Origin of the sequence: Kitasatospora purpeofusca, from assembly GCF_034043715.1 — a bacterium.
GTDB lineage: Bacteria > Actinomycetota > Actinomycetes > Streptomycetales > Streptomycetaceae > Kitasatospora > Kitasatospora purpeofusca_A.
In genome coordinates, this window is record NZ_JAXCLC010000043.1 from 1 (window position 1) to 56,139 (window position 56,139).

At 74.7% G+C, this 56,139-nt stretch carries 48 protein-coding genes, 1 pseudogene and 1 riboswitch (1 of these 50 only partly in view); of the genes and pseudogenes, 17 read left to right on the forward strand and 32 right to left on the reverse strand.

Features of this window, described 5'->3' with window-relative positions:
* Nucleotides 1–114: 114 nt before the first annotated feature.
* The gene (locus SM793_RS21970) at nt 115–735 is read right to left on the reverse strand and encodes an L-threonylcarbamoyladenylate synthase (protein ID WP_320439961.1); all 621 of its coding nucleotides are present in this window, start codon (nt 733–735) and stop codon (nt 115–117) included.
* A 94-nt stretch (nt 736–829) separates the two neighbouring features.
* Here SM793_RS21970 and SM793_RS21975 point away from each other — a divergent pair, with 94 nt between their 5' ends.
* Complete coding sequence (locus SM793_RS21975) at nt 830–2,140, forward strand: cytochrome P450 (RefSeq protein ID WP_320439962.1); 1,311 nt, start codon at nt 830–832, stop codon at nt 2,138–2,140.
* A gap of 53 nt (nt 2,141–2,193) precedes the next feature.
* Here the strand turns inward: SM793_RS21975 and SM793_RS21980 are convergent, their stop codons facing one another.
* The 5 genes from SM793_RS21980 to SM793_RS22000 all read right to left on the reverse strand — a co-directional run bounded on the left by SM793_RS21980 (nt 2,194) and on the right by SM793_RS22000 (nt 8,573).
* The gene (locus SM793_RS21980; RefSeq protein WP_320439963.1) at nt 2,194–2,565 is read right to left on the reverse strand and encodes a hypothetical protein; all 372 of its coding nucleotides are present in this window, start codon (nt 2,563–2,565) and stop codon (nt 2,194–2,196) included.
* Nucleotides 2,566–2,726: 161 nt separating this feature from the next.
* Nucleotides 2,727–3,386, reverse strand: a complete 660-nt coding sequence (locus tag SM793_RS21985; RefSeq protein WP_320439964.1) for a DUF6058 family natural product biosynthesis protein — start codon at nt 3,384–3,386, stop codon at nt 2,727–2,729.
* A 59-nt stretch (nt 3,387–3,445) separates the two neighbouring features.
* Nucleotides 3,446–4,789 carry an MFS transporter gene (locus SM793_RS21990; protein WP_320439965.1) on the reverse strand — a complete coding sequence of 448 codons (1,344 nt, stop codon included), beginning with the start codon at nt 4,787–4,789 and terminating at the stop codon, nt 3,446–3,448.
* A 198-nt stretch (nt 4,790–4,987) separates the two neighbouring features.
* Nucleotides 4,988–6,148 carry a ThiF family adenylyltransferase gene (locus SM793_RS21995; protein ID WP_320439966.1) on the reverse strand — a complete coding sequence of 387 codons (1,161 nt, stop codon included), beginning with the start codon at nt 6,146–6,148 and terminating at the stop codon, nt 4,988–4,990.
* 271 nt (nt 6,149–6,419) lie between these two features.
* On the reverse strand, nt 6,420–8,573 hold the full coding sequence (locus SM793_RS22000) for a prolyl oligopeptidase family serine peptidase (RefSeq protein WP_320439967.1): 2,154 nt from the start codon (nt 8,571–8,573) through the stop codon (nt 6,420–6,422).
* 356 nt (nt 8,574–8,929) lie between these two features.
* Here SM793_RS22000 and SM793_RS22005 point away from each other — a divergent pair, with 356 nt between their 5' ends.
* Nucleotides 8,930–9,655 carry a VC0807 family protein gene (locus SM793_RS22005; protein ID WP_320439968.1) on the forward strand — a complete coding sequence of 242 codons (726 nt, stop codon included), beginning with the start codon at nt 8,930–8,932 and terminating at the stop codon, nt 9,653–9,655.
* A gap of 99 nt (nt 9,656–9,754) precedes the next feature.
* Here SM793_RS22005 and SM793_RS22010 read toward each other — a convergent pair whose 3' ends face one another.
* Both SM793_RS22010 and SM793_RS22015 read right to left on the reverse strand, forming a co-directional pair.
* Nucleotides 9,755–10,597: a CbtA family protein gene (locus SM793_RS22010; protein WP_320440017.1), complete on the reverse strand. Its 843-nt coding sequence runs from the start codon at nt 10,595–10,597 to the stop codon at nt 9,755–9,757.
* Nucleotides 10,598–10,649: 52 nt separating this feature from the next.
* Entirely contained in the window at nt 10,650–10,874 is a 225-nt protein-coding gene (locus SM793_RS22015) for a CbtB domain-containing protein (protein WP_030394041.1), read from the reverse strand.
* A 60-nt stretch (nt 10,875–10,934) separates the two neighbouring features.
* A riboswitch (cobalamin riboswitch) is annotated at nt 10,935–11,021 on the reverse strand.
* A gap of 173 nt (nt 11,022–11,194) precedes the next feature.
* On the opposite strand from SM793_RS22015, the gene SM793_RS22020 reads away from it, so the two are divergent.
* Nucleotides 11,195–11,830, forward strand: coding sequence for a histidine phosphatase family protein (locus tag SM793_RS22020; protein ID WP_320439969.1), 636 nt, complete (start codon nt 11,195–11,197; stop codon nt 11,828–11,830).
* On the opposite strand, the gene SM793_RS22025 is transcribed toward SM793_RS22020, so the two are convergent.
* Nucleotides 11,827–12,381 carry a GNAT family N-acetyltransferase gene (locus SM793_RS22025; protein WP_320439970.1) on the reverse strand — a complete coding sequence of 185 codons (555 nt, stop codon included), beginning with the start codon at nt 12,379–12,381 and terminating at the stop codon, nt 11,827–11,829. The two genes, SM793_RS22020 and SM793_RS22025, sit on opposite strands and share 4 nt — an antisense overlap.
* 242 nt (nt 12,382–12,623) lie before the next feature.
* Here SM793_RS22025 and SM793_RS22030 point away from each other — a divergent pair, with 242 nt between their 5' ends.
* Both SM793_RS22030 and SM793_RS22035 read left to right on the forward strand, forming a co-directional pair.
* On the forward strand, nt 12,624–14,129 hold the full coding sequence (locus tag SM793_RS22030; RefSeq protein WP_320439971.1) for an APC family permease: 1,506 nt from the start codon (nt 12,624–12,626) through the stop codon (nt 14,127–14,129).
* 158 nt (nt 14,130–14,287) lie between these two features.
* The gene (locus tag SM793_RS22035) at nt 14,288–15,925 is read left to right on the forward strand and encodes an amidohydrolase (protein ID WP_320439972.1); all 1,638 of its coding nucleotides are present in this window, start codon (nt 14,288–14,290) and stop codon (nt 15,923–15,925) included.
* A 106-nt stretch (nt 15,926–16,031) separates the two neighbouring features.
* Here the strand turns inward: SM793_RS22035 and SM793_RS22040 are convergent, their stop codons facing one another.
* Nucleotides 16,032–16,712: a TetR/AcrR family transcriptional regulator gene (locus tag SM793_RS22040; RefSeq protein ID WP_320439973.1), complete on the reverse strand. Its 681-nt coding sequence runs from the start codon at nt 16,710–16,712 to the stop codon at nt 16,032–16,034.
* A gap of 108 nt (nt 16,713–16,820) precedes the next feature.
* On the opposite strand from SM793_RS22040, the gene SM793_RS22045 reads away from it, so the two are divergent.
* Nucleotides 16,821–17,930, forward strand: coding sequence for an FAD-dependent oxidoreductase (locus SM793_RS22045; RefSeq protein ID WP_320439974.1), 1,110 nt, complete (start codon nt 16,821–16,823; stop codon nt 17,928–17,930).
* Nucleotides 17,931–18,067: 137 nt separating this feature from the next.
* Here the strand turns inward: SM793_RS22045 and cobF are convergent, their stop codons facing one another.
* Nucleotides 18,068–18,829, reverse strand: a complete 762-nt coding sequence (cobF, locus tag SM793_RS22050) for a precorrin-6A synthase (deacetylating) (RefSeq protein WP_320439975.1) — start codon at nt 18,827–18,829, stop codon at nt 18,068–18,070.
* Between the two features lie 318 nt (nt 18,830–19,147).
* Here cobF and SM793_RS22055 point away from each other — a divergent pair, with 318 nt between their 5' ends.
* From SM793_RS22055 to SM793_RS22065, 3 genes are all read left to right on the forward strand, one after another.
* Nucleotides 19,148–19,354, forward strand: coding sequence for a hypothetical protein (locus tag SM793_RS22055; protein WP_320439976.1), 207 nt, complete (start codon nt 19,148–19,150; stop codon nt 19,352–19,354).
* A gap of 303 nt (nt 19,355–19,657) precedes the next feature.
* Complete coding sequence (locus SM793_RS22060; RefSeq protein WP_320439977.1) at nt 19,658–20,113, forward strand: hypothetical protein; 456 nt, start codon at nt 19,658–19,660, stop codon at nt 20,111–20,113.
* Between the two features lie 127 nt (nt 20,114–20,240).
* Nucleotides 20,241–20,843 carry a hypothetical protein gene (locus SM793_RS22065; RefSeq protein WP_413816012.1) on the forward strand — a complete coding sequence of 201 codons (603 nt, stop codon included), beginning with the start codon at nt 20,241–20,243 and terminating at the stop codon, nt 20,841–20,843.
* Nucleotides 20,844–20,849: 6 nt separating this feature from the next.
* Here SM793_RS22065 and SM793_RS22070 read toward each other — a convergent pair whose 3' ends face one another.
* From SM793_RS22070 to SM793_RS22115, 10 genes and pseudogenes are all read right to left on the reverse strand, one after another.
* Nucleotides 20,850–22,502 carry an amidohydrolase gene (locus tag SM793_RS22070; RefSeq protein ID WP_320439978.1) on the reverse strand — a complete coding sequence of 551 codons (1,653 nt, stop codon included), beginning with the start codon at nt 22,500–22,502 and terminating at the stop codon, nt 20,850–20,852.
* Entirely contained in the window at nt 22,502–23,380 is an 879-nt protein-coding gene (locus tag SM793_RS22075; RefSeq protein WP_320439979.1) for a PaaX family transcriptional regulator C-terminal domain-containing protein, read from the reverse strand. Before SM793_RS22075 ends, SM793_RS22070 begins: the two co-directional genes overlap by 1 nt.
* An 88-nt stretch (nt 23,381–23,468) precedes the next feature.
* Nucleotides 23,469–24,230 carry an Asp/Glu racemase gene (locus SM793_RS22080; RefSeq protein WP_320439980.1) on the reverse strand — a complete coding sequence of 254 codons (762 nt, stop codon included), beginning with the start codon at nt 24,228–24,230 and terminating at the stop codon, nt 23,469–23,471.
* Nucleotides 24,231–24,264: 34 nt separating this feature from the next.
* A complete protein-coding gene (locus SM793_RS22085) occupies nt 24,265–25,215 on the reverse strand; it encodes a fumarylacetoacetate hydrolase family protein (RefSeq protein ID WP_320439981.1) in 951 nt (316 codons plus the stop codon).
* A 16-nt stretch (nt 25,216–25,231) separates the two neighbouring features.
* Nucleotides 25,232–26,347, reverse strand: a complete 1,116-nt coding sequence (locus SM793_RS22090; protein WP_320439982.1) for a cupin domain-containing protein — start codon at nt 26,345–26,347, stop codon at nt 25,232–25,234.
* Nucleotides 26,344–27,348 carry a carbon-nitrogen hydrolase family protein gene (locus SM793_RS22095; RefSeq protein ID WP_320439983.1) on the reverse strand — a complete coding sequence of 335 codons (1,005 nt, stop codon included), beginning with the start codon at nt 27,346–27,348 and terminating at the stop codon, nt 26,344–26,346. The genes SM793_RS22090 and SM793_RS22095 overlap by 4 nt, the downstream gene beginning before the upstream one ends.
* The gene (locus SM793_RS22100; protein ID WP_413816013.1) at nt 27,345–29,882 is read right to left on the reverse strand and encodes an FAD-dependent monooxygenase; all 2,538 of its coding nucleotides are present in this window, start codon (nt 29,880–29,882) and stop codon (nt 27,345–27,347) included. Before SM793_RS22100 ends, SM793_RS22095 begins: the two co-directional genes overlap by 4 nt.
* Nucleotides 29,879–30,280 (reverse strand): acyl-CoA thioesterase, encoded by a 402-nt coding sequence (locus tag SM793_RS22105; protein WP_320440020.1) that lies wholly within the window; start codon nt 30,278–30,280, stop codon nt 29,879–29,881. The genes SM793_RS22100 and SM793_RS22105 overlap by 4 nt, the downstream gene beginning before the upstream one ends.
* A 51-nt stretch (nt 30,281–30,331) precedes the next feature.
* Nucleotides 30,332–31,942 (reverse strand): annotated as a pseudogene (locus SM793_RS22110) (AMP-binding protein); the annotation flags it as partial.
* Nucleotides 31,943–32,070: 128 nt separating this feature from the next.
* Entirely contained in the window at nt 32,071–32,769 is a 699-nt protein-coding gene (locus SM793_RS22115; RefSeq protein WP_320439984.1) for an MBL fold metallo-hydrolase, read from the reverse strand.
* Between the two features lie 115 nt (nt 32,770–32,884).
* Between SM793_RS22115 and SM793_RS22120 the strand changes: the two genes are divergently transcribed.
* Nucleotides 32,885–33,853, forward strand: coding sequence for a GlxA family transcriptional regulator (locus SM793_RS22120; protein WP_320439985.1), 969 nt, complete (start codon nt 32,885–32,887; stop codon nt 33,851–33,853).
* A gap of 123 nt (nt 33,854–33,976) precedes the next feature.
* Here SM793_RS22120 and SM793_RS22125 read toward each other — a convergent pair whose 3' ends face one another.
* Both SM793_RS22125 and SM793_RS22130 read right to left on the reverse strand, forming a co-directional pair.
* Entirely contained in the window at nt 33,977–35,434 is a 1,458-nt protein-coding gene (locus SM793_RS22125) for an NAD(P)/FAD-dependent oxidoreductase (protein WP_320439986.1), read from the reverse strand.
* 27 nt (nt 35,435–35,461) lie between these two features.
* Nucleotides 35,462–36,235, reverse strand: a complete 774-nt coding sequence (locus SM793_RS22130) for a DsbA family oxidoreductase (RefSeq protein ID WP_320439987.1) — start codon at nt 36,233–36,235, stop codon at nt 35,462–35,464.
* 387 nt (nt 36,236–36,622) lie between these two features.
* Here SM793_RS22130 and SM793_RS22135 point away from each other — a divergent pair, with 387 nt between their 5' ends.
* The gene (locus SM793_RS22135; protein ID WP_320439988.1) at nt 36,623–37,336 is read left to right on the forward strand and encodes a TNT domain-containing protein; all 714 of its coding nucleotides are present in this window, start codon (nt 36,623–36,625) and stop codon (nt 37,334–37,336) included.
* A 107-nt stretch (nt 37,337–37,443) separates the two neighbouring features.
* Here the strand turns inward: SM793_RS22135 and SM793_RS22140 are convergent, their stop codons facing one another.
* The 7 genes from SM793_RS22140 to SM793_RS22170 all read right to left on the reverse strand — a co-directional run bounded on the left by SM793_RS22140 (nt 37,444) and on the right by SM793_RS22170 (nt 47,910).
* Entirely contained in the window at nt 37,444–42,195 is a 4,752-nt protein-coding gene (locus SM793_RS22140) for an ATP-binding protein (RefSeq protein WP_320439989.1), read from the reverse strand.
* 6 nt (nt 42,196–42,201) lie between these two features.
* Nucleotides 42,202–43,335 (reverse strand): MoxR family ATPase, encoded by a 1,134-nt coding sequence (locus tag SM793_RS22145; RefSeq protein WP_320439990.1) that lies wholly within the window; start codon nt 43,333–43,335, stop codon nt 42,202–42,204.
* Nucleotides 43,332–44,837, reverse strand: coding sequence for a hypothetical protein (locus SM793_RS22150; RefSeq protein ID WP_320439991.1), 1,506 nt, complete (start codon nt 44,835–44,837; stop codon nt 43,332–43,334). Before SM793_RS22150 ends, SM793_RS22145 begins: the two co-directional genes overlap by 4 nt.
* A gap of 4 nt (nt 44,838–44,841) precedes the next feature.
* A complete protein-coding gene (locus tag SM793_RS22155; RefSeq protein ID WP_320439992.1) occupies nt 44,842–45,837 on the reverse strand; it encodes an effector-associated domain 2-containing protein in 996 nt (331 codons plus the stop codon).
* The gene (locus SM793_RS22160) at nt 45,834–46,319 is read right to left on the reverse strand and encodes a CU044_2847 family protein (protein WP_320439993.1); all 486 of its coding nucleotides are present in this window, start codon (nt 46,317–46,319) and stop codon (nt 45,834–45,836) included. The genes SM793_RS22155 and SM793_RS22160 overlap by 4 nt, the downstream gene beginning before the upstream one ends.
* Before the next feature lie 144 nt (nt 46,320–46,463).
* Nucleotides 46,464–47,318 carry an alpha/beta hydrolase gene (locus SM793_RS22165; RefSeq protein ID WP_320439994.1) on the reverse strand — a complete coding sequence of 285 codons (855 nt, stop codon included), beginning with the start codon at nt 47,316–47,318 and terminating at the stop codon, nt 46,464–46,466.
* A 217-nt stretch (nt 47,319–47,535) separates the two neighbouring features.
* Nucleotides 47,536–47,910 carry a DUF6401 family natural product biosynthesis protein gene (locus tag SM793_RS22170; RefSeq protein ID WP_320439995.1) on the reverse strand — a complete coding sequence of 125 codons (375 nt, stop codon included), beginning with the start codon at nt 47,908–47,910 and terminating at the stop codon, nt 47,536–47,538.
* 242 nt (nt 47,911–48,152) lie between these two features.
* Here SM793_RS22170 and SM793_RS22175 point away from each other — a divergent pair, with 242 nt between their 5' ends.
* From SM793_RS22175 to SM793_RS22195, 5 genes are all read left to right on the forward strand, one after another.
* On the forward strand, nt 48,153–49,079 hold the full coding sequence (locus SM793_RS22175; RefSeq protein ID WP_320439996.1) for an LLM class F420-dependent oxidoreductase: 927 nt from the start codon (nt 48,153–48,155) through the stop codon (nt 49,077–49,079).
* A gap of 245 nt (nt 49,080–49,324) precedes the next feature.
* Entirely contained in the window at nt 49,325–50,056 is a 732-nt protein-coding gene (locus SM793_RS22180) for an AAA family ATPase (RefSeq protein ID WP_320439997.1), read from the forward strand.
* A 308-nt stretch (nt 50,057–50,364) separates the two neighbouring features.
* Nucleotides 50,365–51,378 carry a zinc metalloprotease gene (locus SM793_RS22185; protein WP_320439998.1) on the forward strand — a complete coding sequence of 338 codons (1,014 nt, stop codon included), beginning with the start codon at nt 50,365–50,367 and terminating at the stop codon, nt 51,376–51,378.
* 228 nt (nt 51,379–51,606) lie between these two features.
* Complete coding sequence (locus SM793_RS22190) at nt 51,607–52,089, forward strand: universal stress protein (protein WP_320439999.1); 483 nt, start codon at nt 51,607–51,609, stop codon at nt 52,087–52,089.
* Nucleotides 52,090–52,138: 49 nt separating this feature from the next.
* The gene (locus SM793_RS22195) at nt 52,139–52,975 is read left to right on the forward strand and encodes a DNA-formamidopyrimidine glycosylase family protein (protein WP_320440000.1); all 837 of its coding nucleotides are present in this window, start codon (nt 52,139–52,141) and stop codon (nt 52,973–52,975) included.
* 72 nt (nt 52,976–53,047) lie between these two features.
* Here the strand turns inward: SM793_RS22195 and SM793_RS22200 are convergent, their stop codons facing one another.
* On the reverse strand, nt 53,048–53,683 hold the full coding sequence (locus SM793_RS22200; RefSeq protein WP_320440001.1) for a uridine kinase: 636 nt from the start codon (nt 53,681–53,683) through the stop codon (nt 53,048–53,050).
* A gap of 70 nt (nt 53,684–53,753) precedes the next feature.
* On the reverse strand, nt 53,754–55,061 hold the full coding sequence (locus SM793_RS22205) for a PQQ-binding-like beta-propeller repeat protein (protein WP_320440002.1): 1,308 nt from the start codon (nt 55,059–55,061) through the stop codon (nt 53,754–53,756).
* Nucleotides 55,062–55,431: 370 nt separating this feature from the next.
* Here SM793_RS22205 and SM793_RS22210 point away from each other — a divergent pair, with 370 nt between their 5' ends.
* Nucleotides 55,432–56,139: the beginning of a SpoIIE family protein phosphatase gene (locus SM793_RS22210; RefSeq protein ID WP_320440003.1), read on the forward strand. Its footprint extends 1,839 nt past the window's final position; 708 of the gene's 2,547 nt are visible here — the first part of the coding sequence; its start codon is at nt 55,432–55,434; its stop codon lies off the right edge, out of view.

Here is a 56,139-nt window from a genome sequence, read left to right on the forward strand (position 1 = left end):
GCCTGAGGCCGGGAGCCTCAGGCCCGCAGACCGCAGACCGCAGACCGCAGACCGAAGCCCGGGGCCCGGAGCCCACCGCCCCTCGGGCGGCGGGCCCCGCTCGGCCCCGGAACGTCACTCGAAGCGGCTGGGGTCGCCGGCCCCCCGCCGGACGATCTCCGGCTCGCCCTCGGAGAAGTCGACCACCGTGGTGGGCACCGTGCCGCAGTCGCCGGAGTCCACCACGGCGTCCAGCACGTGGTCGAGCCGCTCCTTGATCTCCCACCCCTGGGTCATCGGCTCCTCCTCGCCGGGGAGGAGCAGGGTGCTGGAGACCAGCGGTTCGCCGAGTTCGGCGAGCAGCGCCCGGGTGACGGCGTGGTCGGGGATCCTGACGCCCACCGTCTTCTTCTTCGGGTGCATCAGACGGCGGGGGACCTCCTTGGTGGCAGGGAGGATGAAGGTGTAGCTGCCCGGCGTCGCGGCCTTCACGGCGCGGAAGACGTTGTTGTCGAGCTGGACGAACTGCCCCAGCTGCGCGAAGTCCTCGCACATCAGGGTGAAGTGGTGGCGCTCGTCGAGACGCCGGATGGACCGGATCCGGTCGAGGCCGTCACGGTTGTCCAGCTGGCAGCCCAGCGCGAAACAGGAGTCGGTCGGGTACGCGATCAGGGCCCCGGAACGGAGACTGGCCGCCACTGTGCTGATGGTGCGCGGCTGGGGGGACTCTGGATGCACGTCGAAGTACTTCGCCATTGGCCGACCCTACGGGATCCCGGCGACCGGCGGGCGCAGCCGCGACGCCCCGCCTTCTGGCGGTGCGCCGGAGCGCGGCGTACGGTCCCTCGGTATGGCCATCGACCAGGCGCGGGCGAACCGGATCTTCCTCCCCGGCACCTACGCCGAGGGCGTGCCGTACGAGCTGTTCCGCGAACTGCGCGCCGAGACGCCGGTCTGCTGGGTGGAGGAGCCCGCGGTGGGTCCGTGGCCCGCCGGACCCGGCTACTGGGCGGTGCTGCGGCACGCCGACGTCAAGTACGTGCTGCGCACGCCCGAACTGTTCTCCTCGCACCTCGGCGCGACCCAGATCCGGGACCCCGACACGGCGGCCGACCTGGACTTCGCCCGCGCCATGTTGCTCAACCAGGACCCGCCCGACCACGCCCGGCTGCGCCGCATCGTCGCGGGGGCGTTCACCCCGCGCGCCCTGCGCGAACTGGCCGCCGGCATCGAGCGGCACGCCGCGGAGGCCGTCCGGCGGGTGCGGGTGCGCGGCGAGGCGGACTTCGTCCGGCTGGCCGCCGACCTCCCGGTGCGGACGCTGGCCCGGATCATGGGCGTTCCCGAGCAGGACCGGCTGCTGCTGCGGGACTGGGCGGACCGGGTGATCGGCTACCAGGACGCCGACCACGCCGACTCCGCCACGGTCGACCCGGCCACGCTCTCCGACCTCGGCCGTGCCGCGCTCGCCCACCGCCCCACGGCCCGTACCGCGCCGGACGGACGCCCGGTCAACCCCCGCTCGCGCGCCGCCCTCGCGGACATGTTCGCCTACGCGCACGGGCTCGCCGAACGCCCCCGCCCCGGAAGCGTGCTCGCCCGGATGCGCGAGGGCGGCCTCGGCCCGGCGGAGTTCGAGACGATGTTCTTCCTGTTCGCGGTCGCGGGCAACGAGACGGTCCGCAACGCCCTGCCGGGCGGTCTGTACTCCCTGCTCACCCATCCCGCGCAGTACCGGCTGCTGCTGCGGCGACCGGAGCTGACCGACTCGGCGGTCGAGGAGATGCTGCGCCACTGGCCGCCGGTGGTGGACTTCCGGCGCACCGCCACCCGGGACGTCGAACTCGGCGGCCGGTGGATCCGGCGGGGCGACAAGGTGGTGGTGTACCACGCGTCCGCCAATCGGGACGGGAGCGTGTTCCCGGACCCGGACCGCTTCGACATCACCCGGACCCCCAATGACCACGTCAGCTTCGGCCATGGCCCGCACTTCTGCATCGGCGCCCGGCTGGCCCGCCTGCAGATGGCGGCGATGCTGCGGCACGTCCTCACCGGCCTGCCCGGACTGGAACCGGCCCCCGGTGCGGCGCCCGTCCGGCTGGTGTCCAACTTCCAGAACGGGCTCAGGCGCCTGGACGTGCGGTGGAGCCGGCCGGACTGATGCCGGGCGCGGCATCGGTTCGGCCGGTCCGGCCGGTTCGGACCCCCGGGGGCTCAGCGCTGGCAGAACACCTTGGACGTGGCGGTGAACCAGCCGCCGGACTGCCGGACGTCGGAGGCGAGGCGGTAGCACTGGCTGCGCTGCCAGCCGGCCGCCTGGGCGTACGACAGCGCCACGTTGGTCGCGCTCTCGATGGCGGCGCCCATCGAACCGCCGGTCCCGCTGCCGGTGAAGGTCGCCGTCTCGGTCGCGGCGACCGCCCGGCCCGAGGTGGTGGTGAGGGCGGCGGCGCCGGTGGTGGACGCCTGGGCGGCGCCGACGCCGCCCAGGAGGCAGGCCGAGGCGGCGAGGGCCACGGCGGTGACGCGCAGACGGATCGCGGATGTGCGGACCGGGGACGTGCGGATGGTGGACGTGCGGCTCATGGGGACTCCTCGATGACGGGTCGCGGTGGCGACGCTCGTGGACGCGGGGCCCAGTCTTGCCGCGTCCGCCACGGCCGACCAACGGGCTTCGGCCTCCGTCGAATCCGGACACGGGCCGGGTCCGTCGGTCCGTTCGTCGGTCCGTCCGGTCGCGCGGTGGGTCAGTCGCGCGGGTGGTCGCGGCGGACGGCGTCGATGCAGGTGTCCCTGGAGACCGGTCCGCCGAAGCGGAGGCGGTCGTACGCGGTGAACGGCGGTTCGAGGGCGTCGAGTTCGTCGATCATGGCGTGCAGGTCGTGGAGGGCGGGCAGGTCACGCAGGCCGGGCAGTCGGTCGGAGGGCCCGGCGGTGGGGCGGGCGAGGGCCTCGGTGATGCCCCGGACGAGTTCCGCCTTGCGGCGCATGGTGACCGGGTGGAGGCGGTGCAGACAGACGTTCTGGCCGCTGAGGTACGACTCGTACTCCTCGGCGCCCTCCTCCCGGTCCTCCCAGTGGCCTTGGAACCAGTCCGGCAGCTTCGCCAACCCGCCTGCCTCGTCGACGAGTTCGAGGAGGTCGGGGGCGACCATCTCGGTGCCGTCGGAGCGCAGGTAGCCGGGCAGCGGGAGGCGGCCGGCGAGCATGTGGCCGCGGACCTCGTCCGGGTCCTGGCCGTGGCGGGCGCAGAGCGGTTCCAGTGGGGAGAAGTGCCGGTCGACGTAGGCGTCGTCGGCCTCGGTCATCGGGTGCTCGCCGTTGACCTCGAGGTAGCGCCGGGCGAGCCGCGCCTTCGGCGTGCCCGTTCCCGCGCTGCTGGTCCCCGTCGTTCCGGTCTCCGTCATGCCGGGCCCTCCTTCGGACGCCGTGGTGTCCCCGTCGCGCCGGTCAGCCGGTCAGCCGGTCAGCCGGCCTCGACCGCGTCGGCCTCGGCGGAACCGTCGCCGGTATCGGTGCTGCTGTTGCCGCTGCTTTTGCCGCTGCCGCTGCTGCTCCCGGTGCCGTGCGGGCCGGCCCCGGGGCCGGGGTCGATGCGCACCACGGGGGAGAACGCGGTGCCGAGGAACACTACCGCCTGCACCACGGCCGCGCACACGAAGAGCGTCCGGGTAGGGGAGGTGCCGGAGACCAGTCGGCCGCCGAGCACCGCGCCGAGCGGGATGGTCGCGTAGGCGGCGGCCCGGCTGACCGACACCACCCGGCCGATCACCTCGGAGGGCACCACCTTCTGCCGGGCGGTGAACCAGCTGACGATCACCAGCGAGGTGGCGACGCCCTCCACGCCCCAGGCGATCAGCACCGCCCACCAGGTCGGCACCAGGGCCGGCAGGACCATGGTCGCCCCGGACAGGCCCATGCCGAACGCCAGGAGCGGGCCCAGGCGGTAACGGTCCGTCAGGCGGGGGGCGAGCACTCCGCCCACCACGGCGCCGAGGCCCTGGGCGCCGAGGACGAGGCCGAGCACGACCTTCGGCTTCTCCTCGACCTCCAGGACGAGGTAGAAGAGGCTGCCCTCGACCGTCCACGCGGCGAGGTTGGACAGGGCCATCAGCACGGTGCCCCAGAGCACCGCCCGCATGGTCCGCAGTGCCCGCAGGCCGTCGGCGAAGTCCTTGGCGATCCGGGCCGCCGTGGTCGGCCCCGCGGCGGGGGCGGGCGTGGTGGAGATGGCGGTGATCAGCAGCGCGGAGGCCCCGAAGGAGAGCGCGTTGACCAGCGCGGAGACCGGGACGCCCAGCGCCGCGACGGCGGTGATGCCGGCCACCGGGCCGATGAAGCCGAGCGCGCTGTCGACCGTCTGGGTCCAGGAGTTGACCCGGGCGAGCCGCTGCTCGGGTACCACGTCGACCAGGAAGCCCTGGAACGCCGGGAAGTAGAACGGGCGGACGCAGGCGAGCAGGAACGCGCAGAGGTAGATCGCGGCCAGCGGCGGACGGTCGAGCGTGGCCAGGGCGGTGACGGCGACTGCCAGCACGGCGGAGGCGAGGTCGCAGAGGATCATCACCCGGCGGCGGTCGAACCGGTCCGCGATGACGCCGGCGAAGAGTCCGATCACGATGTACGGAATGAACTCGATCGCATAGGCGAGGGCGGTCGAGGTGGCCGATCCGGTGATTTTCAGGACGAGGACCGGAATGGCCAGCCGGTAGATCCAGTCACCGATGCCGGAGACCAGGAATGCGGCGCGCAGGCGGATGTCCGCCGGGCCCGGGGTCGGACGTTCCTCGATCGGCTTCGCGGTGGGCACCGGCGTTCTCCTATGCACTTTTTCGATGGCTGGTCGGCGGAAAGTAAAAGGATGTTCCGGAATTCTTCCGGTGGATCGCCGAAATCCCGGCGGGCGCCGTCGGTACGGCGTTCCCGCCGGGGTTCCCGGCCGGTCGCGCGGTCACCGGTCGTGGGCCGTGGGCCGCAGATCCGGGTCCGGGATTCCGTGGGTCGCGGGTCAGAAGGGGAGCTCCTCCCGGTCGACCCGGGTCAGCCACTCGGCGCCGGCGGCGGGCCGGGCGTCACGGCAGACGGCGCAGTCGGGGTCGCGGGTCCAGGTCTCGGCCTGGCGCACCCGGGGGTTGTGGAAGGTCTGCTCCAGCAGCCGGCCCACCGCGAGCGGCGGGCAGACCCGGGAGGCCAGCCGGACCATCTCGGAGACCATGTGGGCGGCGGCCACCACCACCAGCCCGTTGAAGGCGGCGGTGTCCTCGCCGTAGGCGCTGCCCTCGCGGTCGATGTCGTCGAGGACGTCGAGCACCATCCGCGAGGTCGGGTCGTCCCGGCGGACCTGCCCGTACCAGCACTCCACGCAGCCGCTGACGCCCGGCACCATCGTGTAGTGGATGGCCCGCTGGGTGTCGACGCCGCCGCCGATCAGGGTGGCGCCGGCCCGGACGCAGCCCTCGTTGAGCCAGTGCGCGACGTGCACCTTGGGGCGGTCGACCACGGCGATCACGATGTCCCGGTCGTGCACCACCGCGTAGACGTCGTCGGCGGACATCAGCTTGGCCTCGACCGCGTCGACCCGTACCCGGCTGTTGAGCCGGCGGGCCCGCTCGGCGGCGACGTGGACCTTGGTGCGGCCGACGTCCGGCTCGCCGTAGATGATCTGGCGGTTGAAGTTGGAGACCTCGATCTTGTCGAAGTCGACGATCCGGATGTCCGTGAAGCCGATCGCGACCAGGTCGATCAGGGTGTGCGAGCCGATGCCGCCGACGCCGAGCACGGCCACCCGGGCGTCGCGGACGCGGCGCTGGAACTCGTACTTGGAGGTCCCCAGGGAGGCGTAGGTCTCGAAGAAGCCCAGGTTGTTGGACCAGCGCTCGCGGGCGGCGGCGTCGAAGTCCTCGCCCCGGTCGGCGGTGTCCTGCACCAGGCCGGTCGCGTCCAGGTCGTCGACGGCCTCGCGCACGTCCTCGGGGGTGAGGTCGGGGTAGTCGGCGCTGAGGTCGCGGTGGACGTCGTCCAGGTCGCGGCTGCCGTCCAGGAGCTGCAGCAGCCTCAGTACGCGGCCGTCGGTGTCCTCCAGCGAGGTCAGCTCACCGCCGAGGCGGAAGTGGACCGAGCCGTCGGAAACGAAGTAGGGGATGCTCGTCTTGAGCGCGGGACGTGCCACGGATACCCCTCGGGGACTGGGCGGCGGAAGTCATGGAAATACCGGGTCCGGGAATTTGCGGAGGAGTTCCGGACGGGTGCGGCGGGGCGTCGTTGTGAAGGAAGCCCCGCCGCATTTCAGGCTCAGCCCTTGGCGGTGCTGGCGGCGCTGCTGTAGCGCTTGGTGGACTTCTTGATCATTGGAATCACCTCCCCCCTCCGATCGGACTCCATGCTATTCATCGGGGAACTTCCCGGACAAGATGTAAGAACACCTTTTCGCGGGGTGATCTTCAAGTGCCGCTGGAACGGACGGAAAGTCCCAGGTATTCGGCCTGGAAAGCCAGCACATCGGCGAAATAGGCGAGCCGCCCGGTGCGGGCGCGGGCCCCGTGCCCGACGCCGGCCTCCTGGCGGAGCAGCACCGGGCGGCCCGAGGACGTGGCCCGCTGCAACGCGGCGCACATCTTCCGGGCGTGCAGCGGGTCGACCCTGGCGTCGTCCTCGAACGCGGTCAGCAGCACGGCCGGGTAGGCGGTGTCCGCCGCCACGTGGTGGTACGGCGAGTAGCCGAGCAGCCAGCCGAGTTCCTCCGGGTCCTCCCGGGTGCCGAACTCGTCGGTCCAGTAGGGGCCGTAGCCGGTCAGCTCGTAGCGGGCCATGTCGAGCGGGGCGGCGGTGGCCGCCACCGCGGCGAACAGTCCGGGGCACCGGGTCATCGCCGCGCCGACCAGGAGGCCGCCGGCGCTCTGGCCGAACGCGCCGAGCCCGCCGGGCGGACAGAGCCCCCGGTCGTGCAGCGCGCGGGCGGCGGCCAGGAAGTCGTCGACGCCGTTCTGCTTGTGCTCGCGCATCCCGGCGCGGTGCCAGCCCTCGCCGTGCTCGCCGCCGCCGCGCACCCGGGCCACCGCGAACTGGCCGCCCAGGCCGGCCCAGGCGAGCGCCGCGGCGTAGTAGTCGGCGACCTGGGGCTCGCCGAAGGCGCCGTAGCCCTGGAGGACGGTCGGCAGCGGGCCGGTCGGGCGGTCGGCGGGCCGGGTGAGCAGCACCGTCACCTCGGTGCCGTCCGGGGAGGCGCAGCGCAGTTCGGAGACCAGGACGGCGGGGATGTCCGGGGTGCCCGGTGCCCGCCACACCCCGGTCGTGCCGCGGCGGGCGTCGTAGTGGTGGACGGTCTCCGGGGTGGTGGGGTCGGAGTAGCTGAACCACGCCTCGTGGCCGCCCTGACGGAAAGTCAGGTCGGTGACGACGCCGGTGCCGGGCAGTGGGAGCGTGCCGAGCGGTTCGCCGGTGCGCAGGTCGTGCCGGGTGATCCGGCCGTGTCCGCCGGCCGAGCGGAGCACCAGCAGCAGCGGGACCGGCAGCGCGGGGTCGTCGAGGACGGCGAAGGACTCCAGTACCTCGTGCTCGTGCTGCGGGACGAGGGTGCGCGGCCGCTCCGGCGCCGCCGGGTCCAGGACCAGGATCCGGCCCCGGTCCGCGTCGAGGTCGGTGAGCACGTACAGCAGGCCGTCGGTGGCGGGCCAGGGGGAGCTCCAGCCGCCGTCCAGGGCGGTCAGCGGGCGCCAGTCGGGCTTCTCCGGGGTGCCGAGGGACAGGTCGGCGATCCGGACGTGGTTGCCGCTGGAGAGCCCGTCGGCGGTGGCGGCGACCAGCAGCCGGCCGTCCGCGCCGAGCAGGACGTCCAGCTCGGGGGCCGGTCCGTCGGCGGCGTCGTGCTCGTGCTCGTGCGCGTGTTCGGGTCGGTCGGCGGCTCCGTCGGCGGGTCGGTCGGCGGGTGCTGCGGCGCCGGGGACTTCGATGTCGTCCGCCGGGTGCTCGCCGATCCGGTGCAGGAACAGCCGGGCGCCGTCGCCGCCCGGGCCGCCGCGGACGTGGTAGAAGGCGTCCGGCCCGCCCGACCAGGCGACGTTGCCGTACGGGCAGCCGGTGATCGGCCCGTCCACCGTGCGGCCGGTGGCCACCTCGAGCACCCGCAGGGTGTACTCCTCGGCGCCGCCCTCGGCACTCTGGACGGCGACCAGCGCGCCGGTCGGGTCGGGTGTCCAACCGCCCAGCACGGTACGGCCGGTGGGATCGTGACGATGCGGGTCGAACAGGATCCGGCGGCTGCCGGAGGGGTCGGCGACCGCCAGCGAGGGGTGCTCGTCCGCAGGCCCGCGGACCGTGAAGAAAGCCAGGCCGCCCGCGAGTTGGGGCGAGGTCAGGTGCTCGAAGGCGGTCAGCCGGGTCATCGCGGCCCGGAACGCGCCCACCGCCGGCCAGCCGTCGCGCAGCCGGTCGAACAGCCGCCGCTGGCCGGCCGACCACTCCCGGGTCGCGGGGGCGTCGGCGTCCTCCAGGGCACGGTACGGGTCCGGGACGTCGCGCCCGCCCAGCCGGTCGACGGTGTCGCCGGGTGCGACGGGCGGGTATTCCGGCCTCCCGGCCGGGTCGATCGGCAGCATGGCCCCCTCCAACCGGCGTGCGGACGGAACGGAGATCGCCACTCGGGGGCGGGCCGCGGACCGGCCGCCGTCGAGAGCGCCGACATCCTAACGACGGTTTCCGCGTACTCGTCAATGGCCTTGCCGTGAAAGGCCTTTCGGCCGAACGGCGGGCCGGGTCGGGCTCCGTCGATCGGTGCACACGCACCAATGACGCGGACCTGGGTGTTCGGCGGCCGGTCGCGTCCGGCGGTCGCCGACGGGGGCCGCCGACAGGTCGTCGACGACCTGTCGGGCGCGGCGCCCGCGCCGTAGCGGGCCCGACGGGGGATCCGCTAGAGTCCCCCCGCCCATCATCAAGATCATCGGGGGAAACCTTGCCGTCCGAGGCAACGAAGGAGCGCGGCGGTGCGAACGCACTCGGCTGGGCGCTCACCATCGGTCTGAACGTCGTCGCGCCGATCATCACCTACAACCAGCTCACCGACCACGGCTACGGTGAGTTCACCGCACTGGTGATCTCGGCCGTCTGGCCCGCCGTCGATCTGGGGATCCACCTGGCGTGGCAGCGGCGGGTGGACGAGTTCGCGGCGGTGTCGCTGCTGTTCCTGGTGCTGACCGTCGCGGTCACCCTGGCCGGGCCGGCCGACGCGCACTTCCTGCTGGTGAAGGACTCGGTGATCACCGGCCTGTTCGGAGTGATCTGCCTGGCCAGCCTGGCCGCGTCCCGACCGCTGATGTTCTACTTCGGCCGCAAGTTCGCCACCGACGGCTCGGCCGGGTCGCTGGAGCGCTGGGAGGGGCTCTGGGCGCTGCCCGGGTTCCGCCGGGTCCAGCGTCACCTGACCATCGGCTGGGGCGTGGCCTATCTGCTGGAGGCCGGGCTGCGGGTCGGGCTCTCGTACGTGCTCGACACCGACGCGATGCAGGCGCTGAACACGGTGCTGTCGCTGGGTGTGACCGCGCTGCTGATCACCTGGACGATCGCCTACGCGAAGCGGGCCCGGGCCCGGGGCGCGGCGGCCGGGGCGGAGCGGGAGGCGGCGGCGCGGGTCGAGGCGGCGCGGGTCGAGGCGGCGCAGGCCGAGACGGCGACGGTCTGACCCGGCGGTCGGACGACGCCACCGCACCACGACCCGACCCCGCCGGCGCGCCTTCGGCGGGGTCGAGTCGTGGTGCGGTGCGGTGGGGCGAGGGCCGGGTCAGACCGCCGGGGCGGCGAGCGGAGCCCGTTCGGCGGCCGGTGCCGCCGGGGCGAGGGCACGGTCGGCCAGGGTGCCGAAGAGCAGGGCGAAGCCCGTCCACAGCACCACCTGGAGGCCGATCGAGGCGAGCCGGAAGTCCCACAGCAGCGCGGCGGGGAAGCCCTCCGGGATCGCGTCGTCGTTGGGCGGCAGGACGAAGGCCAGCACGGCCATCACCACGGCGTAGCCGAGGCCGGCCGCGACGGTGGCGTTCCAGGTGCCCAGGCGCGGGGCCAGGCGCTTGCCGAGGATCACCGCGGCGACGCCGATCAGCACACTGAGCGCGATCATCAGGAAGAACAGCGCGGTGCGCTTCCCGATGGTGTCCGGATCGCCGACCGCCGGCGGGTTCGCCGGGTACTTGAGGAACGGCACGAAGTAGACGGTGACGAAGGCCGCGCCCGCGACCAGCGCGGCGGTGGCCCGGGGGCCGAACCGGCCGACCCGGCCGAGGGCGAAGCAGAACGCCAGCGCGGCGATCCCGCCGACCGCGACGCCGTACACGAGGACACCGGTGGCGAGACCGGCGGTGGACTGGAGGTCCCGGCCGACCGGTTCCTCCTCCCCGCCTCCGGCGTCGGCCCCGTGCTCGTGCGCGGTCGCGTCCTCGGTGCCACCGGCCGCGGCGCCGCCGCCGTGGTCGTGGTGCCCGGCCGGGGCGGAGTGGGCCTGCTCCTGCGCGATGGAGTCCGAGACGGGGCCCTCGCCGACGGTGTAGGCGAAGACGAAGGCCACCAGCCCGGCTATCAGGCCGGCCAGCAAGCCGCGCAGCAGCAGCCTGCCGACGGTGCCGGACGGCATGGTTGCGGAGTTGTTGATCGCGGAGTTGCTCATCGGTGCGTGTTCTCCGGGATCAGTGGCAGGGGAAGCCGAGCAGGTGCCGACCGTCGTGCACCCATTCGTGCACCGTCGCACCGGAGAAGACCGAGGTGGCGCCCTGCTCGGCGCCGACGAAGTAGAGCAGGACCAGCATCAGGGTGCCGAGGAAGAGCGCCCAGGGCAGGATCGCGCGGATCGGCAGCGATGCGGGGGCGGAGCCGGCCGAGGGCAGGCTGGGAGACAAGACGGACTGGGCCATGGCAGGACCTCCTGGGGAAACACGCGTCCCGTTCGGTGGATCTCGGACGACGGCCATCGGGTCTGACTTGCCGGGCACCGCCGTTGCGTGAGGCGGCCTGGTCCGGCATACAGTGGCGCGACCGTGCCGGATTCACACCGGACTTCCGTCTCGCCGTCGTCTTCAGTTGTCGGGGAGACCGTAGCGCCCGGTGCCGACGGCGCCAAGGGCGTGCACGGAATCGTTGTCGTGGCGCGACCTGCGGATTCGCGCGCCGGGAGGGCGCGGAGCACCGTGCTCCGAGGGCCCCCAAGGGTGACAGGTGTACGAAGGGGAGTCGCGTGACGGTACGGGTGATTTTCGTTTCCCCGGCGATCGGACCCGAGCTGCGGCAGGCGCGGTTCGCCGACGAAGCCTCCGCGTACCAGGGTGGCGGGGCGGACGGCCTCGACACGGCGGACGACGGCGGTGGTACGGCGGACGCGGGGGACGCGCTGGACGAGGCCGGGGTGCGCGCGGCCCGTGCCCTCCGGCCGGACCTCCCGGCGGCGTCCCACCGCTTCGTCTCGCCCTCGGCCCGCTGCCGCCGCACGGCCGCGGAACTCGGCCTCGCCGACGCGGTCGCCCAGCCCGCGCTGCGCGGCTGCGCGCCCGGGCGCTGGCGCGGGCGGACCCTCGACGAGGTGGCCGCCGAGGAGCCGGAGGCGGTGATGGCCTGGCTCGCCGACCCGTCCGCCGCCCCGCACGGGGGCGAGTCGGTGCGGCAGCTGTGCGCCCGGGTCGCCGGGTGGCTGGACGGGACGGCGGCCGGACTCACCGGCCGGGTCCTGGTGGTCGCCGAGCCGGACGCCGTCCGGGCCGCGGCCGTGCACGCGCTCGGTGTCCCCGACCTGGCCTTCCGGCGCCTGGACGTGCCCCCGCTGGCGGTGGTCGAACTGACCGGCCGGGCCGGCCGCTGGAACCTCCGGCTCGGTTAGGGCTTGCCCAGGTCGAGCCGCCAGTCGTTGGAGCGGATCGGGTGGCCGGGCGGGTACTCGAAGTCCTGCGGCCCCATGAGTTCGAAGCCCGCCGCCCGGCAGACCGCGTTCGACGCCGGATGGTCCACCGAGGGGAAGGCGTGCAGGTGGCGGTGCAGGCCCTCGGCCCGGGCCAGCTCCGCCACCGCGCGGGCCGCGGCCGTGGCCACGCCCCGGCCCTGGAAGGCCGGCAGCACGGCCCAGCCCGTCTCGTACACCTGCTCGCCGGCCCACTCGTGGTCCCAGAAGCCGATGGCCCCGGCCGCCGCCTCTGCCGCTCCTGTCGCCTCCACCGCCCCCGTCGGCAGCAGCACGATCCGGAACATCCGCCCCGCGCGGGTGCCGTCGGCAGTCAGGTCGACGTACCGGCGGTGGCGGCGGGCGAGTGCCTCCTCGGACTCCGGACCGCCGAGGTGGGTCATCAGCTCCGGTGCGTTGAGGGCGTGCAGCAGCTCGGCGTCGCCCTCGGACCAGGGTTCGAGGCGTACGGCGGGGGTGCGGTCGTCGTCCATGGCCGTACGGTAGCGGCCCCCTCCGACAAGCGGCCCCGGGTCCCGACCGCTCGCCCCGTATGCGAGCAGGACCGGTTCGCCGGTGCGGATCAGCGCGCCCGGCCCCGGGCCCGCGGGCGCCGCCGGAGCCGGGCCCGCCGGTGTCCTTATGACAACAGCATTGACGTGTCTCTCGGCCGCCGGTTTCATGGCTCGCACTTCACCCCCACCCCCACACCCCCCACCAGCAAGGCGGTGATCCCTTGGCATCGACGGCGAAGGTCATGGGCAGCGGTCCGAGAGCGGACAGCAGCGGCCCCCAGGACTCCATGCCCCGCTCCCTCGGCCTTCTCGACGGGGCGGCGATCGCCGCCTCGAGTACCGCCGCGACCAGCAGTATCGGCATCGGCCTCGGCCTGATGGCCGGCGTCGTCGGGCTCCACCTCCCCGCGATCATGCTGCTGGCGTTCCTCCCCGTGCTGGCCATCGCCGGCGGCTACGGGCGGCTGAACCGCTCGGAGCCGGACGCCGGCAGCAGCTACAGCTGGGTGGGCCGCACGCTCAACCCCTGGCTCGGCTTCCTCACCGGCTGGGTGAACACCGTCGGCACCGTGGTGTTCATGGCCTACACCACGACCGTGACCGGCTCCTCGATCGTCCAACTCCTCGACGAGGCGCACCTGCGCAGCGTCGCCGGGCTGCGACTGGACGCCGACTCGACCGTGCAGTGCACCCTGATCGGCCTGGTCGTCCTGGTCGCCGCCGCGCTGGTCGCGGTGCGCGGACTCGGCCTGGCCGCCCGGCTGCAGAAGGCGCTGCTGGTGTTCGAGTACGCGGTCCTGCTCGGCTTCTGCGGCTACGGGCTGTTCGCCGGCGACCAGCCGTTCTCGCTCGACTGGTTCAACCCGCTCACGATCCCGTCCTTCGACGCCGTCGCCCAGGGCATGGTGCTCGCGGTGTTCTGCTACTGGGGCTTCGAGTCGGTGTTCAGCGTCGGCGAGGAGGTCCACGACCCCCGTGACGCCTCCCGCGCCGGCACCCTCGCCCTGGTCGTGATGCTGCTGCTGTTCCTGCTCGCCGGCACGGCCTTCCAGCGGGTGCTGCCGCTGGACGAACTCGCGGACAACGGCGCGCACGGCCTCACGTACTTCGGCGCGCGGCTCGCCGACCAGCCACTGGCCGCACTGCCGCTGATCGCGCTGATGTTCTCCGCGGTGGCGTCGCTGCAGTCCTCGGTGATCCCCACCGCCCGCGGGCTGTTCGCGATGGGCCGGGACGGCGTGCTCGGCCCGGTCTGGACCAAGCTGCATCCCAAGCACCGGACGCCCGCGGTCGGCACCCTGCTGATCACCGCGGTCGCGGTGGCACTGGCACTGTGCTCGGTCGTCATCCCGACCGTCAACGACCTCATCTCGGCGGCCGTCAACGCGATCGGCATCATCGTCGCCCTCTACTACGCCCTCACCGCGGTCGCGGCCGCCGTCCGGTTCCGCCACCTGCTGCGCACCGACCTGGTGGAGGGGCTGCGCGCGGTGGTCGGCCCGCTGCTCGGCGCGGCGGTCCTGCTGGTCGTCGGCGGCTACCTCACCTGGACCTTCTACGACTCCACCGACCACTTCGAACTCTCCGCCGACAACGGCTGGTTCGAGCTCACCGTCGTGGTACTGATGATCGTCACCGGCCTGCCGGCGGCGGCCTGGGCGCGCTGGCGGCGCCGCTCGGCGTACTTCCTCGGCGAGGCCGCGGGCACACCGCCCGAGAAGGCCTGAGCACACCCGGGGGCGCGGGCCCGGTGCACCCCCACACACCGGCCCGCGCCCCCGCCCACCGCACCGGGCAGGCGGCACGCAACGCGCAGCACCTGGCACCCAGCACCCAGCACCCAGCACCTGGCACACCCGCACCATCCGAGAACGGAGCACCACCCATGACCAAGGCCGATCTGGTCTTCACCCGCGGCCCCGTGCACACCGGCGACGCGGCCCGCACCCGGGCGACCGGTCTGGCCGTCACCGGCGGACGGATCACCGCCGTCGGCCACGACGAGGTCCGGGACCTGATCGGCCCGGACACCGAGGTCGTCGACCTCACCGGCAAGCTGCTGCTGCCGGGCTTCCAGGACGCCCACATCCACGCCGTCTTCGGCGGCACCGAGCTGGCCGTCTGCGACCTCACCGGCACCGTCGGCGTGGCCGACTACCTGGAGCGGATCCGCGCCTACGCCGACGCCAACCCCGACCAGGAGTGGATCACCGGCAGCGGCTGGTCGATGGAGAGCTTCGAGGGCGGCCTGCCGACCCGGCAGCTGCTCGACTCCGCCGTCCCGGACCGTCCCGTCTACCTCACCAACCGGGACCACCACGGCGCCTGGGCCAACACCCGGGCGCTGGAACTCGCCGGCGTCGACCGCGACACCCCCGACCCGGCGGACGGCCGGATCGAGCGCGAGGCCGACGGCACCCCGAGCGGAGTGCTCCAGGAGGGCGCCACCGGCCTGGTGGCCCGACTGGTGCCGCCGATCACCGCCGCCGACCGGCTGGAGGGGCTGCTGCGGGCGCAGCGGCTGCTGCACTCGCTCGGCATCACCGGCTGGCAGGACGCGCTGCTCGGCGAGTTCAACGGCCAGCCTGACCCCTCCGACGCCTACCTGGCCGCCGCACGCTCCGGCGCGCTGACCGCGCGGGTGAACGGCGCGCTCTGGTGGGAGCGCGAGCGGGGCGCCGAGCAGATCGCCGAACTCGTCGAGCGCCGCGCCGCGTCGGCCCACGGCAGGTTCCGGGCCGGCTCGGTGAAGATCATGCAGGACGGTATCGCGGAGAACTTCACCGCCGCGATGACCAGCCCCTACCTGGACGGCTGCGGCTGCGCCACCGCCAACTCCGGCCTCAGCTTCGTCGATCCGCTCGCCCTGCGCGAGTACGTCACCGAACTCGACGCGCTGGACTTCCAGGTGCACTTCCACGCGCTCGGCGACCGCGCGGTGCGCGAGGCCCTGGACGCGGTCGAGGCCGCCCGCGCCGCCAACGGCCGGCGCGACAACCGCCACCACCTCGCCCACCTCCAGGTGGTCCACCCGGACGACCTGCCCCGGTTCGCCCGGCTCGGCGCCATCGCCAACATCCAGCCGCTGTGGGCGGCGCACGAGCCGCAGATGGACGAGCTGACCATCCCCTTCCTCGGCCCGGAACGCGCCTCCTGGCAGTACCCGTTCGGCGCACTCCTGCGGGCCGGTGCCACCCTGGCGGCGGGCAGCGACTGGCCGGTGAGCAGCCCGGACCCGCTGGCCGGCCTGCACGTCGCGGTCAACCGGCGGGAGCCGGAGACCGAGGACGACCGGGTGTTCCTGCCCGAGCAGCGGCTCGACCTGGCCTCCGCGATCGCCGCCTACACGGCGGGCACCGCCCATGTGAACGGCCACGACGACGCCGGGGTGCTCGCGCCCGGCCTGCTGGCCGACCTGGTCGTCCTGGACCGCGACATCCTCACCGGCCCCCCCGAGGAGATCGCCGCAGCCCGGGTGCTGCGCACCTACGTCGGCGGCGAACTGGTCCACGCCACCGACTGACGCCACGTCAACTACCGTCCGGGCCCCGGGATTCCACTCCCCGGGGCCCGTCGCGCTCCGGCCGGCGCGAGCGTCGACGTGCCCCGCGCCCGCGTCGGAGGGCATGTCACCGCGAGAGGTGGGCCTCGATGCCGTCGAGCACGAATTCGAGACCGATCCGGAAGGTGTGGTCGGCGTCGAGGTGGGCGGCATCGCGCACCACCGTGGCCAGCGCGGGAAACCGGCCGGTGGCGAAGGTGCGTTCCAGGTAGGGCCCGAGCGAACTCTGCCACTGCCTCTCGTCCATCCCGGTGGCCCGCTCGGCCCGCCGCTCGGCGATCTCCCGGCGCACCGCGCCGATCACGTACGCCTTGACCGCGGCGACCACCGGCATGACGGCGTCCACGTGGATCTCGCCCAGGGCGGCCACCAGGGTCTCGCCGCCGGCCAGCGCCTCCGGCCCGAGCTGGGGTCGGCCGCCCAGCAGATCGGCGAGCCATTCGTGCTCGTGGGCGGCGCTCCGAGTGGCCTCGGCGTGGGAGCGGAGCACCTCCCGCCAGTGGTCGCCGACCGGCCGGATCCCGGCGTGGACGGCGTCGACCATCAGGTCGAGCAGCTCCTCCTTGCCGGCGATGTAGCCGTACAGCCGCATCGGACGGACGTCCAGCGCGGTGGCGACCTTGCGCAGCGACACCGCGTCCAGGCCGTCCGCGTCGGCCAGTCGAATCGCCGTACGCACGATCTGTTCCCGGCTCAGCTGGGCCGGTACGGGCCGATTCGGCGGCTCCGGCCTCTCCCACACCAACATGCCGCTCACCATACAACGCATTGCACGATACAGTGTATCGACCAGTACGGCGTATCGAGGCCCGGGTGCATCGAGGTGCCTCAATGTGTCCCGGAGGGGGAGGCAGTCATGACCATCGCCATCGTCGGAGCCGGCCTCGGCGGCCTGGCGCTCGCCCGGGTGCTGCACGTGAACGGCATCGGCTGCGTCGTGCATGAACGCGAGCCGTCACGCCGTGCGCGCGGCCAGGGCGGCATGCTCGACATCCACTCCGGCCAGCGGGCGTTGCGCGAGGCCGGTCTGATCGACGAGTTCTTCGCGATCGCCCGCGGTGAGGGCCAGGACATGCGCCTGCTGGAGCCGGACGGCACCCTGCTGCTCCAGGAGGACACGCCTGACGACGCCCCGCTCGCACGGCCCGAGGTCGACCGCGCCGACCTGCGGGACCTGCTGCTGGACTCCCTCCCCGAGGGCACGGTGCGCTGGGGGCACGCGTTCGAATCCGCCGACAGCGGCCTGCTGCGCTTCGCCGACGGCAGCAGTGCGACGTACGACCTGCTGGTCGGCGCGGACGGCGCGAACTCCCGGGTCCGCGCGCTGCTCACCGACGTCCGCCCGGCGCACACCGGCCACAACGTGGTCGAGATCGGTATCCCCGACATCGACCGCACCCATCCGGACCTCGCGGCGATGGTCGGGCGCGGCACCTACTGGGTGCTCGGCGACGGGCTGTCCCTGGCGGCGCAGCGCAACGGCGACGGCCGGGTCCGCATCGGCCTCGGCTTCTACGACACCGCCGAGGACTGGTTCGCCACCAGCGGGATCCCGTTCGACGACCCGGCCGCCGCCCGGGCCCGGCTGATCGACCTCCTCCCCGGCTGGCACCCGCGCTTCGCCGCGCTGATCGCGGCCTGCGACGACATGATCGTGCCGCGGTCGATCACCACGCTCCCGGTCGGCCTGACCTGGCCGTCGACGCCGGGCGTCACGCTGGTCGGCGATGCCGCGCACCTGATGCCGCCGGTGGGACAGGGCGCCAACATGGCGCTGCTCGACGGCGCACTGCTCGGTCTCGCGCTCGCCGCACGCCCGGACGACTTCCCGGCCGCCGTCGAGGAGTACGAACGCGAGATGTTCGAGCGCACCGCCGCTGCCGCCCGGATGTCCACGGACATGCAGGAGATGCTGAGGGCACCGGACGCCGCCCGGAAGATGCTCGCGTTCTTCCAGCCGGGCTGACAGCGGCCGGACCTGCCGGTCCCGGTCCGTGGAGAACACGGTGGAATCCGCTGCCCGACCGGCGGTTCGCCTCTGGGTCGGCCCGTCGCTGCCAGGAGACCCGCGGTTGGACGGAGACCGGGGCGGGGGCGGCGCGGTCAGTCCCCGGTGCGGCGCAGCAGGTAGGTGTCCATGATCCATCCCTTGCGCTCGCGGGCCTCGCCGCGCAGCCGGGCGATCTCCGGCGCCGCCTCGCCGAGCGGACCGGAGACCAGGATCTCGTCCTCCCCGCCCAGGTAGGCGCCGTAGTGGATGTGCACGCCCTCGGGGTCGATCCGGCCGAAGGCGGCCTGCCCGTCGAGCATCACCACCGTGTCCTCGGCCCCCGGCGGGAAGCCCTCGGCGGCCAACCGGCGGGCGGTGGTGATCCGCACCGGGCGGCCGACCCGGGTGAGCGTGGTGCGGTGCCGGGCGGCGAGCACCGAGACGCTGCTGATGCCCGGCACCACCTCGTAGCCGAACGCGCCGGGGTCGGCCGCCAGCACCTCGTCCAGCACGGCGGTCACACTGTCGTACAGGCTGGGGTCGCCCCACACCAGCAGCGCGCCGATGCCGTCCGGACCAAGCTCCTCGCCGACGAGCCGGCCGACCAGTTCGGCCCGGCGGCGGCGCCAGTCCTGGACGGCCTCGGTGTAGGCCGGAGTGGTCCGGTCGCGCTCGGCGTCCGGCACCTCGACCACCCGGTGACCGGGGCGGGCATGCTCCTCGATCATCCGCCGGCGCAGCCGCATCAGGTCCTGGCGCTGCTCGTTCTTGTCGAGGAGGAGGAAGACGTCGGTGCGGGCGATGGCCTTGACCGCCTGCAGGGTGAGGTGGTCCGGGTCGCCCGCACCGATGCCGATGACGTAGATGTGCCGCATGCCCACGATTCTGCCCGGTCGGGCCGCGTGCGGGGTAACGGGATCCCGGGCTTCCGGATCGGTGCTCCGGGCGACCGGGCCGTCGAGGCGATCGCCCGCGAAGTCGAGGAGGAGACCGGCTGGCGGCCCGGCCGGCCCCTCGCAGGCGGCACTTTCCTGCTACCTCGGCCCGCACCGCCTCGCCGGTGCGGGCCACTGACCGGCGCCGCCAGGAGCCCGCGGTCCGGTTTGTGGATCGGCCAGCATCTGCCGGACCATTGAAGGCCGGTGGGGCCGCACCCGGCGCGGCTCCACGTGGTCCTGGCTATGGAGGATGCGATGACGGACTGCGCGAACTGCCACTCCTCACCCGCGGCGATCGAGGACATCGAGGTGGAGCCGCCACGGCCGTGGTGCCTCGGGTGCGCCACCGCCCTGGTGCGAGCCGGTGATCCGGTGCTGCGCTACCGCTCGCTCGGTGAGGGGCGGGACGAGTACGCGCGGGTGCTTTCGCGCGGCAGTACCGCAGCGGTGCGGTTCGGCTGACGTCGGACAGGGTCACTGGTCACAGGTCCATCACATTGCCCACGCAATGTGATCCCCTGCCGCTACGGTCCCGACAGCAGCCACCGCACCTCTGGGGATCACATGCGCCGCACCCTTCTCACCTCCGTCGCCGCCGGCCTGGCCGTCGCAGCCCTCGCCGCGTGCGAGCCGGCGGACACCGTCAGCAGCAGTGGGCGGAGTTCCGTCGCTCCGGCGGCAACCACGCCCGGAGCGCCGCCAGTTGCCGCACCGGCTCCTGCTGCCGGTCAGGCGAAAGCCGCTACTCTCCCCGCTTTCGTCGGCATGGGTCTGCAGTCCGCCCAGGACGCCGCGCAGAAGGCGGGCTTCTACCTGCTCACCAGTCATGACGCGCTCGGCCGGTCCCGCAACCAGATCGACGACCGGAATTGGAAGGTCTGCACCCAGACGCCGGGGCCGGGCGAGCAGGCCACCGGCGCGAAGGTCGACATGGGGGCGGTGAAGCTGGACGAGCAGTGCCCCGCGCAGGACCAGGGCGCGGGCGGTCCCACGAAGGCCGGCGCAACGATGCCCGACTTCAAGGGCAAGGCCGTGTCCGTGGTGCACGACTCCCTCGACCGGGCGACATCGATCAGCGCGAAGGACGCCACGGCACAGAACCGGATCATCGTCGTGCAGTCGAACTGGCAGGTGTGCACCCAGGATCCGGCGCCGGGTGCCGCTCTGAACGGGCAGCCGGTGACGGTCAAGGCCGTCAAGTTCGGCGAGTCCTGCCCCTGACACGGCACCGGGCCGGCGCGACCTCGCTCAGGCCGACCGATGACCCGGGGGCGGGGTTGGAGAAGGCCGGCCACCAGACGGTGTGCCACCGGCTCAGCATCCAGCAGTCGCCCGGTAGCCTGCCGGGGTGCACGGGTTCGGGGTGACGGAGTTCCAGTTGGTCCTGCTGCGGCGGATGGCGGACTTCCGGCCGGAGTTGGTCGAGGACGCGGTCCGCCGGCTGGGGGAGACCCGGGCGGGGATGCGGGAGGCGAACAAGCGCTGGCAGGCGATGCTCAGGGCGCCGGGGTTCCCGGGCGGCGGGCGTCGGTACACCGCGGTGCTCGGGCCGCCGGAGGCGGTGGTGGCGCGGCGGATCGGGGACCTCGTGTGCTCCGCCCGGCAGTGGGCGCTGCCGCTCTGGCCCGGGTTGCGGTTCGAGGTCCTGACCGGTCCCGCCGAGGCGGGCGCGCCGGTGCTGAACGCCTGGCTGGTGCGGGCTGCGGACACCCCGCCGCCGGTGCTCCGCACGCTCGCCGACCTGCGGCCGTGGAGCTGTGTGGTGGCCGATCTGGGCGCGGCGTTCCCGCCCGCCGTGCCGCGCGAGGGCAGCGCGCCGAACCGGTTCCGGCTGGACTTCACCGCCCCGGACGCCGACGGCCGCCCGCAGGCCCGCACGGCGGACTTCACCTGGGGCCTGCTCCAGGAGGTGCGGCCGCTCGACGACCCCACGCGCACCGCCCCGGACTGACGCGCCTCAGCGCCGGTGCACGGTGCGCCCGCCGACCACCGTGCGGTCGGGCAGCAGGGTCCGCAGCTCCTCGACCGGACAGGTCAGCGGGTCGGTCGGCCACAGGGTCAGATCCGCGAACGCGCCGGGCCGCAGGGCGCCCCGCTCCACGCTCTCCCCGGTCAGCCGGGCCGCCGCCGAGGTGTGCAGGGCGATCGCCTCGGACCGCTCGATCGCGTGTTCCGCCCCGACCACCCCGGCCACGGTGCGGCGGGTGGTCATGCCCCAGACGGACAGCATCGCGCCGTACGGGCCGACCGGGAAGTCCGAACCGGCGGCCAGCATCGCGCCCTCGTCGAGCCATTCGCGCAACGGGAACAGCGCCCGGGTGCGCTCCTCGCCCCAGGCCCGCCGCTGGGTGGGGGCGCCGTCGTGCAGCAGCGGGTGCTGCACGGTCACCGGGATGCGGAGGGCGACGGCCCGGGCCCGCTGCTCGGCGCGGGCGAGGCCGCCGTGCTCCACGACCAGGGTGCCGGCGGGCAGTCCGGGGCGGCGCGCGAGCACCTCCTCGAAGACGTCGAGCAGGGTGCGCAGGCCGCGGTCGCCCCAGGCGTGCACGCCGACCCGCAGTCCGCGTCCGACCACCCGGTCCACGGCCTCGGCCAGCTCCTTCGGCTCCCACAACAACCGGCCGTGGTAGCAGGGCTGCCCCTGGTACGGCTCCTCCAGGGCGCCCGCCTCGAAGCCGCCGTCGATGCCGAACTTGACGCCCCAGACCGAGAGTCGGTCGTCCTCGTGGCCGGCGGCCCGCCAGGCGTCGACGCGGTCGAGCAGGGCGTCCACCTCTTCGGGGGTGCGGACGGCGAAGCCGGAGACCAGCGCCCGGACCCGGACGGCGAGGGCGCCCTCGGCGCGGGCGGCGCGCAGCACGTCGAGGTCCTCGACCGGGACCAGGCAGTCGCGGACGGTGCCGATCCCGGTGGCGGCGTAGGCGGCGGAGGCGGCGCGCAGTCCGTCGATCCGCTCGGCGAGGCCGGGACGCGGCAGGACGCGCTCGGCGAACTCGATCGCCTTGTTGATCAGGCGGCCGGTGGGGCGGCCCTCGGCGTCGCGCTCGATCACGCCGCCGGGCGGGTCGGGGGTGGCGGCGGTGATGCCGGCCAGCCGCAGCGCGGCCGAGTTGAGCACCATGTTGTAGGCGCCGCGGCGGACCAGGACCGGGTGGCGGTCGGTGGCGGTGTCCAACTCCTCGGTGGTGGGCATCCGCTGCTCGGCGAGGTTGAGCTCCTGCCAGTTGACGGTGGTGGTGATCCATTCCCCGGCGGGCGTGGTGGCGGCGCGTTCGCGGACCAGGGCGAGGAATCCGCCCAGGTCGGTGGCGCGGTGGACGGGCACGCCGTGCACGCTGTGTCCGGCGAGGATCAGATGGGTGTGGGTGTCGTCGAAGGCGGGCAGCACGGTCGCCCCGGGCGCGTCGACGACCTCGGTGGCGGGGCCGATCAGCCCGTCCAGGCCGTGCGGGTCGGCGGCCAGCGCGGTGATCCGGTCACCGGTGACGGCGACGGCGCGCCGCGGCGGCTCGCCGGGGACGAGGGTGTGCACGGCGGCCGCGCGCACCAGCAGGTCGGCGGGGGGCTGGTGGGGCTGGTGGGGCTGGTGCTGGCGGGGCTGCGGGGTCATCACGGCTCCTGGCGGTGGTGGGCGGCGGTCACCAGCCCGGTGACCTGTTCGACGTGGCGCAGGCTCGGCCCGGCGAGCAGCGTGTGGAGGCCGGTGAAGACGGCCCGGGCCGCGACGGCGTTCCAGTCGGGCGGCAGCAGCGGGGCGGGCAGGCCCGGGTCCAGGTAGGGCAGCCGCCGCCACTGGGTGAGCATCGGGACGTAGTCGCGGAACGCCTCGGCCGGGGCGGGGTCGGGAACGTCGGCGCCGGGGTCGGGGTGCCCGCTGCGGGCGGCGAGGACGGGCCGCCAGGTGTCGGTGAACGCGGCGTACTGGCCCTCGATGGCGGGGAAGTCCCACCAGGCGGCGACGGCGGTGCGCAGATCGGTGAACCCCGCGTACTCGGCGGAGAGGAAGAGGTGGACGTACGCGTCCAGGCCGAGGCGTTCGAGCAGGCGCCGGGCGTCCGGCAGGACCCGGGCGGGCGCCAGCCAGACACCGGGGGCGGCGTTGCCGAAGCCGAGCCAGCTGAGCCGGGAGCGCAGGGTGTGGCGGTGGGCGCGTTCGGACTCGGGGACGGAGAACACGGCCACCACCCAGCCGTCGGCGAGTTCGGCGGGCTCCAGGCTGCGGAAGATCCGGCGATCCCCCTCCTCGAACACCGGGCCCATCGCGGGGGAGAGGCGGTAGCCGGTGCCGGACCCGCCGCCGCGCTCCTGGAGCAGGGTGCCGGCCTTCTTGAGACGTGAGATGGCCGAGCGGACGGCGGGTGCGTCGACGTCCAGCTCGGCCATCAGGGCGATCAGGTCGGCGATGGATATCCAGCCGCCGAGACGGCGGACGAACTCGCCGTAGACGGTGTGGATCAGCGAGCTCGGCCGGGGCGTGCTCTCGGTCATCCGGATCTCCTCCCGACGGCTCGTGGTGATCATAGCGGTGGCATCCGGCGGGGTGCTCGGGCTGCCGCGCAGCCTGGCCCGGGCCGGTTCAGGCCTCCGCGAACGCCCCGGAGAGCAGGTGGCCGGCGCCGGGGGCGAAGGCCGGCAGGCCGAGGGCGCGCAGCAGCTGGTGGGCGGTGCAGACGGCCGCCGAGACGACCGGTTTGCCGAGCCGCTGCTCGGCCTCCTCGATCGCCGACAGCGAGGGCATCTGCACACAGGCGGACAGCACCACCGCGTCGGCCCGGCTGTGCGCGAGGCCGGCCGCGATGGCCGGCAGCCGCGCCGGGTCGTGGGCGGCGACGTCGAGGTTGTCGGCGATCTCCAGGGCCGCGAAGTCCACCACCTCGATGCCCTCGTGGCCGAGGTAGTCGACGACGGTGCGGGCCAGCGGGCGCAGGTAGGGGGTGACGACGGCGACCTTCCGGGCACCGATCGTGTGCAGCCCGGTCACCAGCGCGCCGGCGCTGGTGACCACGGGCGCGGCGGCGCCGTTCTCGACGGTGCGCCGGTGCAGCCGCTGTTCGGCCTCCCGGTGGTAGCCGGGACCGGTGGCCATCACGGCGACCAGGCAGGCGTAGCCGAGCACATCGACCCGGGCGTCCGCGAGTTCGGCGGCGCACCGGTCGGACTCGGCGTCCATGGCGCGCAGTTGCTCGGGGGTGACCCGGGTCATCCGCATCCGGCTGGAGTGGAAGGTGAAGCGCTCGGGCGCGACCCGCTCGCGGGCCCGCAGCAGGGCGGGGACCTCGGTCTCCATGGTGACGTTGGAGCTCGGGACGATCTGGCCTATCCGGTAGCTGGTGGTCATCGGGGCGGGCTCCTCTGCGGGGGTGGGCGGCCGGTCAGCGGGCGTCGACCACGGGGTTGGCGAGGGTGCCGATCCCCTCGATGGTGGCCTCGACCAGGTCGCCGGGCCGGAGGAACTGCGGGGGCACCATCCCGGCGCCGACGCCGGACGGCGAGCCGGTGGCGATGACGTCGCCGGGCTCCAGGGTGACGCCGGAGGAGATGTCGGCGATCAGCCGGGCGATGCCGAACAGCATGTGGCGGGTGTTGGAGTCCTGCCGCAGTTCGCCGTTGACCCGCAGGGACAGGTCGAGCCGCTGCGGGTCGGGGATCTCGTCGGCGGTGACCACGACCGGGCCGAACGGCGCGTAGGTGTCCTGCCCCTTGGAGAAGAACCACTGGCCGGAGCGGCGCTGGTCGCGGGCGCTGATGTCGTTGACGATGCTGTAGCCGAAGACGTGCCGCAGGGCGTCGGCCTCGGTCACCCGGAAGGCGGGAGTGCCGATGACGACGGCGAGTTCGCACTCCCAGTCGAGCTGCTTGGTGAGTTCGGCGTTGTGCCGGATCGGCTGGCCGGGGCCGGTGACGGCGGTGGCGGGCTTGCTGAACAGTACCGGCCGGTCGGGGAGTTCGCGCTCGGTGTCGAGGGTGCGGTGCGACTCGGCGACGTGCTCGACGTAGTTGAGCCCGACCCCGACGATCTTGCCGGGCCGCAGCGGGGCGCGCAGCACCACCTCGGCGAGCGGGCGGATCACGGCGCCGTCGGCCGCTGCGCCGTCGGTCGCCGCGCCGCCCGTCGGTTCACCCTCGGCCGGTGCGCCGGCGAGGAGTTCGCGCACGGCGGCCAGGGCCGGTTCGCCGGCCGCGACCAGGCCCAGCAGGTCGGGGGGCAGCCGGACGCCGGCGGCCGAGGCCAGGGCGGACAGGTCGGCGACCCGGTCCCCGGCGAGCAGGGCGCCGGGGCGGGGGGTGTCGTCGCCGGGGGTGCAGTAGGTCAACAGCCGCATGGGTGTGCGCTCCTGGTCACGGGGTGGTGGTGGGCTGGTGCCCGTCGTGCTCCGGGTAGGGCTCCTCGCGGTACAGGCCGAGCGAGTGCATCACCGGGAAGTCGTTGAAGGAGAACAGGCAGGCGTCCTCGCCGGGGTCGAGGTTCGCGTGCTCGTGCCAGGCCCAGGACGGCACCACGAAGATGTCGCCCTGCTGCCAGGTGAAGCGGTGGCCGGCGACCACCGAGACGCCCCGTCCCTTGGCGGCGGTATAGACCACCGAACCGGTGTGCCGGTGGGCCCGGGTGGCCTGGCCGGGGCGCAGCAGCTGGAGGTGGGCGCCCATGGTGGGCATCACCGGGCCGCCGGTGACCGGGTTGGTGTACTCCATGACCACCCCGTCCCAGGGCGAGCCCTCGGTGGCGCGGGCGAGCCGGGTGAGCGCCTGGTAGCTGGGCTCCCAGGGCCAGCCGAGCAGCGGCGAGTACGGCCGGGTCCACTTCTCGACGCCGTACGGCAGCAGGTTGCCGCCGTAGCTGAGCAGGGAGGAGTTGGCCACCGGTCCGGGCCGCTGGTGCAGCTCGGGGTGCACCTCGTAGAAGTTGGCGTCGAGCATGTTGACCAGCGGGATGTCCAGGCCGTCCTGCCAGATCACCGGGGCGTCCTCGGACTCGTTGCCGTGCTCGTGCCAGGCGCCGTTGGGCGTGATCGCGAAGTCCCGCGGGCCGACCTTGAGCTTCTGGCCGTCGACGATCGTCCAGGCGCCGGTGCCCTCGTGCACGAAGCGCAGCGCGGAGGCCTGGTGGCGGTGCGCGGTCATCGCCTCGCCGGGGCCCATGATCTGCAGGCCGGTGTACAGCAGGCCGACGGCGGCGCTGAGTTCGCGGCGGCCCGGGTTGACCAGCATGACCACCCGGCGGCCCGCGTCGTCGGCCCTGACCAGGGGCAGCGCCTTGCGGACCAGCGGGCGCAGGTCGGCGTAGCGCCAGAGCACCGGGACCGACCTGGGCTGCGGGTACCAGGGCTCGATCTCGTTCGCCACGGTCCACAGGGCGCCCGCGTCGACCTTGGCCAGCTCTTCGTAGTAGGCGGCGAGTTCGGGGCTGTCGGTGACCCGGGCGCGGCCGATCCGGTCGTCGTCGTAGCCGGTCATTCCTCCTCCTTCGGGGGCGGTTCGGGAAAGGTGAGCGGTCGCAGCGGGCGGTTGTCCATGTGCAGCCGGAACACGTCGAAGCGGTTGTAGTGGCCGACGATGTCGTGCATCTGCTTGGGCCGGACGCAGTCGCCGAGGTCGATCTCGGCGTACACGATCCCTTCCTCGTCCACCAGCGGCTCGGTCACCGCCCGCCCGTCGGGCCCGAAGATTCCGGACAACGCGCTGCGCGGGCGGGAGAGTTGTTTGCGGAGCTGCTGGTCCTCGCCGGCGATGGCGTCGACGATCTCCGGGGAGATGGTCGAACAGGAGACCACGGTGAAGACCTTGCCCTCGAAGCAGTGCGCGGCGGCGCGCAGTGCGATCGCCTCCGCCATGTCGTATTCCTCGGGGGCGACCGGGAGGGCGATGTAGCAGGCCGCGTGGACGAGTTCGCCCTGCGCGAGGAGGGAGAACCGGGCCAGCGGATTGGTGTTCTCGCCGCAGGCCAGCGCGCCGAGCGGGCCGACGGCGGTGTCGTGGACCCGCAGCGTGCTGCCGTCGCCCGGGGTCCAGGTCAGTTTCTCGGCCCAGGTGGGGACCAGTTTGCGGTGCACGCTCAGCAGTTCGCCGTCGGCGTCGATGACCAGCACGGTGTTGTACAGCACTCCGAGGCTGTGCCGGCCGCGCTCGTTGACGCCGATCACCAGCACCACGCCGGCCCGGCGGGCGGCGGCGCGCAGCGCGTCGACGTACGGGCCCGGCACGTCCACCGAGGCGCGGTAGAGGCGCTCGTACCAGGGCGAGCCCTGGACCGGGTTCATGGTCCAGTTCCAGTACGGGTAGCCGGGGACGAACACCTCGGGAAAGACCACCAGGGTGGCTCCGTGCTCGGCCGCCTCGTGGATCAGGGCGACCGCCTTGGCCACGGTGGCGGCGGGGTCCAGGAAGACGGGCGAGGCCTGGACGGCGGCCGCGGTGAAGCGCGGGCGCCGCAGCGCGGCGGCGATCGGCTCGGTCATCGTTCCTCCTCGGTGCGGCCGGTGCGGTCGGTGCGGTCGGTGAGATCGGCGGGGTCGGTACGGTCGGCAGAGTCGGTGAGGTGGGTGAGGTGGTCGAGGCCGGGCCGCCAGCGCCGGTGCACCGGCGGCTCGGCCTCGCGCACCAGCCGCAGTCTCGGCGCCACCCGGTCGGAGCCCGGCCCGGGCGGGCGCCGGCTGCCTGCCGCCCACGGCCCGGGCCAACGGGCGCCGGGACCGGCGTACCCCTGCTCGGCGGCGGCGTGCAGGGTCCACAGCGGGTCGTGCAACTGCGCCCGGCCGACCGCCACCAGGTCGGCCCGACCGGCCAGCAGCACCGAGTTGGCGTCGTCGTGCCCGGAGATCGCGCCGACCGCGACGGTGGGCAGGCCGGTGGCCCCGCGCACCAGCTCGGCGAACGGCGTCTGGTAGCCGCGCCCGAACGGCGGTCGCTGGTGGGCCACCACCTCGCCGGTGGAGACGTCCACCGCGTCCGCGCCGCCGTCCGCGAGGGCCCGGCAGATGGCGACGGCCTCCGGCTCGCTGGTGCCGCCCGGCGCCCAGTCGCTGGCCGAGATCCGCACCAGCAGCGGCCGCCCGGCCGGCCAGGCCGCGCGGACCGCCGCCAGCACCTCCAGCGGCAGCCGCAACCGCTGGGCGAGCGGGCCGCCGTAGCGGTCGGTGCGCCGGTTGGTGAGTGGGGACAGGAAGCCGGAGAGCAGGTGGCCGTGGCCGAACTGGAGCTCCAGCACCTCGAAGCCGATCCGCCCCGCACGCTCGGCGGCTGCCGCGAAGTCCGCGACCACGGCGGCGAGTTCGACCTGATTGGCCTCGTGCGGCCGGGGGCTGTCGGCGTCCCAGGGCAGCGGCGAGGCGGCCAGTAGCGGCCAGCCGTCCGCGCCCAGGGACCGGCCGGTCCCGTCCGGCCCGGGCACCGAGGTGGCCGCCCGCCGCCCGGCGTGGGTGAGCTGGATCCCGAGCGGGGTGTCGCTCACCGCCCTGACGGAGCCGACGAGTTCGCGCCAGGCCGCCTCCTGTCGGTCGTTCCACAGCCCCGGGCAGTGGTCGGTGGCCCGGCCCTCCGGCGTGACCGCCGTCATCCCGGCGATCACCAGCCCGGCGCCGCCGAGCGCATGAATGGTCAGCTGCGCCCGTTCGAAGGCGCTGGGCAGCGCCTCGGGGGAGGTGAAGGTGGCCAGCGGCGGCACCACCACCCGGTTGCGCAGCTCCAGCGCGGCGAGCTTGAGCGGCCGGAACATGGGCGGCACCGCCGCCGCCCCGGCCGGATCGGCGCCGCCCGCGAACGCCGCCTCCACCCCCGCGACGAACCCGGGGTCGCGGGCCCGGAGGTTCCCGTAGGTGACCCGGCGGCTGCGGGTAAGCAGGTTGAACGCGAACCGGTCGGCGTCCTGCCCGGTCCGCCGGTCGATCGTCTCGAACCATTCCAGGCTGGCCTGCGCCGCCCGCTGGGTGGACTCCACCACCGGCCGCCGCTCCGCCTCGTAGGCCGCCAACGCCCGCTCCACCGTGGGCTGTTCGCCCAGACTGGCGGCCAGGGCGAGGGCGTCCTCCAGGGCGAGCTTGGTGCCCGAGCCGATCGAGAAGTGCGCCGAGTGCGCGGCGTCGCCGAGCAGCACCACGTTCCGGTGCCGCCAGGTGGCGTTGCGCACCGTGGTGAAGCGGATCCAGCGGGAGGCGTTCGGGATCAGCCGGTGCCCCTCCAGGTGCGGGGCGAGCAGCTCCGCGCAGCGCCGCACGCTCGCCTCGTCGCTCTCGCCGCGCGCGAACTCCCGGTCGGCGAGGGCCTCGAAGCCGGCCCGGCGCCAGGCGTCCTCGGCGATCTCGACGATGAACGTCGACCGTTGCGCGCTGTACGGATAGGCGTGCACCTGGAGCACCCCGAAGTCGAAGCGCTCGACGAGGAAGGTGAAGGCGTCGAAGACCTTGTCGGTGGCGAGCCACATGTAGCGGGCGTGCCGCTCGTCCAGCTCCGGCCGGAAGGTGGCGGCGTACGCGGCGCGGGTCGCCGAGTGGATGCCGTCGGCGGCGACCACCAGGTCGTACTCCTCGGCGAGTTGCCCGACCGGGGGTGCGGGCGTGCGGTAGCGGACGTCCACCGCCAGCTCGTCGCAGCGCCGTTGCAGGATCGCGCGCAGCCGGTTGCGGTCCAGCGCCGCGAACCCGTGGCCGCCGCTGGTGCGCACCTGCCCGGCGTACCGGATGTCGATGTCGCTCCAGCGCGCGAACTCGGCGCTCAGCGCGGCGAACACGGCCGGGTCGGCCTGGGCGATGCCGTCCAGCGTCTCGTCGGAGAACACCACCCCGAAGCCGAACTCGTCCTCGCGGCCGTCCCGTTCGAAGACGGTGAGCTCCCGCTCCGGCGCCAGCTGCCGGGCCAGGGCGGCGAAGTAGAGCCCGCCCGGACCACCGCCGATCACCGCCACCCGGCGGGCCGCCCCGGTGGACGGATCACCTCCGGCCCCGGCCACCGGACCGCTTCCGGCGCCGGTGGCCGCGTCACTCCCGGTCCCGGTCACCGGATCATCTCCGGTTCCTGCCGTCCGGCCCCGGCCAGCGCCCGGCGCACCGGTTCCGGCCAGGGCTCGGTGCCCTTGGCGTGCGGCGCGGCGTGCACCACCGACATCCGCCCGCCGGCGGCCGGGCCGTTCGGTCCGTGCACCTCGAACGCGTAGTGCAGGGAGGAGCCGCCGATCCGCTCGACCCGCAGTTCGACCCGGACCAGGTCGCCGAACCACAGCCGTTCGCGGTAGTCGGCCTCGAAGTGCACCCGGGGGATCCGGCCGAACAGCCCGTCCAGGCCCAGTCGGCGCAGCAGCGTCGCCTCGGCGGCCTCGGCCCAGCGCTGGACGGCCGAGAAGTGGTAGTGCCCGGCGGCATCGGTGTCCGACCACTCGACCCGCCGTTCGACGGTCACACTGGCGGGTCGTGGACCGGCCGCCGCCGCTGTCGTGGGCGCCGTGGCGGGCGCGGCCCGGCGGCGCAGCTCGGCCCGGGCCAGCTTCCCGGTCGCGGTGCGGGGCAGCGCATCGACGAACTCGACCGCGCGCGGGTACTTGTAGGGCGCGATGGCCCGTTTGACGTGCTCCTGGAGCGCCCGGACGGTGTCCGGCCCGGCGGCGACGCCCGCGCGCAGCACCACATAGGCCTTGACCACGGTGCCGCGCCGCTCGTCGGGCGCCCCGACCACCGCGCAGTCGGCGACGTCGGGGTGGTCGGCGAGCACCTGCTCCACCTCGGGCCCGGCGATGTTGTAGCCGGAGGAGACGATCATGTCGTCATTGCGCGCCCGGTACCAGAAGTACCCGTCCGGGTCGCGCACATAGGTGTCCCCGGTGAGGTTCCAGCCGTCGCGCACGTACTCGTGCTGGCGGTCGTCGCGCAGATAGCGGCAGCCGGTGGGGCCTTTGACGGCGAGCCGCCCGGGCTGTCCGTCCGGCACCGGCCGGCCCGACTCGTCCAGGACCGCCGCCCGGTAGCCGGGGACCGGCCGGCCGGTGGAGCCGGGGCGGATGTCCCCGTCGGCGGCGGAGATGAACACGTGCAGCAGCTCGGTCGCCCCGATCCCGTCGATCAGCCGCTGCCCGGTGGCCTCGCGGAACGCCTCCCAGACGGCGGCCGGCAGGTGCTCGCCGGCCGAGACGCACCGGCGCACCCCGGCGAGCCGGTCGGCCAGCCCGGCGGCGAGGATCGCCCGGTAGGCCGTCGGCGCGGTGAACAGCACGTCGACCCCGTGCCGGTGGACGTGCTCGGCGAGCTGCTCGGGTGTGGCCTGCTCCAGCAGCAGGGTGGCCGCGCCGGCCCGCAGCGGGAAGACCACCAGGCCGCCGAGCCCGAAGGTGAAGGCGAGCGGCGGGGTGCCGGCGAACAGGTCGTCGGCGGTGGGCCGCAGCAGATGGCGGGAGAAGGTGTCGGCGTTGGCGAGCACGTCGCGGTGGAAGTGCAGGGTGGCCTTGGGGCGTCCGGTGGTGCCGGAGGTGAAGGCGATCAGCGCGACGTCGTCGGCGGCGGTCGGCACGGCGGCGAACGGTCCGGCGGTCGCGGCGCAGCGCGCGGTGAGGTCCTCGGGCCCGCTCCCGCCGTACGGCAGCACGGTCAGCCCGGGTGTCGTGGCCCGCTCCAGCTCGGAGAGGAAGCGGTGGTCGCAGAGTGCCAGGACGGGCGCCGCGACCTCGTGCAGCGCGGTCAGCTCGGCCGCCCGCAGCAGCGGCATGGTGGTCACCACCACCCCGCCGGCCTTCAGGACGCCGAGCCAACAGGCCACTAACCAGGGCGCGTTGGGCCCCCGTAAGAGGACCCTGTTGCCGGGCACCAGGCCCAGCGGACCGGTCAGCAGCCGGGCCACCGCGTCGGCGTGCCCGCGCAGTTCGCCGTACGTCCACACGTCGTCCGGCGTGACCAGGCAGCGCCGGTCCGGGCCGAACCGCTCGATCGTCGCATCGAGCAGCTCGTGTGCGCAGTTCAGTCGGTCCGGATAGGCCAACTCCGGTAGGTCGAACAGGAATTCTGGCCACTCCTCGAAGGGTGGCAGGTTGTCTCTACAGAACGTGTCCACGTGCGCGGAGGGCGAGAGCTCCATGGGTGGGCCACCTCATCGGGTGAGCGGGAGTGAGGCAAGTATCGCGCTTCGGTGACGCCAGTCAAGAGAGCGATACATACATTCGGCCCAGCCCCCGTCCGCCGCCCGGCGCGGTCGAGCACCCCGCGCTAGCGCGGGGTCGATTCGTCGCCGCGGAACGGAGCGCCGTGACCGGGCACGATGAGGTCCGCGGCGGCCAGCACCCGGAGCCGGGAGGCGCGCAGGAGCTCGCGGTCCGGAGCCACCGGGTCCTCCGCCGGTCCGGCCGCGTGCCACCACAGGTCGCCGGCGAACGCCACCACGCCCTCCGCCGTCCCGGCCAGCAGTGTGATGTCCTCGGCGCTGTGCCCGGGCGTGCGGATCAGCCGCAGGGACGGGGTCAGCTCGTACCCCTCGGCGTCCCGGTTCGTCCACTCGTGGCCCCGGTACTCGACCCCGTGGTCGTGCACCCGGGCGCGGCCGAAGAGGCCCACGTTCATGGTGTTGTCGGGGTGGTGGTGGCTGAGCACCACATCGGTGATGTCCTCGGGGCCGAGCCCCAGCGCGGCCAGCGGGCCGAGGATGTCGTCCTGCCCGGCCACCATGCCCGGGTCGAAGATCACGTGCCGTCCCGCGTCCGTGACGTAGGAGACGGTGGCGGCGACCCCGGGGCCGGTGGAGCCCACGTAGCCGGTGGTCAGGACCTGGAAGGCGGCGCTGCGGCCGAGCGGCGCGTCGGCCGGCGGTGCGGTCGGAGCCGGTGCGGTTGCGACCGGTGCGGTCGGAGCCGGAGCGGTTGCGAGCGGAGCGTCGGTCAGCGGGGCGTCTGCGAGCGGTGAGTTCGTCATGGGTCGATCCTGTCGAACGCCCGGGCCCCCGACGAGTGGCACAGATGCCGAGGATCGCAGGAAAGGTGCCAACCCGTCCGCCGCCACCCGCCGCCCGCTGTGCCAGACTCCGCGAATGGCCCCCTTCACCACCGTCGCCGCCTATGTCCCGCCCGGCGCCGGCATGCTCGCCGTCGGCATCGTCGCCGAGGTCTTCGGCCCGCACGGGGCGGAACACCCGGGCTTCGACTTCGCCCTCTGCGCCGACCGCCCCGGCGGCGTCGACACCGACCTCGGCGTGCCGCTGGCGATCGCGCACGGCCTGGACCGGCTCGCCGCCGCCGATCTCGTGCTCGCCCTCCCCGGCGCCGGTTTCCGCACTCCGCCGCCGCCCGCCGTCCTGGACGCCCTGGCGGCCGCCCACGACCGCGGCGCCCTGGTCGCCGCCCACTGCGTCGGCACCTTCGCGCTCGCCGCCGCCGGCCTGCTCGACGGCCGCCGCGCCACCACCCACTGGCGCTTCGCCGGACTGCTGGCCCGCAGCCACCCGGAGGTCACCGTCGAACCCGAGGCGCTCTACCTGGACGACGGCCGGATCAGCACCGGCGCCGGCGCCGCGGCGGGCTTCGACCTGTGCCTGCACCTGATCCGGCGCGAACACGGAGCCGCCGTCGCCAACCACATCGCCCGGGACATGGTGCTGCCCTCCCACCGCGACGGCGGCCAGGCCCAGTACCTCGCCGCACCGGTGCCCGAGGACGGCGAGGACGAGCGGCTGGCCGAACTGCTCGGCTGGGCCCGCGCCAACCTCCACCGGCCGCTGCCGGTCGCCGAACTGGCCCGGCGCGCCGTGATGAGCAAGCGCTCCTTCCTGCGCCGCTTCACCGCCGCCACCGGGACCACCCCGCATGCCTGGCTCGGTGAGCTGCGGCTGACCGCCGCCGAGGAACTCCTGGAGACCACCGACCTGCCGGTGGAGGAGATCGCCCGCCGGGTCGGCTACAGCGGCGCGGCGGTCCTGCGGGAGCGCTTCGTCCGCCGCCGCGGCGTCCCGCCCCGGGTCTACCGCCGCTCGTTCTCCCGGGTGGCCGGGCCCCCGGCCTGATCGGCCGGAGTGCCCGGGGTTCGGGGCCCGGGGCCGGGTCGCGGGCCGTCCCCGCCGTCAGCCGCGCGCCGCGCCCCGCCCCCACCGTCAGCCGCGCGCCGCGCCACGCCCCCGCTCCCGCCGTCAGCCGCGCCCCGCGCTACGCCCCCGCCCACCCGAAGGACGCCCGCGCAGCCACCGCAGGGCCGCCTCCGCGGCGTTGGCCCCGCACATGCCGTGGACGCCGGGCCCGGGCGGGGTCGCGGCGGAGCAGAGGTAGTGGCCGGGCAGCCCGGTGGCGTAGGGGTGGAGGGTGGCGCGGGGGCCGAGGACCAGCTGGCGGACGTCCTTGGCGCCGGTCATGATGTCGCCGCCGACGAAGTTGGGGTTGTCGGCGGCGAAGTCGGCCGGGCGGCGGACCGCCAGGCCGAGGACGCGCTCACGGAAGCCGGGTGCGAAGCTCTCGATCCGGGCGATCACCGCCTCGGTGGCGTCCCCGGTCCAGCCGTGCGGCACATGGGCGTACGTCCACAGCGGGTGGACGTCGCCCGCCGAGCGGCCGGGGTCGGCCAGGTACTGCTGGCCGACCAGCACGAACGGCCGCTCCGGCATCCGTCCGGCCGTGACCGCCCGCTCGGCGGCGGCCAGCTCGGCGAAGCTGCCGCCGAGGTGGACGGTCCCGGCGCGGCGGGCCGGCTCGGCCGTCCACGGCACCCCGCCCGCCACCGCGAAGTCCACCTTGAACGCCCCCGGCCCGTGCCGGAACCGGCGGTAGGCGCGGGCGGTCCGGGACGGCAGCCGGTCGCCGAGGAGAGCGGCCACGGCCCCGGGCGCGAGGTCGTACAGGACGAGGTCGGCGGGCGGCAGCCGGTCCGCCGAGCGGACCGGGACGCCGGTCTCGACCACCCCGCCCAGTTCGGTGAGCAGCGCCGCCAGCGCCCGGGTGATCGCCCCCGAGCCGCCGACGGCGACGGCCCAGCCGTGACGGTGTCCGGCGGCCAGCAGCCCGAGGCCCACGGCGGCGCTGAGCGGTCGGTCCAGCGGTCGGAAGGCGTGGGCGGCGGCCCCGCCGAACAGCGCCCGGGCCCGCTCCCCGGCGAAGGCCCGGGCGACGGCGGTGGCCGGGAGCAGGGCGGGCGCGCCGAAGCGGGCGAGCCGCAGCGGGTGGCGGGGGACCCGCAGCAGCGGGCCCATGAGGTCCTCGGCGAGCCGGTCGTACCCCGCGACCGGCCCCTCGAACAGCTGCCGCCAGCGCCGGCCGTCGGCGCCCCCGAGCCCGGCGGCCGTCGCCGCGACCGAGCGGTGCAGGACGCCGGCCGTGCCGTCCGCGAGCGGGTGCGCGCAGTCGATCTCCGGCAGCCGGAACTCCAGCCCGAAGCGCTCCAGGCCGAGGCCGCGCAGGAAGGGCGAGCCGATGGTCATCGGATGGATGGCGGAGCAGTGGTCGTGCAGCAGCCCGGGCACGATCGCCTCCCCGCTGCGGGCCCCGCCGCCGATCTCCCCGGCGGCCTCCAGCACGGTCACCCGCACGCCCGCCCGGGCCAGCCGGACGGCGGCGGCGAGCCCGTTCGGGCCACCGCCCACCACTACCGCGGTACTCATACGGCCAGCATCCCGCATCCGCCGCCGTCAGTGCCGCGGCACCGCGCACCCGTCCGGCCCGCAGACCTCGCCGGGGTTCGCGCCGCTGTCCGTGCCGGGGTCCGCGCCGCTGTCCGCGCTGCTGTCTCTGCCGCTGTCTCCGCCGACGGCGACGAGCGGCACGACCGTCCGACTGTCCCACGCCTGCTCCAGGGCGGCGGTGAAGGTGTCGGTCGGCTGCGCGCCCGAGACCCCGAGCCGCCGGTCGAGCACGAAGAACGGCACCCCGGTGGCACCCATCGCACTCGCCGTCGCCTCGTCCTCCCGCACCGCCTCCGCGTAGGCGTCCGGATCGGCCAGCACCCGGGCCGCCTCCGCCCCTTCCAGACCGGCCCCGACTGCCAGCTCGGCCAGCCGCCCGGGCGCGAACGCGGACCGCTCCTCGGCGAAGTTGGCCCGGTAGAGGGCGTCCAGCAGCTCCGTCTGCCGCCCGTGCTCGGCGGCGAAGTGGAGCAGCCGGTGCATGTCGAAGGAGTTCGCGGCATCACGCCCCGAGCGCAGGTACGCCAGCCCCTCCGCCTCGGCGTTGTCGGCGATCCGCTGCTCCGCCGCCTCGGCCTGCTCCAGCCCGATCCCGTACTTGGCGGCGATCAGCGGCACCACCGGCCGGGCCTCCTGCGGCGCCCGGGGGTCGAGCTCGAACGACCGGTGGACGACCTGCACGGCCTCCCGGTGCGGGAAGCGCTCCAGCGCCCGCTCGAACCGCGCCTTGCCGATGTAGCACCACGGGCAGTTGATGTCGCTCCAGATCTCGACGCGCACGGGTCGCTCCTGTCCTCGCCTGGTGGCGGGGCCTTCCCGCGCACTCCGGGGACAACAACGATGAGGAAGTAGATATTTCTTCTCGTGAACTATTTATGAACCACTCCGTGCGCCGTTCCGTGCGCCGTTCGGGTGGCCGGCGGGCCGGCATCGACCCGGCTCGGGCCAAAGGCCCTTCCCGCCCCTCGAATTGGTGCCGGTCGCACCGGACTCCCGCCGATCGGGTGAATGGTGCCGGGGTGGGCGTTTCGCCCACGAATCAATGCCGTGGCGGCGTGTAGCTTCCGGTGCCGATCGGTCCGTTGCCGATCAATTCCTTCCGTGCCACCGGGTGCCCCCCTGCGCGCCCGGCCCGGACTCCTGCCACCCACCGGAGGACCCGCCCCCATGCGTTCCCGCCATCTCGCCGCCCTGTCCCTGGCGGCCGCCCTGCTGGTGACCGGCGCCGCCGCCACCCAGAGCGCCGCCGCCACCACGTCCCGGGCCGGCGACGTTCAGGCAGACCCGACCGACTGCCCCCGTGAGCAGTACCGCCCGACCGCCGAGGACAAGAAGAAGTTCTACTGCGGTTTCAAGGAGCTCGGCCCCAGGACCCTGCCCGCCGGGGTCGCGAAGCTGCTGAAGAACTACGACCGCTTCGGCGGCCTGACGCCGCAGCAGTTCCTGTCCTGGTACCGCGACGGCCTCGACTGGAAGTACCCGGCCGAGGACGGCTTCCGCGACGTCAACGGCACCATCGACCGGACCACCGTCGAGATCCCCGCCGGCACCAAGCTCGACCGCTTCGGGCTCTACTACGGCCGCTACCTCTCCAAGCCGGGCACGTCCTTCCCCGAGCGCGCGCTCCCGCCGGACAGCCTCAACCCGGTGATCGAGGAGAACCAGGAGGTCGACAGTTACTTCTGCTACGGCGTGCGGACGCCCTTCAAGGTCGAACAGGGCGGCATCGCCTCCGGCTTCGCCCAGCCCGGCAAGGGCGTCCAGCAGTACCTGAACGAGAAGTTGAAGCCCGCCGAGTTCGGGACCGACTCCTACAACGTCAAGACCCTGCTGGACCGGAAGTACCTGGAGGCGCTGCCCGACTCCGCCTGCCTCGCCTGACCCGAGCCTGACCCGAGCCTGACCCGAGCCGGACCCGAGCCCGACCCGAGCCCGACCCGCTCCGGAACCCCCGCCCGCCCCACCGCCCAGCGGTGGGGCGGGCGGGCTCACGACTCGATGATCCGCCCCGCCGTCGGATGGGAGAGGATCAGGCCCAGGAGCTGGGGATCCCCGCTGTACAGGTAGGTGGCCTCCTCGGCCGGTGGCTCCGCACCCCCGACCAGCAGCAGGTCGAAGCGCATGGTGATGTCCGTGCCGAACTGCTCGGTGAGCATGTCGAACACCGGCCCGGAGACGGCGACGGCCGTGACGAGCCGGTTGCGGTCGTTGCGGTCCCTGGTGATCACGAGCCTCAACTGTTCGGCTCCGGGCAGGTGTTCGGGGTGGTCGCCGTGCATGATGGACACGGCGATCGGGGTTCGCGGCCGGTCGGCGGCGTCGAGCCGTTTGATCCGGTCCCAGAGGTCGAGGAAGGCGCGCCCGGCCGTGGCCAGGGGATCGCCCGGTTCGAAGAACGTGAGCAGCAGCTCGGCCCCGAACCCGGGCGACGGCCGGGAGAGGCCGCTCTCGATGGTCGAGGCGCGCTGGACCTCGCCGAGGATCCGCTCCAGGACGAGGATCGACGCCTCGTCGGCGTCCGGGAGCTGAACGGCCAGGTAGAGCTGGTTGGTCCGGGCCTCCTCCTCCCCGGACAAGACCCGGAACAGCCGATCGAGCGCTGCTCGATCTTCGGCGGGCCGGTCCACGGGCCGGATCCGGGACTCGTCCAGGGCCTGGACGAGGGCGCGCAGGAACCACTCGGCAACCGTGTTGCCGCCCCGGCGGTGGTCGATCGCCCGCATGCTCTCGGCGATGGCGGTCAGCTCGCCGAACCGCCGGCCGCTGAGGAGGACCCGCAGCAGGGAACAGGTGAACGCGAAGGCGGTGTCGGTGCGACCGTGCTCGGCCCCGTACTCGGCCAGCGCGACCAGGATCGGCCGCTCCGCCTCCAGCCAGGCCCGGGCCTGCTCGGGACGGCGGAAGCGGATGCTGTCCCGGCGGTCCCCGGACGCGGCGGCATTCGTCTCCAACCGGTAGTGCTCCAGCAGCCGGTCGAGCGCGGTCGCCCGGTCGTCGACATCGGCGTTGGCCTCGCCCTGGCTGAGGGAGTAGAGCCGGAGCAGCGGGGGGAACCGCCAGTGGTCCCGGGTCGGGCCCGGCTCCACCAGGTGGGCCCGGGCCAGCGCTGCCATGAGCTGCTCCGCCACCAGGATGTCGAGGTTCGCCACCCCTGCGGCGACGTCGGTGGACAGCTCGTAGTACGGGTACACCGAGAGCAGGCGGAACAAGCGGCTCTCGCTGCTCGACAGATCCAGGTACGACTCGGTGAAGGCGACCCGCAGGCTCCGCTCGCGGTGACTGAGTCCGTCGAGCCGGTAGCGGGGGTCACTCAGCTCCCGGACCAGGGCGGCCACGGGGAGGGCCGGCTGATCGGCCAGGCGGTCGGCGCAGATCCTCAGCGCCAGTGGCAGGCCGTCGCACAGCTCGGCCAGCGCCCGCCAGGGACCGGGCGGGCCCGAGACGCGCTCGTCACCGAGCAGGGATGCCTGTACCCCGTTCTGGAGGAGCTGGACGGAATCCTCAGGGGTCATCGCCTGCAGTTCGAGCCGGACGGCGTCGATCGGCAGCGAATGGCGGGAGGTGACCAGGACGGTGACCGGACCGTCGGGCGGGAGGTAGGGCGCGAGGTCGACGGGCGGTGGCGCATTGTCGAGCACCAGTAGGAGCGGTCCGGCCACCGCGCCGAGTCGGGCGAGAACAGTCTGAAGGAGGGCGAACCGGTCACGGGGGTCCGGCGGCACGATCTCGCCCGGAACACCCAGGGCGTGCAGCAGGGCGGCCAGTGACAGTGCGGAGCTGTTCGCTTGCTCGCGCAGGTCGAGGTAGAGCGCTCCACCGGGGTACCAGCCACGCTCCAGCGCCGTGGCGGCGGCCCGGAGGACCAGTTCGGACTTCCCCGCACCGGGGGGACCGGTGACCACCGCCGTGCGGGTCGGGGGCTGCCCGGGTTCGACGGGTGTCAGGAACGACAGCAGCGCGGCGAGGGCCTCGCTGCGGCCGGTGAACGCGGGGGACGGCGCGGGGATCCCGGACCGAGCCGCGGAGCCCGGGATCGGCAGGCGCAGCGTCACCGGCAGGCCCTGGACCGTGGCATGGACGACGACCCGGTTGCTGCTCGTCCGGCTCGGCGGCGTCGGCGTCGGCGTCGGCGGGGCGGCCGCGTCGGCCAGGGCCCGCGCAAGTTCCGCGTCGAGGTCCGTCTCGGCGAGGATGTCCGGCATGTGCGGCAGGCGCTGCGCCAACCGTCGCAGGGCCGTGGCCCGGCCGGAGTCGTAGGGGTCGTACGCGGGGCCCAGCCGCGCCACCAGCTCGTCCAGCACCTCGGCGGTGTCGAGGCGTCCGAGTTCGACGATCGTGGCGCCCGGTGGCCAGGGTCCGGGGCCGTCGGTCGTGACGAGTACGCAACCCCGTCCGTGGGGTTCGATGGAGAACCAGTACCCGGGGTCTGCGGGCCAACCGTCCCGGGGGAAGCTGTCGACAACGACGAGCCAGTCCCGGTGCCGTGCCAGCCGCTCCCACAGGATGGCCGAGGAGGACGCGTCGTAGGGCTCGTCGATGGAGGACAGGGCGGACCAGAGCCGGCCGAGCCCGCGTTCCAGGGAGGCGGCCGAGTGCGCGTCGATCCAGTGGGTGAAGCTGTGGCGCCCGCCGTACGCCGCGACGTACTCCTGGACCAATCGACGGCGCCCCATGCCGACGTCCCCGACGACGATCGCCACGGCAGGTTGCCCGGGCGATCCGGACGCCTCCCGGTCGGGGGCGAAGGCGGCGGCCAGGGCGGCGAGTTCGCGTTTCCGTCCGATCATCCTCGGCGGCTCCGGCGGGCTCAGCACCGGCCGGACCGGGCTCAGCCGATCGGGCCGGAGCAGTGGCGGCACCGGCCCGGGCTCCGGCTCGGCCGGCCGGCCCAGCGCCGTCCGCGTCACCGCCTCGGCCAGCCGCGCGGCCAGCGCGGCGTGCTGGCCGCCCGCGCTCGCGAGGACCGTCACCGCGACCTCGGCGAACGGCAGGCTCCGCGCCGACAGCCGCACCTCACCGCCGGCCTCCCCACTGCCGGCCTCCCCACCGCCGGCCGCCTCGCCGTCGTCGACCGCACCGACGAGCCTGGCGACGGCGCGGAAGTCGCGGGTGCCGCCGAAGGTCGCCGCGACCCGGCCGGACACCTTGGTGAGCACGTGCTTCAGCACCTGGACGGCCTCGGTGCGGGTCAGTTCGGCGAGCAGTTCCTCCCGCACGCCGTCCCGGAAGTCGTAGACCTGCTCGTCCGGGTCGGCGGCCGTTGCGCCCCGGGGTGCGATCAGCCCGGAGAGGAACAGCTCGGCGAGATCGGTCTGCCCGGACTCCGGTACGGTGGCCCGCTGGACCAGCCGCATCACCGGCAGGCTGAGCGGTGCCGCCGCCAGGTGGCAGGCCAGCCGGTAGGCGGCGGGCGAGCTGCCCGCCCGGAACCGGGCGACGCGTTCGGCGGGCGTGGCCGGGTCGTTGGCGGGGCCGGTCGGGCGCTGCGGGCGCGGCACGCCGGCGATCGGTGCGGCGAGCATCGGCGTCCACCCGGAGGTGCGGCCGGCGGTCAGGTCGGCCCACGGGGTGACCCAGTCGGCGTCGACCTCCAGCACCGGCAGCCAGCGGATGTCCGCCCGGAGTTCGGCGCCCCGGCTGCCGGGCGGGACGCCGGGCAGGGCGGCGTCCGAGCGGAAGGCCGGGACGGGTCGGCCCGCGACGGAGGCGCGTGCGGCCACGAGGGCGGTGCGCAGTGCCGTCCGGTGCCAGAGCCGCCGGGGCAGCACCTGGAGCGCCGCCGCGGGCCGGGCGGCGGCCACGCCGGCGAGGAACTTCGGCAGCGCCTTCCCGTACCAGGCCGGGCCGACACCGTCGGTGAGGACGAGCACGATCCGCCGGTCGGTCGGGTCGTTGAGCGGCCGGGACCAGTCGGCCCTGGCGGCGGCGGGCGCGCCCGGGCGGCGCCGGTGGAACGGCGCGAGGGTGGGGACCGGCCGGTCGGTGTCGAGCGCCCAGCACCGCACGTCGGCGAAGGCGCCGTGCCGCTCCAGCAGGGTGCTCAGCTCACCGGCCAGCCGGTGCCAGACGGCCATCGTGGCGCCGGTGTCCACCAGCAGGTCGACCGAGAAGCGCGGCTGCTGGGCGGGCCGCCAGACCGGGAGCAGGATGCCGGTCTCGGCGGTGGCCTCGGCGGTCGCCTCCTCGTCGAGGGTGGCCCGGCCGGGGGCGTCGACCGCGCGGCGCAGCGGGCGCAGGGCCCGGGCGAGGGCCAGGCCGCCGTCCAACGCGGCGGGCTGGGTGACCTGGACGACGTGGCCGCCGGACCGGTCCGTGCCGCCGGGCTCGTCGGGCTCGTCGGTCTCGGGGGTGTCGGAGCGAGGGTGCAGCGCGGCGTGCGGTCCGGGCCGGTCGGCGCCCGGCGCGGGCGGTGACGTCGGCGGTGCGGCGACGGCGGGTGCCGGGTCGGCCGGGGCCCGCCCGGCGGGTCGGGGCGGCGGAGACTGCCGCGGCACGACGGTCGACGGCCGGGCCCGGGCGGGCCGTGGTTCCGCGGACGGTCGCGGCACGGAGGCCGTCGGCGGGGACGGCGGCGGGTCCAGCAGTCCGGCCAGCCCGGCGATCCACAGGACGTCCGCGAGGTCCTGCGGCAGCGGCCCGCCGTCCGCCGGCCGGAGCAGCCCGGCGAGCGCGTCCGTCAGCCCTTCCGCCAGCCCCTCTGTCGGCCCTTCCGTCGGCCCGCCCGGCGCTGCCGAACCCATCTCCGCTCAGCTCTCGTTGAGCGGACGGAGCAGGACGTCACGTACGGCGTCCCGCCCCCGCTGGTCCGTCCTGAGGACGCGTCCGGCCATCAGCAGGGCGTTCAGGAGCTGGTCGTTGGCCAGCTCCGCCGCGTCCTGCCGCTGTCGGCGGAGGAACTCGGCGATCAGATCGGCGGTCTGCGCCGCTGCGGCCGCCTCCTCACCCAGGTGGGCGGCGACCATCGCGGCCAGCCGCTGCTCGTCCGGCGCCCGGATCTCCAGCCGGACGCAGCGCCGCAGCAGCGCGCTCGGGAAGTCCCGCTCGCCGTTGCTGGTGAGGACGACCAGTGGGAACTGCGCGCAGCGCACCACACCGCCGCGCACCACTGCCGTCCGGCCGTGGTCGGCCGTGCCGACCTCCTGGGGGTCCGGGCCGAGCCGCAGCAGCTCGGGGATCTCGAACTCGCCCTCCTCGAAGACGTTCAGCAGGTCGTTGGGCAGGTCGATGTCGCTCTTGTCGATCTCGTCGATCAGCAGCACCCGCGGCGTCCGCCACGGCAGCAGCGCCGTCCCGAGCGGGCCCAGCCGCAGGAACCTGCCGATGGCGGGCGACCGGGGCCCGTCCGGGGGTTCGCCCTGGGGTTCGGGCTGCGGGTCCCCACCGGGGTCGGACCGCCGGGCGCTCTCCCGCGACAGCCCGGCCTCGTGCAGCCGCCCGATCGCGTCGTAGCTGTACAGCCCGTCGCGCAGGCTGGACCGGCTGCTGATCGACCAGCGCAGCACCGGGCCCAGGCGCAGCTCGTGGGCGACCGCGTAGGCGAGGGTCGACTTGCCGACGCCGGGCTTGCCGGTGATCAGAAGGGGGCGGCGCAGGTGCAGGGCGAGGTTGACCAGCCGGACCTCCCGCTCGTCCGCCTGGTACGCCGCCGCCTGCCGGGCCCGGCCGAGCCGGCGGGCCGTGGAACCGGCCGCGGAGTCCTCCGGGGGCGGTGCCGGCAGCTGTTCGGGGTCGCTGTCCGGGGCGCCGAAGGCGCGCCAGGGGGGTGCCGGCGGGAGCCCGGCGATCCCGTCGTGGGGGACGCCGGTGCCCCGGTAGATCCACCAGTCCTCGGCCATGAACGCTCCTGACTCGTCGCTTGTCGCCATGGGGTTCGCGGTCATCCGACGATCCCGGGGAAGGAGTAGTCCTGATCGGGGTCCACGCAGTCCGGGTCGTCCCAGAGCAGCGTGACCGCGCGGTCCGGGTCCGGGTCGGGGCCGCCGACCTGCCGCCGGTACCGGTGGACGGCGTCGGGGAGTTCGGCCAGCCGGGTGGGCCTGTGCTCGCGCAGGGCCGCGACGAGCGGGTCCGGGTCGCCGGCGACCCGCCGCCAGATCAGGACGGGTACCCCTTCGAAGTACATCGCGTCGTCCACCGCGTACTGCACCTCGGGGTCGAGCTGCTCGTACGGGACCGTCAGACCCAGACAGGCGAGGCTCTTCCTGCCGGTCACCCAGTTGAGCAGCTCCTTGGCGCTCGCCCGGTCGAGCGAGGGCCATTCGATCCGTTCGAGGACCTCGTCCGAGTCGGCGCCGTGGGTGTCGAGGTTGGCCCAGCGTTGCCGCCAGAGCGCGAGGCCGAGGTGGGGCTCGCAGTACCGTTCGAGCTGCCGGACCACCACCGGGTGGAACTCGCCCAGGGGTCGGCGGGTGGCGCCGGTGGACCAGAGCTCGGCGGTGTAGCCGAGGATGGAGCGTGGCAGCAGGAACTCGATCCGGACCGGGTCGGGCGTGCGGAGCGCCAGATTCAGCTCCTTCCAGGCGACCAGCCGCGCGCCGCCCGCCCTGAGCAGCTCGCTCCTGGTGAACGCCTGGTCGTCGTGGTGGCTGCCGACCCGCCGGAACGGCCCGCCCGTCAGGGGCTGGCGGTAGTAGGAGACGTGCAGCCGGTACCGGGTGTCGCCGGTGTGGGCGGGGCCCTCCTCGTCCAGCCGGACCTGGACGATCAGCCGCTCGCCGGGGACCCCCGCCGCGCCGAGGGCGGGCGCCCGGTCGGCGTGGGCGGCGAGGAACCGGCGCAGGGCCGGGAGCGGGTGTTGCCGGGCGACCTCGGGGTTGTCGCCGAGCGCGCGGAGGAAGGCGACCAGCGGGCCGAGCGGGTCGTCGTCGATCCGGTTGACGAGGAGGTCCAGGATCGCCGGCAGGGTCATCTCCGCCGTGTCGCGCTCCCGCAGCCCCGGGATGCCCTCCGGCAGGTGGCGGGCAGGCTTGTTCGGCGCCGTGATCGTGTGCAACTCGCCGATCACCGCAAGCAGTTCACTGCGGGGAAGCTCGTCGCCGCGGTTCAGGACCCGCCGGGCGAGCTCCAGCCAGTCGCGTGCGCCGTCGTTCCGCGCCAGCTCCTCCAGTGCCTCGGCCAGGGCGTCCAGCGCGGCCCACGGATCCCGGAAGGCGCGGATCGCCCGGAGTATTTCCCGGACGTGCGGTCGCGGGGTGTAGTCCTCACGGACGTCGGCCTGGATGCCGCGGGCCTTCGCCGACGCGCCCATGGTCGCCAGGACGTCCTGGCGGAACGTGAGTTGGAGCATCGTCCGGAAGCCGAGGAGGACCTCGACGAGAACGTCCTCGGCCGCCTCCGGCCACGGCCCCCGGCCGGCCGGGGGCGGGAACGGTGTCACGTGCATCCGGCTAGCCGTCCTCCCGCTCGCCGAGGGCGCGCCCGACCACGGCGTCGAGCGTGTCGAGTGCGCCGTCGTCCGGGGCGAGTTCGGCCATCGCGGCCCGCAGTGCCCGCAGGGCCGTCCGGCCGTCGTGGAAGCTGCGGCAGGCGCGCACGATCTGGTGCAGGTGGGTGCGGCGGTCGGGGCGTTCCTCGGCCTCGAAGGAGTGCGCCAGGCCGAGGTGCTCGCCCATGGCGTCGAGCAGGTCGAAGCGGCCGTCGGGGCGGCGCAACAGCTCGAAGGCCATCAGGGCGTCGACCAGTTCGCCGTTCCCGGGCGGCACGGGCGGCGGAGGCGGAGCCGGTGCCGGAGGTGGCGGCGGTGGGACGGGCGCGGCGACGCCCGCCGTGGCCAGCAGCGCGGTCAGCGCGCCGACCGGGGTGTACCAGCCGCCCTCGTCGCGCTGGAAGGAGCGGCTGCCCTTGAGCACACCCCGCACCAGGCCGTCCCCGTCGACCAGCATGCTGCCGCTGTGGCCGTCGCGGATGCCGTCGCCGCGCACACCGAGGTACCGGTCAGCGAGGCCGACGACCCGCAGTCGCAGGGTATCGGGCCCGACGCCGGGGCTCGGTGTGTGGGTGGAGTACCCGAGGGCGGTGAGGACGGTGTCCGGTTCGGCCTCGGTGGCCGCGAGCCGGGCCACCGGGTGGCCGGACCAGTCGGGGACGCCGAGCAGGGCGAGGTCGGGGAAGGGGTAGTAGCCATTGCCATTGCCGCTGCCCTCGCCGCTCTCCGGGGCCAGCCGGATTTGGTCGGCCGGGACGGCGTGCTCGCCGGACTCGTGCCGGACGCCCACCGGCTCCGCCGCGCGCGCCGCCCGTGCGACCACGTGCGCGGCGGTGACCGCGAGACCCGGCGCCACCAGGAAGCCGCTGCCGCGGAAGCCGCCCGCGACGGTGATCACGACGGTGCGGCGGCGCAGCGCCTCGGCCGCGGCGAGGTCGGGCCGCGCGGGTACGGTCACTCGGCGTCGGCCGTTCTGGGGGCCGGGGCGCTCGCGCCGGCGGGCGCGTTCTGTGCCGGCAGACCTGCCGTGGCCGCCTCGGCCGCCGTGGCTTCCAGCTGCCGACGGCGTTCGGCGAGATCCCAGGAGAGGCGGACGGTGAGCCCGGCCTCGCTGCCGGCCTCGGCGATGACACCGAGCAACTGGCCCGACTTGACGGCCAGTTTGAGCCCGAACTCGACCTCGAAGGTGTCGGGGGAGCCGGCCGCCCCCTGCGCGATGCTCTCCGCGGCCCAGCGGCCGACGCCCTGGACGGTGCTGCGCACCTGGTCCAGCGTCAGTGCCACAGCCGAACCGAGCTGGGAGGCGGCCCGGCGGCCCCCGCCCCAGGCGGCGTCGCCGGAGTCTCCCCAGACGTCCGAAGGCGCCTCCGGGTGCTGGAAGTTCACCTCGCCGATCACCTCGGCCCGGACGGTCGTGCCGTCCCCGAGATCGATTGTCACCGTTTCGGCCATGCGCGCCCGCCCCCTTGAAGATCCGCCCCCCGACGGTCCCTCACCATACCGGCGTGCTCCGACGGTTTGGCCTGGATGCCCAAGTCGACGCGCGGGTTGGAGAGTTGGGGCACGGTGTGTGGGCGGGGGCGGTCAGGCGTCCGTGGGGAGGGGCCTGGACGGGTGGTGGCCGGCCGGTGGGGCGGTGCGGGTGTGTGCGGGGAGCGGGAGGTCGAGGGAGGCGGTGGAGTGGACCGGGAGGGCCAGGGCGGTCGCGGCCTCCGGTGGGAGGTCCCGCAGGCCGAGGAGGCCGGCGGACAGTCGGGCGGTGGCGCGGTGCCAGTCGCCGATCCGCCGCATCAGGGTGTGGCCGGTGCCGAGGACGGTGTAGCCGCAGACCCGGGCTCCGGCGGCGCGGCCCCGGGCGGCGAAGGCGCGGGTGTCGGCGGGGGAGGTGATCCGGTCGAGGTCGCCGTGCAGCATCAGGACGTCGCGGTCGGCGAGCTGCTCGCACGGGTCCTCGGCCGGGCACCACGGGGCGAGTGCGACGACGCCGGTGACGACGGGGTGGCCGGCGGCCCGGAGGGCGGCCCGGCCGCCCATGGAGTGGCCGACCAGGACGGTCGGGACCGGGCCCAGCTCCTCGGCGAGGTCGTCGAGGGCGGCGATCGCGTCCTTGGCGGCGTCGGCCCGCTCGCCGTTCCAGCCCCGGTGGCGGTAGCGGACGGTGCCGACGGCGACCCCGGCGCCCTCGGTCTCCCGGCGCAGCGCGTGCACGAAACCGGCCATCCGCAGGCCGGCCAGGTTGACCGGGCCGGGGCGGGAGAGGCTGTGCTCCTGGCCGCCGTGCAGGACCAGCACCGCGGCGCCGGGCCGCTCGGGCAGCCCGCGCCAGACCAGCGCGCGGTGCCCGCCGGTGCTGCCACGACCGGTGCTGCCGCTACCGGTGCTGTTGCCGGGGGTGCGGCTCCTGCCGCTGCCGCCCGTCCTGTTCCCGCTCCCGCTCACGCTGTCCCGTTCCCGCCCGCCGCCCGGGCCGTGCCGCGGACGGCCGTCCGTGCCGTGTGGACCGCCACTGTACGCACGGGGTGCCGGGGTGTTCCTAGCCGTTCTCCATAATCCCGATATCCCGACATCCCGGTCCCGCCCGGGCCGCGGCGGTGGGACGGGACGACGGTACGCAGCGGTGGGACGGGACGACGGTACGCGGCGGGGAGCCGACCGGTCAGGCCGGGAGCAGGCCGTTCTGCCGGACCAGCCAGCAGATCGCCGTCAGCCGGTGCACCGCGAAGTCGTAGCCGACCGGCTCGCGCCAGCCGATCTCGGCGAGCCGGTCGAGGAAGCCGCGCGCGTAGTCGGACAGCTCCGCACGGTTCAGCCGCCGCGGCAGCAGCTCCGGCCCCTGCGCGTACAGCAGCTCGCGCAGCTCGGCGGCGTGCTGGTCGACCGCCGCGACGAGGCAGGGCTCGAAGGCGAGCTCGGCCAGCCGGGGGGTGAAGGCGGCGACGATCCCGGGCAGCGGACAGCCCTCCGGCCGGGGGTGCGGGGCGGCGGAGTCGGCGGGGAGGCGCCGGGGCGGCTCGTCGGGCGTGGCGGGCATCCGTCCACGGTAGGCGAGTGCGGTGCCGGGGCAGGCGGCCCCGGGAGGAGACCTTGGCCACCCCGGGTCGCCCGCCCCGCCGGACGGCCGGCGTGCGGTCCCGCCGGACGACCGGACAACCGGCGTGCGGTCCCACCGGACAACCGGACAACCGGCGTGCGGTCCCACCGGACAGCCGGCCGACGGTGCCGCTTCCCCGGTTCGGGCGTGGGCACGGGGTGGTCTGTACCAGAATGGCCGGTATGGATCTTCGAATCTTCACCGAACCCCAGCAGGGCGCGAGCTACGACACCCTGCTCCGGATGGCCAGGACCGCCGAGGAGCTGGGGGCCTTCAGCGCCTTCTTCCGCTCCGACCACTATCTGAGGATGGGCGGCGTCAGCGGTCTGCCCGGCCCGACCGATGCCTGGATCACCCTCGCCGGCCTGGCCCGCGAGACCAGCACGATCCGCCTCGGCACGCTGATGACCGCCGCCACCTTCCGGCTGCCCGGCGTGCTGGCGATCCAGGTCGCCCAGGTCGACGCGATGAGCGGCGGCCGGGTCGAGTTCGGCCTCGGCGCGGGCTGGTACGAGGAGGAGCACACCGCGTACGGGATCCCGTTCCCGAAGGAGAAGTTCGGCCGGCTGGAGGAGCAGCTGGAGATCATCACCGGCCTCTGGAGCACCGGACTGGGCGAGACCTTCGACTTCGCCGGCACCTATTACCAGCTGAGCGAGTCGCCCGCGCTGCCCAAGCCGGCCCAGGAGAAGATCCCGGTCCTGGTCGGCGGCACCGGACCGACCCGCACCCCGGCGCTGGCCGCCCGGTTCGCGGACGAGTTCAACCTGCCGTTCGTGTCGGTGGCGGAGTCGGAGGCCCAGTTCGGCCGGGTCCGGACGGCCGTCGAGCGGGCCGGCCGCAAGGCCGGGGACCTGGTGTACTCCAACGCCCTCGTCGCCTGCGTGGGCCGGGACGACGCCGAGGTGGCCCGCCGGGCCGCCGTGATCGGCCGCGAGGTCGACGAGCTGAAGGCCAACGGCCTGGCCGGGACCCCGGACGAGGTGGTGGAGAAGATCGGCCGCTACGGCGCCGTCGGCAGCGAGCGGATCTACCTGCAGATGCTGGACCTGGACGACCTGGACCACCTGGAGCTGATCGCCTCGCGGATCGCCCCGCAGCTCGGCTGAGGCGGCTCCCGGCCGGGGCCCGCCGGGCCCCGGCCGGGAGCCGTCCCCGTCCCCGCCCCCGCTCCCGCGCCGGTGCTCCCGCCTGTGACGCTCCCGGAGCGCAGCTGTGACGATCCTGGAGCGATAAAGGACTCGGCCCGGACCCGGCCTGACCATTAGTCTTTACTCTCTCTTGAAGGGGGAAAGCTCTTCGGGAGGAGGGGGCCGGGAGCGCCCGGACCGGTGGGGAAGCAGGGGGAGTGCCGATGTCGGACGTTCAGGTCTTCGGGGCGGCTCGCGACCGGGCCGAGGCTCGCGACCGGGCGGCGGTTCGCGACCGGGCGGCCCGCACGGTGCCGCGGCCCGGCTGCCGGGAGCTGGCGGCGGAGCCGTCGGCCGGCGTGCTGCGTCCGCACGGCCTCCAGGACCTCCGCTCCGGTCGCCGCCCGGGTGCCGCGCCGAGCGCCCTGCAGTATCCGGCGGGCGACCTGCTGGTGGTCTCCGGGCTGCCGGGCAGCGGCAAGAGCACGCTCATGCGCCGCTGTGTGCGCACGCCGGTCGTGGACTCGCAGCTGGTCCGCGAGGAGTACGCGTCCCGGGTCCCGTCCTGGCTGCCGTACGCCCTGTACCGCCCGCTGGTGCGCCTCGCGCACTACCGGCGGCTGCGGCGTGCGGTGCTGGCCGGCGGGCCGCTGACCGTGCACGACTGCGGGGCGGTGCCGTATGTGCGGCAGTGGCTGGCGCGGACCGCCGAGCGGCAGGGGCGCCGGGTGCACCTGATCCTGCTGGACGCCAGTGCCGAGGAGGCCCGCGATGGTCAGCGGGCGCGGGGCCAGGCCGTCTCCGCGTACGCGTTCGCCCGGCACCGGGACGCCGCGCACCGGCTGCGCCGGCGCCTGGCCGGGACGGGGCGGCCACCGGCGGGCTGTGCGTCGGCCGTGGTACTCGACCGGGCCGGTGCGCGTGCCCTGCGGGAGATCGTCTTCGCGGCGTCGTAGTCTCGCCGGAGGCGGTCCGGGCGCCCGGTTCACCCCGTTCGTCCCGTCCCGCCGGTGGCGCGCCGCGCCGCGGGGCAGACGGGGTGTCACGTTTCGGACAGACCGGGGCCGGTACTGTGCGCATGCGCGCGACGGGAAATGCTCCATGTGCGGTGCTGTTCGACCGCTCAAACTTCCGGGTTATGTCCGATTTGCCGTCAGAAGTTCCAGGCCGGAACATGTCTGACGCGTACACGCGACCCTGCGTAGCCTGTGGCTCGGCGGCCCCCCTCGACCGCCGTCCCCCACCACCCCCCTCAGGAGCGCAGATGCGTCGTTCCGCCCGTGTTTCCTCGCGTGCCGCCGGCAGATTCCTCGGCGCGGCCGCCGTCGCCGCCGCCCTCGGGCTCACCCAGTTCGCGGCCCCGGCCGCGTTCACCACCGCCAGTGCGGCCGCCAAGGCCCCGACCTCCACCGAGTGCAGCACCGGCGAAGCGGCCCAGGACGCCGCCGCCCGCAAGCCCGCCGGACACCCCGCCGGCCAGGAGCCCAACGCCGTCACCGACGCCCAGGCCAACGCGATGGACAGCGACCTCCAGGGCCGGCTGGCCCAGCTGGCGCACTCCGCCCAGGGCAACACCCTGCTCGCGCCCGGCGAGCTGGCCGCCACCACGACCGTGCCGGTGTACGTGCACGTCGTGCACTCGGGTACCACCGGCAAGCTGTCGGCGGCCACCGTCACCAAGCAGATCGACGTCCTCAACGCCGCCTACAGCGGCCAGGGCACGGGCAACACCGCGAGCCAGTTCCGGTTCCAGCTGGTCGCCACCGACTACACCGACAACTCCACCTGGTACAACGGCGTCAGCCCGGGCTCCAGCGCGGAGAAGGCGATGAAGACCAAGCTGCGCAAGGGCGCGGCCAACGCCCTCAACCTCTACACCGCCAAGCTCGGCCAGTCGCTGCTCGGCTGGGCGACGTTCCCCAGCTCCTACCGCTCCAACCCGACCGACGACGGTGTGGTCATCCTCGACTCCTCGTTCCCCGGCGGCTCCGCCGCCAACTACAACGAGGGCGACACCGCCACCCACGAGGTCGGCCACTGGCTCGGGCTCTACCACACCTTCCAGGGCGGCTGCTCCGGCCAGGGCGACTACGTGGGCGACACCCCGGCCGAGCAGAGCGCGGCCTACCAGTGCCCGTCCGGCCGGGACACCTGCACGGCCACCGGCGTCGACCCGATCCACAACTTCATGGACTACACCTACGACTCCTGCATGACCCAGTTCACTCCGGGCCAGGTCGCCCGGATGGCCAACTCCTGGGCTGCCTACCGGGCCTGACGGGCCCCGCGGTCCGGACGGGGCCCCGCCGTCCGCACGGGTCCGTACGGGCCGCACCCCTGAGACGCTGGCGGGTGCGTGGCGACGACGCCGCGCACCCGCCAGTACCAGTTCCGGCGGCCCCGCCTCGGCGCGGCCCCGGCGCGGCCAAGGGCGGCCGAATGTACGGGTTGATCTAAGTTTGGCGGGATACGAGCAGGTCGGACCCGTCGAGCAAGGAGCAGCGGCATGGCCAACAGCGCGAACCCCAGGATCGTCGTCGGTGTGGACGGTTCGCCCGCCTCGGAGCAGGCCCTGCGCTGGGCGGTCGACTACGCCCGGCTGGCCGGCGGCACCGTCCACGCCGTCGCAGCCTGGGAGTACCCGGCGCTCTACGGCTTCGCCGGGCCGGGTGTGCCCTCGCCCGAGTTCAACCCCGAGGAGCTGGCCGGCCGGATCCTCTCCGAGGCCGTCACCCGGGTCGCCGGCGCGCGGCCCGAGGTGCGCGTCATCGAATCGGTGCTGCCGGGCAACGCCGCCCAGGTCCTGCTGAACGCGTCCGGCGCCGCCGCGCTGCTGGTGGTGGGCAGCCGCGGGCGGGGCGGATTCGCCGGCGCCCTGCTCGGCTCCGTCAGCCGGCACGTCACCGAGCACGCCTCCTGCCCGGTGGTCGTGGTCCGCCACGGCGTGGCCGGTGGCACGGCCGGCAGTACGGCCGGCGACGCCGGGTGACCGGAGGACGGTGGCGCGGCGGACCGCCGCGCCGAGGGAGGATGGACCCGTGCCCGAAGGTGACTCCGTCTTCCGCGTGGCGGCCCGCCTGCGCGCCGTCCTCGCCGGTCAGGTGCTGACCGCCGCCGAGCTGCGCGTCCCCGCCCACGCCACCGCCGTCCTCGCCGGCCGCCGGGTGCTGGAGGTCGTCCCGCGCGGAAAGCACCTGCTCACCCGCCTCGAAGGCGGCCTCACCCTCCACACCCACCTGCGGATGGACGGCCGCTGGGCGGTGTTCGCCCCCGGCGAGCGCTGGACCGGTGGTCCGCCCGCGCAGATCCGCGTCGTCCTCGGCACCGGGCTCGGCACCGCCGTCGGCTACCGGATGCCCGTCGTCGAGCTGCTGCGCACCGCCGACGAGCGGCGCGCGGTCGGCCACCTCGGGCCCGACCTGCTCGGGCCGGACTGGGACCGGGCCGAGGCCGTCCGCCGCCTCGGCGCCGACCCCGGGCGGCCGCTCGGCGAGGCCCTGCTCGACCAGCGGAACCTGGCCGGTATCGGCAATGTGTACGCCAATGAGCTCTGCTACCTCGCCGGGGTCACCCCGTGGACGCCGGTGGGCGAACTCCCGGACCTCGACCGGCTGGCGGCCCGCGCCCACCAGCTGCTGGACGCCAACCGGCTGCGCCCCGGCCACATCACCACCGGGGACACCCGGCGCGGCCGGGGGCACTGGGTCTACGGCCGGGCGGGCCGCCCCTGCGCCCGCTGCGGCACCCTGGTCCTGACGGCCCAGCACGGCACCCCGCCGCAGGACCGCCCGGCGTACTGGTGCCCGTACTGCCAGCGCGGCCCGGCCCCCCAGGGCCGAGGCCCGGGCTCGCACGGCCACGGCGCCCGCCGCTGAGGCCCGGGCCCAAGGGATCCGGCGCCCGCCGCTGACGCCGGTGGCGGACCACCGGGGTGCGGTGACCGGTGGTCAGGGCTGTTCGACGAGGGCCGGGTGGCGGGGGTCGTCGAGGCGGACGGTCAGGTCGGCCGCCTCGGTGGGGGCCGTCTCCGCCGTGTAGCGGGCGAAGGCAGGCAGGGTCCACCGCTCCTCCGGTGCGGTCCGGCGCTCCAGTGCGGCGGGGGAGAGTGCCAGATGGACGGTCAGCTCCAGCGGGAGCCAGCGGCCGAGCAGCAGTGCGCCGTCCAGGAGCAGCACCCCGCCGGGCGGCAGGTCGGTGTAGGGGGCGCGGGTGGCGCGGTCGGTCAGCGGGTCCCGCAGCGACGGCAGCACCCGGCCGCTGCCGCCCGGCTCCAGCGGGTCCAGGACCTCGCGCAGCAGTGCCCCGTCGTCGAGCCACAGGTCGTGGTAGGCGTCCGCGTCCTGCTTGCCGTACTCCAGCCGGACCGAGGCCGGGCGCAGGAAGCCGGCCGCCGGGACCCGCAGCGCCGGCAGGCCGCGCAGCCGCAGCGGTTCGACCAGGGCGTCCGCGAGTTCCCCGGGGCGGGCGGCCGGAGCGCCGTCCACGGCCACCCGGAGCCGGCGCTCGCCGGCCCCCGGCAGGGCGGCGATCCGGTCGGCGAGCAGCTCGACGAGGCGGTCGGGCGAGATCGGGCGAATCGGCACGGCGTCATCCTGCGGTCGGGGGGCCGGCGGGCCTGCGGGGTCGGCGTTCGTCGTCGAAGGCGCCGGGCATTCAGGGGACGGGCAGCTCGCCCAGGCAGTACAGGGTGCTGTCGTGGCCCGCGTAGAGCCGGGTGCCGTCGCTGGCGACCGACCAGACGTCGACTCCCGGACCGGTGTCGGCGAAGATCGTGGACAGCAGGCCCTTCTCCGCCTCGACGGCGAGGACGCCCTTGTCCGCCGGGCCCGGCACGATCAGGCCGGCGCTGAGCAGCAGCGGTTGGCAGCGGCGGTCCAGCCGGAACGGCAGCCGGCACTCCCAGGTCTGCTCGCCGCTCCCCGCCTCGTGTGCGGTGATCAGCCCGTTGTCGCGCGGTACGTACACCCGGTAGCCGTCGCTGAGCGGCGGCAGGGCGCGCCACTCCTCGCCCTGGCCGGGGCGCACCGACCAGCGCGGTGCGCCGTCCTCCAGGCGAAGGGCCTGGACGCCGGCGGCGCCGGGGGTCGGCAGGTAGACGTGCCGCTGGTCCATCATGGACCAGGCCGGGGCGGAGCCCGCGGTGGTCCAGAGCCGCCGCCCGGTGGTGCCGTCCACCAGCGACGTGCCGGCGGCCGGGTCGGCGCCCCAGGTGAGGAGCCGGCCGCCGATGGGCAGCACGGTGACGGCGGTCTCGCCGCGGTCCGCGAGCGGGCGGGACCAGAGCAGGCCGCGGCCGGTGGCGTCGACGGCGAACAGGGTGCCCCGGGTGTCGGCCCGGCTCCCGACCGTGCCGTAGACCTGCGCGCCGTCGCTGCCGACGACGGTGATCCGCTCGCCCAGCTCGGGCGGGAGCGGCTGGCTCCAGCCGGCGGCCGGGCCGGTCAGCGCGCGGGCGTCCACATGGCCGGTCGAGGCGGTGAAGAGCATTCCCGCACCGACGATCAGCGGTGAGTCCTCCGGCCGGCTCCTGACCGCCGGTTCCTCGACGGTGCTGGTCACGGCGCCGGTCGCCGGGTCGAGGATCCGCAGGCCGCCGGCCGTCACATAGGTGGGCGCGAACAGCCGGCCGCTCAGCCGGCCCGGCGTCATCGGCTCCGCACCCCGGTACACCCAGCGCGGCTCGGCCCCGGCGAGCTTGCTGGGCAGCGGCTGCGGCTTCGCGGGCGGGGAAGCGCTCGTCCGCCGGGACACCCCCCAGACGGCGGCGCCCGCCGCCGCCACCCCGGCACCGATCAGCAGCCGCCGCCGACTCGGCCGGGGCCCGCCGCCGCCGCCGTCCCCACCACCGCCGTCCCCACCACCGCTCACCATGTCGGCCGGTGCGGTCGTGCCGCCCTCGTCCTCGCCGTCCCACCGCCAGGACGCCTCGCCCGCCGATCGGTCGGCCGGTGTGCTCCCCATACTTCGCCACTCGTCTTCCCCCGGGGCAGCCCTCGCGCTGCACTGTCCACGGAGAATACCCAAGCCGTGCGCCCGAGCGGCCCCCTCGGGCGGCCCCGGAACCAGCCGACGCGGGCCGGTTCGCGGTAGGCCGGGGCGCCGAAGGCGGGGTCGTCGTGGTGGCCTTCGGACCGACCACGACGGTCGGGCCGGACCCCCGGGTGCGGGGTGTCATGGGCACGACAATGGTGCGGCCGGGGCCGGTGGGCACGCCGGGGCGGCCGGGGCTCGCCTTGACAGCCCCTGGGGCCCGGCGTAGCAAGAGAGGATGCGCCAGGGTGTTCCGGCGGACCCGCCCGGTCCGCCTCCTAGCGGTGGGGATGCCCGGGCGGTGCGCCCCGAACCGCGCCGTCCAGGGAAGGGCGCTGCCCCGGACCCGGCGGACCCGGGGCATCCGGCGGACCGGGCGGACCGGGCGGACCGGGCGGACCCGGCGGGCCGGGCGGGGCCGGAGGGCCGGAACCCCGCGAGCGAGCGGGAGGCCCTGCTGACCTCCGCCGTCCGGACGGTGCTCGGCGGCACCGACGCGCACGGCGCGACCGTCTACCTGCGTTCCCGCGACCGCCGCTCGCTGGTGCTGTGCGCGGTCGCCGGCGTGCCGCTGTCCGTACTCGGTCCGTTCCGGCGGATCGCCGCCGCCGGTCCGCTGCCGATCGCGGTCAGCTACCGCACCGGCCGCACGGTCCTGCTCGCCGACACCGAGGACACCATGCGGCGCTTCCCGCAGCTCGCCGTCGGCCTGCCCTACGACTTCGCCTCCGCCAGCGTCCCCGTACAGGCGGGCGAGGAGGTCTTCGGGGTGCTCGGGGTGCTCTGGGCGGCCTCGGACGACGGTGTGCCCGAGGGCGCGCGCCGGCACGTGCGCGCGGTCGCCGCCCGGCTGGCCGCGGGACTGGCCGGGCTGGAGGAGGCCGGCCACCCGGTGGAGCCGAACGGCGATACCACGGTCGTCGAACTCACCCCGCCCTCCGCGCCGACCACCCGGGTCGGCCTCTTCGACTGGGACGTGGCGCTCGGCGAGGTCGCCGCCGACGACCAG

What these genes read in the sequence shown, in the direction of transcription:
- SM793_RS21970 (WP_320439961.1), bottom strand. Translation starts at nt 735, where the DNA reads ATGGCGAAGTACTTCGACGTGCATCCAGAGTCCCCCCAGCCGCGCACC.
- SM793_RS21975 (WP_320439962.1), top strand. Translation starts at nt 830, where the DNA reads ATGGCCATCGACCAGGCGCGGGCGAACCGGATCTTCCTCCCCGGCACC.
- SM793_RS21980 (WP_320439963.1), bottom strand. Translation starts at nt 2,565, where the DNA reads ATGAGCCGCACGTCCACCATCCGCACGTCCCCGGTCCGCACATCCGCG.
- SM793_RS21985 (WP_320439964.1), bottom strand. Translation starts at nt 3,386, where the DNA reads ATGACGGAGACCGGAACGACGGGGACCAGCAGCGCGGGAACGGGCACG.
- SM793_RS22000 (WP_320439967.1), bottom strand. Translation starts at nt 8,573, where the DNA reads ATGCTGCCGATCGACCCGGCCGGGAGGCCGGAATACCCGCCCGTCGCA.
- SM793_RS22010 (WP_320440017.1), bottom strand. Translation starts at nt 10,597, where the DNA reads ATGCCGTCCGGCACCGTCGGCAGGCTGCTGCTGCGCGGCTTGCTGGCC.
- SM793_RS22015 (WP_030394041.1), bottom strand. Translation starts at nt 10,874, where the DNA reads ATGGCCCAGTCCGTCTTGTCTCCCAGCCTGCCCTCGGCCGGCTCCGCC.
- SM793_RS22025 (WP_320439970.1), bottom strand. Translation starts at nt 12,381, where the DNA reads ATGGACGACGACCGCACCCCCGCCGTACGCCTCGAACCCTGGTCCGAG.
- SM793_RS22035 (WP_320439972.1), top strand. Translation starts at nt 14,288, where the DNA reads ATGACCAAGGCCGATCTGGTCTTCACCCGCGGCCCCGTGCACACCGGC.
- SM793_RS22040 (WP_320439973.1), bottom strand. Translation starts at nt 16,712, where the DNA reads ATGTTGGTGTGGGAGAGGCCGGAGCCGCCGAATCGGCCCGTACCGGCC.
- SM793_RS22045 (WP_320439974.1), top strand. Translation starts at nt 16,821, where the DNA reads ATGACCATCGCCATCGTCGGAGCCGGCCTCGGCGGCCTGGCGCTCGCC.
- cobF (WP_320439975.1), bottom strand. Translation starts at nt 18,829, where the DNA reads ATGCGGCACATCTACGTCATCGGCATCGGTGCGGGCGACCCGGACCAC.
- SM793_RS22055 (WP_320439976.1), top strand. Translation starts at nt 19,148, where the DNA reads ATGACGGACTGCGCGAACTGCCACTCCTCACCCGCGGCGATCGAGGAC.
- SM793_RS22060 (WP_320439977.1), top strand. Translation starts at nt 19,658, where the DNA reads ATGGGTCTGCAGTCCGCCCAGGACGCCGCGCAGAAGGCGGGCTTCTAC.
- SM793_RS22070 (WP_320439978.1), bottom strand. Translation starts at nt 22,502, where the DNA reads ATGACCCCGCAGCCCCGCCAGCACCAGCCCCACCAGCCCCACCAGCCC.
- SM793_RS22075 (WP_320439979.1), bottom strand. Translation starts at nt 23,380, where the DNA reads ATGACCGAGAGCACGCCCCGGCCGAGCTCGCTGATCCACACCGTCTAC.
- SM793_RS22080 (WP_320439980.1), bottom strand. Translation starts at nt 24,230, where the DNA reads ATGACCACCAGCTACCGGATAGGCCAGATCGTCCCGAGCTCCAACGTC.
- SM793_RS22085 (WP_320439981.1), bottom strand. Translation starts at nt 25,215, where the DNA reads ATGCGGCTGTTGACCTACTGCACCCCCGGCGACGACACCCCCCGCCCC.
- SM793_RS22090 (WP_320439982.1), bottom strand. Translation starts at nt 26,347, where the DNA reads ATGACCGGCTACGACGACGACCGGATCGGCCGCGCCCGGGTCACCGAC.
- SM793_RS22095 (WP_320439983.1), bottom strand. Translation starts at nt 27,348, where the DNA reads ATGACCGAGCCGATCGCCGCCGCGCTGCGGCGCCCGCGCTTCACCGCG.
- SM793_RS22115 (WP_320439984.1), bottom strand. Translation starts at nt 32,769, where the DNA reads ATGACGAACTCACCGCTCGCAGACGCCCCGCTGACCGACGCTCCGCTC.
- SM793_RS22120 (WP_320439985.1), top strand. Translation starts at nt 32,885, where the DNA reads ATGGCCCCCTTCACCACCGTCGCCGCCTATGTCCCGCCCGGCGCCGGC.
- SM793_RS22125 (WP_320439986.1), bottom strand. Translation starts at nt 35,434, where the DNA reads ATGAGTACCGCGGTAGTGGTGGGCGGTGGCCCGAACGGGCTCGCCGCC.
- SM793_RS22135 (WP_320439988.1), top strand. Translation starts at nt 36,623, where the DNA reads ATGCGTTCCCGCCATCTCGCCGCCCTGTCCCTGGCGGCCGCCCTGCTG.
- SM793_RS22140 (WP_320439989.1), bottom strand. Translation starts at nt 42,195, where the DNA reads ATGGGTTCGGCAGCGCCGGGCGGGCCGACGGAAGGGCCGACAGAGGGG.
- SM793_RS22145 (WP_320439990.1), bottom strand. Translation starts at nt 43,335, where the DNA reads ATGACCGCGAACCCCATGGCGACAAGCGACGAGTCAGGAGCGTTCATG.
- SM793_RS22150 (WP_320439991.1), bottom strand. Translation starts at nt 44,837, where the DNA reads ATGCACGTGACACCGTTCCCGCCCCCGGCCGGCCGGGGGCCGTGGCCG.
- SM793_RS22170 (WP_320439995.1), bottom strand. Translation starts at nt 47,910, where the DNA reads ATGCCCGCCACGCCCGACGAGCCGCCCCGGCGCCTCCCCGCCGACTCC.
- SM793_RS22175 (WP_320439996.1), top strand. Translation starts at nt 48,153, where the DNA reads ATGGATCTTCGAATCTTCACCGAACCCCAGCAGGGCGCGAGCTACGAC.
- SM793_RS22180 (WP_320439997.1), top strand. Translation starts at nt 49,325, where the DNA reads ATGTCGGACGTTCAGGTCTTCGGGGCGGCTCGCGACCGGGCCGAGGCT.
- SM793_RS22185 (WP_320439998.1), top strand. Translation starts at nt 50,365, where the DNA reads ATGCGTCGTTCCGCCCGTGTTTCCTCGCGTGCCGCCGGCAGATTCCTC.
- SM793_RS22190 (WP_320439999.1), top strand. Translation starts at nt 51,607, where the DNA reads ATGGCCAACAGCGCGAACCCCAGGATCGTCGTCGGTGTGGACGGTTCG.
- SM793_RS22205 (WP_320440002.1), bottom strand. Translation starts at nt 55,061, where the DNA reads ATGGGGAGCACACCGGCCGACCGATCGGCGGGCGAGGCGTCCTGGCGG.